The following is a 57671-nucleotide window of genomic DNA, read 5'->3' as shown; positions in this document are numbered from 1 at the left end:
ATCATAGTGGCCATATCAAAGAGATTCATATTAATAGACTGATAAATTAGATATCAATTATTGTGGCCAGGTCAATTCACCTTTAATTACTTTAGCACTGAGCTCCAAACTAGAGACATCTTCTAATTGTGGATATTTATGGGTCATTTTTTGGATAGTTTCGGCGGCATTACGACTATTGGCTGCTGTATTTTCAAAGTCATTAAGGTACTGTAACGTAAAGTTAACGCTAGCAATATCTAACGTAGATTTACCAGTAAAATGCCCCGGAACAATAATTTGCGGGTCCAGTTGTTTAATCGAAGCTAATGTATTTTTCCAATATTGGCGTGATGCGCTTGTTTGAGTATCTGCAATCCAAACGTGGATATTATCGGAAACGATAACACCACCAACAACAGCCTTTAAATCAGGGATCCAAACAAATGTACGGGCAGGATCCTCGCCATTTATTCCTTGAATAATAATAGGCTTTCCTTCAATTGAAAAACTATTACCCTCAAGAGCTTCAGGGACAATTAATGATGCTGGAGCTTGCTCTTTAAGAATGCCGCTCCAATAAGCCAGTTTGCTATCTTTGCTGGCTTTAATAGCATTAACTGTGGCTGGGCTAGCAATCACTTTGGCGTCAGGGAAGGCTTTAGTTAGTGTTTCTAAGCCAAAATAATAATCTGGGTCAGAATGACTGATATAAATAGTAGTCAGTTTTTTATTCAGTTGTTTGATTTTATTTACTAATGCTTCAGCATCATTATTTTGAAATTGAGCATCAATTAAAACAACTTCATTTTCACCACTAATAATTTCAGAAGATACGGGAAAAATACTATTATTCCCGGGATTATAGATCTCTAGTTTTAATGCTGCCGCCGAGGAAAATTGACTGGCAGTCATTAGCAGGCTAGCAGCGACAAATAATTTAGTTAATTTCATTAGATTATCCTGATTGAGGTATTTATTTATCTCTTGGGATCAGAGATAACTTTATAGGGTGAAGGCTATTAGCCTGTATTGATGAGATGTATATTAAATTGCAATTAAAGAAAGAAAAACGGCATAATTGACAATTGTTTGTTGCATAAATCGGACATATTAAATGGATCGGATCACCGCAAATCAGGTATTTATTACCATTATTGAACAGGGAAGCATGGTCGCTGCCGCGGATAAACTCGAGATGTCTCGAGCGATGGTGACACGTTATTTGGCGGAAATGGAAGCGTGGGCAGGAGTGCGATTAATCAACCGCACCACTCGTCGGCTTAGTTTGACTTCGGCCGGTGAGCAGGTTTATCAGCAGGCACTAAAATTAAATTTATTGGCCCAATCTTTACCGGTTCAGCAAGATAAAGGTGCGACAGCCCTCAGTGGATTAATTCGTATTAGTTGTTCCCAATCGATAGCGAACAGTGCATTATCTCGGGCAATTAGCGACTTTTTACTGCTTTATCCCCAAATGATGATAGATTTACAAATCAGTAACAAAGTAACTAATTTGGTTGAAGATCGAATTGATCTAGCGATCCGTATTACTAATGATTTGGAACCTAATTTAATTGCTAGGCCGTTATCAACCTGTCACTCGGTTATTTGTGCTTCACCAAGCTATTTTGAACATAGAATCTTGCCGACGGAACCTGCACACTTAGCCATGATGGATTGCCTAACTTACAATTTCTTTGGACGTAGCATTTGGCTGTTTAAAAAGCAGGGAGAATCGTTCTCAGTTCCTGTGCAAGGACGTTTAAGTGCTAATGAATCGACATTTTTAGCTGATGCAGCCCGCTATGGTGCTGGTATTGCTATGCAACCCTATTATTCAGTTGCCGAGTATTTAAATTCAGGCGAACTGATCCCTTTATTGACAGATTACCAGCCTCAACCTTTAGGTATTTATGCAATTTATACCAGCCGCCAAAATATGCCGGCCACCTTGAGGGTACTATTAGATTATTTAGCCGATTGGTTTGCCCATTCTAAATATTGGCAGCAATTAATGAGTAAGCGCTTGCTTTAGTTGGGTACCAAGCTGTTGCAGGGTTTTATTTAGGCAGTCATGAAATGCTGAGATTATTTCATAAGATGGGCGATGTAATGGTGTGATCAGGCTGACAGTAAAGGGGATCTCGTAGCTAAATGGGCGGATCACCAGTTTTCGGTGATCTTGTTGATAGAAATCTAAGGCAGTAAACGGATTTACGATAGATAGTCCAATGCCTTGTTGTACCATCGCACATATTGAAGCGGCAGAATGTGTTTCCATAACACTTTTACGCATGACTCCATGCTGGCTAAAAATACGATCGATTATTTGTCGGTAGCTATCGGTTTGTGATAAATGAATAAAGCGTTGCCCTGAAAAATCCTCCGGTGTTAGCTGAGGCTTATTACAGAGAGGGTGCTCGGCGGGTAGCACACAAACTTCATTTAAGCTGATTAAACTAATACGTTCGGTACCCGGCGGCGTTTGTAAATGCTCAGTAAGCCCAAGATCGTAGCGTTGGGCAGAAAGCCATTCTTCAAGTAGTGGTGATTCTTGCGGAATAATCGTTAGATTTAATTCAGGATAAGTGGCCATGAAATGGTGGCAAACTTGGGGCAACAAAGATTGTGCAAATGCAGGTAAGCAGGTTATTGATAATTCAGAATGTTCAAATTGTCGGATAGATTCAGCCGCATTTTTGATACGCGCTAATCCATAATAAGAGCGTTCTACCTCTTCAAACAAGCGTAATCCCTGTACTGTCGGGTGCAGGCGTCCTTTTATCCTATCAAATAATTTAAATTGCAGTAGATATTCCAACCGAGCCAATTCGCGGCTGATCGTCGGCTGAGATGTGTTCAGCAACTGCGCAGCTTCAGTCAAGTTTGGCGCGGTCATAACGGCTTTAAATATCTCGATATGGCGCCAAGAAAGTTGTTGCATGGTTTTATTCCAACCTATATCAGAAATAAATAGACTTTAGCAAAATGGATATTTTTTTTCCGCTTATTTTGCATTGATAATGGATTAATATTCAATATCGTTTTTTCTGCTGATTTATCTTAATAACAAATTTATCTTAATAACAAAATCAAATAATAAAATGGATCATTTATGACAACATTTGCTAGCACAACCAGCCATTACCTGACACCAACCACATTACGCGCGTTACCACAACACTATGGAACCCCGCTTTGGGTCTATGATAGCGAAGTGATCCTTGAACGAATTAAACGATTAACCCAATTTGATGCGATCCGCTTTGCACAAAAAGCATGTTCTAACATTCATATTTTAAGTTTAATGCGAGAGCAAGGGGTAAAAGTTGATTCAGTGTCACTGGGGGAGATAGAACGTGCATTAGTGGCAGGTTTTCAACCGGGACGTGAAAGTGCTGAAATTGTATTTACAGCGGATGTGTTAGATCAAGCGACATTAATGCGAGTTACTGAATTAGATATTCCGGTCAATGCTGGATCTATTGATATGCTCGATCAAATTGGTCAGCAAAAAGCTGGGCATCCGGTGTGGTTACGGATTAATCCAGGGTTTGGTCATGGGCATAGCCAAAAAACTAATACTGGGGGGGAAAATAGCAAACACGGTATTTGGCATGCGGATTTACCTTTGGCGCTGGAAAAAATTCGCCATTACGGTTTATCATTAATTGGCTTACATATGCATATTGGCTCAGGGGTTGATTATGCACATTTATCTAGCGTGTGTGAGGCGATGGTTGAATTAGTAAAAACCGCAGACGTAGATATTCAGGCAATTTCAGCAGGGGGCGGATTATCAACGCCATATCGTCAAGATGATGAAACTATCGATATTAACCATTATTACCATTTATGGGACAGTGCACGTCAACGTATTGAAGCACATTTGGAACATTCGATTGAATTAGAAATTGAACCTGGTCGCTATTTAGTGGCGGAATCTGGTGTATTAATTGCCGAGGTTCGGGCGATAAAATCTATGGGAAGTCGCAATTATGTGTTAGTTGATAGCGGATTCAATGATTTAATGCGCCCGGCTATGTATGGCAGCTATCATCATATTTCAGTATTACCTGCGGATGATCGCAAGCTCGATAATACGCATTTGATTGATACTATTGTTGCTGGGCCATTGTGCGAATCTGGTGATGTATTTACTCAGCAAGAAGGGGGAACCGTAGAAACTCGGCCACTACCTCCAGTTAATGTTGGCGATTATTTGGTATTTCATGATACAGGCGCTTATGGTGCATCAATGTCATCAAATTATAATAGCCGGCCATTATTGCCAGAAGTCATGTTTATTAATGGGCAGCCTCAATTAATTCGTCGTCGACAAACAATAGAACAATTATTGGCATTAGAATTAATTTAGTTTGTGCTATTTGATAGTTTAAATGGCCTAGCCCTGAAAGAATGAGCTAGGCCATTATTGTTACTGGGTCAATATTTAATTTATCTAGAGGCATTATCAGTTATATCGGTGTGAAATTAAGCGGCATGTTTTTTCTTTAGGGGACTATTGCCATTCTCACTGTTTTTACTGTCTTGGGCAGGCTGTTTACTTGGTGCTACAGCTAAATCATTGAATTCGAATTCATCAACATTGATAGTCCGTAAGCGACTATTTTCAGCGATGCGTAGAATCTCTGCTTCTTCTAGGGTAATAATTTTATCGGTTAAAGCTTTTTCAGCCAGTTTATCTAATTGGGTAAAACTAAATTTACGTTCTGCTAACCGGCAAATACGCTCAAAAATCGGCTCAGCGGCAATAATATCGTGCAGTGCTTGTTCGACTAATCCGTGTGGATTATGCTCTGTAGGGGTTAAATATTGTCCCCGTCCAATTCTGTCACGTGTTTCAGAAGGCTCCATCATAATGCGAGCTAATTGATGATCAAGACGATCAGATGGCGTTTTCATCCGGCGGCCTAATGGGAATAACGTCAGGTTAAGCACGCTTGCTACCCAGCGATTAGGGAAGTTTCTTAATAAATCATCCATCGCTTTTTCTGACTGATATAAACAATCTTCGACAGCCCATTTAACCAACGGTAAATCTGCTTTTTGACGGCCTTCTTCGTCATAGCGTTTGAGTGTAGCAGAGGCTAAATATAAGTGGCTTAAGATATCGCCTAAACGAGCAGATATACGTTCACGGCGTTTTAAACTACCGCCTAAGATAGCCATTGATACATCGGATAACAGTGCGAGGTTAGCACTTTGTCGATTTAAAATTTGATAATAACGGCGTGTTTCATCTTTCATTGGACTGCGACTGGTTCGCCCATTAGTTAATCCCAACCAGAAACTGCGTACTTGGTTACTGAGTACGTGGCCAATATGACCGAATAAGGCGTTATCAAAAGCCGTTAGATTATTATTTTTTACTGCATTCATTTCTTCTAAAACATAAGGATGGCAACGGATTGCACCTTGTCCAAAGATTATCATACTGCGAGTAAGAATATTGGCACCTTCCACAGTGACCGCAATCGGGGAGCCTTGATAAAAGCGAGCGACAAAATTTGATGAACCTAAGCAGATACCTTTACCGCCAACAATATCCATCGCATCAATCACTGAGCGTTGCCCTCTATGAGTGCAATGATATTTTACAATGGCAGATAATACCGCCGGTTTTTCTCCCAGCATAATGCCGGTGGTGATTAAGGTTGCTGCGGCATCCATCAAATATGCATTACCAGCAAGACGCGCTAAAGGTTCTTCGATACCTTCCATTTTACCAATAGGCAGCTTAAATTGACGACGAATATAGGCATAAGCCCCAGTCGCCATAGCGACACTTTTTAATCCCCCAGTTGCATTGGACGGTAAAGTAATCCCTCGACCAACAGAGAGACATTCAACCAGCATCCGCCAGCCTTGTCCCGCCATTGCTGGGCCCCCTATAATGTAATCAATAGGAACAAAGATATCTTTCCCTCGAGTAGGACCGTTCATAAAGGAAATATTAAGAGGGAAGTGACGTTTACCAATTTCAACGCCATCGGTATTTGTAGGGATTAATGCACAGGTAATGCCTAATTCTGTTTGTTCGCTCAGTAAATGCTCAGGGTCTGATAATTTAAATGCTAGTCCGAGGACGGTAGCGATGGGGGCGAGAGTAATGTAGCGTTTATTCCAGGTTAAGCGCATGCCTAATACTTGCTTACCTTGCCATTCTCCCATACAAACTATACCGGTATCAGGAATTGCCCCAGCATCAGAGCCAGCTTCTGGGCTAGTGAGGGCAAAACATGGCACTTCTTCTCCGCGGGCTAAGCCAGGTAAATATTGGCGCTTTTGTTCATCTGTACCATAGTGCTGTAATAATTCACCGGGACCCAAAGAGTTAGGCACACCAACTGTAATTGCTAAAATACCCGAGACACCCGCGAGTTTTTGTAAAATACGGGCTTGTGCATAGGCTGAAAAATCCAAACCGCCGTACTCTTTTTTGATGATCAGTGCAAAAAAGCGGTGCTGTTTCAAATATTGCCAAACTTCGGGAGGCAGATCGGCTAGCTCATGACTGACTTGAAAATCATTGACCATACCACAAACAACTTCGACGGGACCGTCAAGGAAAGCTTGTTCTTCTGCTGTCAGTTGTGGTTTCGGATAGCTGTGTAGCTTCTTCCAGTCGGGCGCGCCTTGAAATAAATCTCCCTCCCACCAAGTTGTTCCGGCGTCAATCGCTTCTTTCTCAGTTCGTGACATTGGTGGCATAACTTTTTTGAACATGATTAAGATACGTTTTGAAAATAATGACTGGCGAATTGAGGGGAATATCAATGGGAATAGCACTAATATGGCAGGAAGTAATAGCCAGTAACTCCAAATATTAACCAGCCCCATAGTGGCAGTATAGAGCAGAATGAGGCTTATGCTGAGTCGCAAAGATGTTTTGTGATAGAAAAATATGCCAATTAAAGCGAATAAAAAGATTATGCTGAGTAGGATCATAATTAAACTCCTGTTTCTCGTCAGAGGTCTGACCTGTTGTCTGGCTTAATTTTTAGCAACTCGACATTAATTAGCAACCTTTTTACATTTTAATTACAAGGTGGTTCACAAAATCATCAAATAAATAATCAAAATGAATAGATAAGTTGATTTTTTAGTTCTTATTTTGAGTGGAGGGGTATGAAAGAAATTAGTATGAGAGTAAAAACCGAATAGGATGAATGGAATAAAAAAACCAAAAATAGTAGCAATTTATTGAGTTAGTTAACAAACTTATCAACATAACAATCTGAGCAGTAAAGATTAATTAACAGCTTGATTATATCTGATAATATATCACTCTGATAATTCGTATCTTTAATTAAGGGGACTTCCATGTACCAAGATCTCATTCGTGGTGAATTGAATGAAGCCGCAGAGACATTGACTCAATTTCTAAGTGACGATAAAAATATTGATGCCATTCAACAGGCTGCGATTTTACTCGCGGATTCATTTAAAGCGGGTGGAAAAGTTTTATCTTGTGGTAATGGGGGATCTCATTGCGATGCGATGCATTTCGCTGAGGAATTAACTGGTCGCTACCGTGAAAATCGTCCCGGTTATCCGGCAATTGCTATTTCTGATGTCAGTCATTTATCATGCGTTAGTAATGATTTCGGTTATGAATATGTTTTCTCGCGTTTTCTGGAAGCGGTCGGTAAAGAAGGTGATGTTTTACTGGGTATTTCGACCTCAGGAAATTCAGGAAATATAATTAAAGCTATCGAAGCTGCCCGTGAAAAAGGAATGAAAGTAATTACGCTGACGGGTAAAGATGGCGGAAAAATGGCCGGTAGTGCAGATATTGAAATTCGTGTTCCTCATTTTGGTTATGCTGATCGAATTCAAGAAATCCATATAAAAGTTATTCATATCTTGATCCAATTAATTGAAAAAGAGATGGTGAAGTAACCCGTTAAGTTTTCGGAGGCGTTAAATGTGTGAATTGCTCGGCATGAGTGCCAATGTACCGACCGATATTAGTTTCAGTTTAAGTGGATTGATCCCACGTGGTGGGCAAACGGGCCCACATAAAGATGGCTGGGGGATCACTTTCTATGAAGGACTTGGCTGTCGCACATTTAAAGATCCACAACCGAGTTATATGTCGCCAGTCGCTCGGTTTGTCCAAGAATATCCGATAAAATCAGAAGCGGTGATCGCGCATATTCGGCAGGCAAATCGAGGTAACGTATCGTTAGAGAATACCCATCCGTTTACTCGTGAATTATGGGGACGTAACTGGACTTATGCGCATAATGGGCAATTGAAAGGTTATAACACTTTATCCACCGGGAACTTTAGACCGATTGGGCAGACTGACAGTGAAAAAGCTTTTTGCTGGATTTTAAATCAACTGGTTACTAAATATCCTCGCACACCGAGCCATTGGCCAGCTGTGTTTAATTATATTGCTCAGCTTGCTAGCCAGCTAAGGGAAAAAGGTGTGTTCAATATGCTGCTGTCCGATGGACGTTATGTGATGGCTTATTGCTCGACTAATTTACACTGGCTGACTCGGCGTTCACCTTTTGGCAAGGCTAAGCTGTTAGATCAGGATATAGAAATTGATTTTCAGCAATGCACTCAACCTAGCGATGTGGTGTCGGTTATCGCCACACAGCCATTGACGGGCAACGAGAATTGGCAGCGAATTGAACCGGGTGAATTTATTTTATTTTACCTCGGTGAACGTATTTTGTGAGCCTAAACGTAATAATTTAGTCGCGCTAGTTTGTGCTTGAAGCTGGGTGTTTTCAGCTATGTTAGTGTCATTAATACTCTTTTTTTCGACGGTATATTGACCCGCTTGAAAAGATATTACAGCCGGCTGTTTGGTTAATACAAAATAATCATATGCCGGTTTTAATTGCTGCCAGAACGCATAATGGGGCGAGTTTCGATGGCGATGCATATTTTCCGCCGTCATTCTAAACGGATAAATATTAATATCGATATGTGATTGTCCATGTTTTAATGCTGTGGCTGCATAACGATAAATCTCTCCCATGGCTTTGTCCGTCATGGCGTAACAACCAACAGAAACGCAATCACCATGGATCATCAAATATTGACCATCATAGCCTTGTGCTTTATCAAAGGCATTGGGGAAACCTAGATTAATAGCTCGGTAATACCGACTATTTGGGTTAAGTTGATTCGTCGTAATTTGATAAAATCCTTCCGGACTTTTTAAATCTCCAGGCTGTTTTTTAGGCCCTAGCCCCCCAGAGTAGTTACATATTTGATAACTTTTTAGTAATGAAAACTGCCCATTCTGCCTTTTCTGGTATAATTCTAATTGATTTTCTTCCTTAAATATTTGAATAAATACTGGATTATTTTGCGTATTTTGAGCATTTAGTTTTAGTGAGGAAAAATTATTTTCTGCGTAAACAAGTTGTAGAGAATAGAGAATAAGAAAATAAATCAGACTAAAAGATTGCACTCTTTTCATAGATTATCCGTATATAAAAACAACAGAAATAGTAAGTCAACAAAGTTATTTTTTTATCATAGTGACAGATAAATAAAATTAATATAGAAATGTAATAATTTTTTACATATTGCACTTTGCTTAAAAAACACTCTGTTATCGATAATTGTGAATTGATAGATCGTAAAAACCGAGTGCAAGGCAAAATAATATGAAAAAGATTGTGATTTGCTTGAGCTAAGTCACTTCAATAGACGGACAGATAGGAAGGGAACTGATAAAATTACACTTGGCAAAGTAAGAAATTATCGTGACATTTATCGGAGAATTATAAGCTCAAGTTATTTTTATAACTTGGGTGTTTTTTATTACTGAGTTGCTATGGTTTCTAATGAAACTACTAGCTTAGGGTTTAACTGATAAACTTGTGCATATCTTATGATTAAAATTAAAAAAGGTCTCAACCTCCCTATTGCAGGTGAGCCAGCCCAAGTAATAGACGATGGACCACAGATTCAACATGTAGCGCTGCTAGGTGAAGAATATGTGGGAATGCGTCCTTCTATGCTGGTAAAAGAAAACGAGCAAGTAAAAAAAGGACAGGCTCTTTTTGAAGATAAAAAGAACCCAGGGGTCATATTTACCAGCCCAGCAAGCGGCACGATTACACATATTAATCGTGGTGAGCGTCGTGTACTGCAATCTGTCGTGATTAAAGTGAATGATAATGAGGATGATCAGGTTACGTTTGCATCTTATGATAGCGCGCAACTTGTCAATCTTACCCGTGAACAAGTTGAAGAAAATTTGCTGCAATCGGGACTATGGACCGCATTAAGAACGCGTCCATTTAGCCATTCTCCAAAGCCAGGCTCATCGCCTTTAGCTATTTTTGTTACTGCGATGGATACTAATCCGCTGGCGGCAAATCCATTAGTCGTGATTAATCAACAGCAGCAGGCATTTAATGATGGCCTTCAGGTTCTGTCTAAATTAACTGATGGTAAATTGCACATTTGTCATGGTGCAGGCCAGTTGCCGAAGCTGACAACTAGCGATCAGCTGGTTTATACCGAGTTTGCGGGTCCTCATCCTGCGGGCTTAGTAGGAACGCATATTCATTTCCTTGAACCGGTAAGTATGAATAAGGTGGTATGGCATCTGAATTATCAAGATGTTATCGCTATTGGTAAATTATTTACTACCGGACATTTATATACTGAACGTGTCATTTCTTTAGCGGGCCCTCAAGTTGAAAAACCACGCTTGATCCGTACACGGCTTGGGGCTGATCTCTTAGAGATAACTGCTGGTCAGTTAAAAGATGGTGAAAATCGTATTATTTCAGGCTCAATTTTATGGGGTGTCAAATGTGATGAAGCTCATCATTATTTAGGACGTTTCCATAATTCAGTTGCGGTATTACGCGAAGGCCGTGAGAAAGAGTTATTTGGCTGGATTATGCCGGGTATCAATAAATTCACGATTACACGTACAACTATCGGTCATTTCCTGAAGAACAAACGTTTTAACTTCACGACGACAATGAATGGTGGTGAGCGTTCAATGGTGCCAATTGGTAACTATGAGCGAGTGATGCCTCTCGACATCATGATTACTCATTTATTGCGTGATCTTCTAGTGGGTGATACTGAAGGTTCTCAAGCATTAGGTTGTCTCGAACTTGATGAAGAAGATCTGGGACTGTGTACGTATGTTTGTCCGGCCAAGTATGAATATGGCCCAGTACTGCGTGATGTACTAACCAAGATTGAGTTAGAAGGGTAATTCCAATGGGTCTGAAAAATTTACTTGAAAAATATGAGCACCATTTTGAACCCGGTGGAAAACTAGAAAAATACTACGTGCTGTATGAAGCCGTAGCGACCATTTTCTATACACCAGGTACAGTAACTCGTGGACGTTCGCATGTTCGCGATACGATTGATCTTAAACGCATGATGATCCTCGTTTGGCTCGCCGTATTCCCAGCGATGTTTTGGGGAATGTATAACGTCGGTAACCAAGCTATTCCAGGATTGAATCATTTGTACAGTGGCGCTGAGCTGCAGCAAGTTTTGGCATCTGATTGGCATTATCGTGTGGCTCAATTCTTAGGTGCATCGCTGACATCTGATGCCGGATGGGGAAGCAAGATGTTGTTAGGCGCAGTATATTTTATGCCTATCTATCTTGTGGTCTTCTTAGTCGGTGGATTCTGGGAAGTACTGTTCGGTATGATCCGCGGGCATGAAATTAACGAAGGTTTTTTCATCTCCTCAATACTATTCGCCTTGATTGTTCCGCCAACCATGCCGTTATGGCAAGCCGCATTAGGGATCACCTTTGGTGTGGTTATTGCGAAAGAAATTTTTGGTGGAACAGGCCGTAACTTCTTAAACCCTGCATTAGCCGGTCGTGCTTTTTTATTCTTTGCTTACCCAGCACAAATCTCGGGTGACTTAGTGTGGACGGCTGCGGATGGTTTCTCGGGGGCGACGCCATTATCTCAATGGGCAGCCGGTGGTAATCATGCGTTAGTAAATACCGTAACTAATGAACCAATTACGTGGATGCAGGCTTTTTTAGGCAACATTCCAGGGTCTATCGGTGAAGTTTCTACGCTGATGATTTTTATCGGTGGCGCATTAATCCTATTTTTCCGTATCGCCTCATGGCGAATTGTTGCGGGCGTAATGATAGGGATGATAGCGGTCTCTTATTTATTTAATGCTATCGGCTCAGAAACTAATGCCTTATTTGCCATGCCTTGGTATTGGCATATGGTGTTGGGTGGATTCGCCTTTGGTATGATTTTTATGGCCACCGATCCAGTATCGGCTTCATTTACCGATAAAGGTAAATGGGCATACGGTATTTTAATTGGGGTAATGTGTGTGCTAATCAGGGTCGCAAACCCAGCATATCCAGAAGGTATGATGCTGGCTATCTTGTTTGCTAACTTATTTGCACCGCTGTTTGATTATCTGGTCGTTCAAGCAAATATTAAGCGGAGAAAAGCCCGTGGCTAATGAAAAACCAAAAAATAAAGACAGTATTGGAAGAACATTCCTTGTCGTGTTTATTTTGTGTTTAGTCTGTTCTATCGTTGTTGCAGGTTCTGCCGTTGGGCTGAAACCTCAGCAACAAGAACAAATTATGCTAGATAAACAGCGTAATATTCTGGATGTTGCTGGGCTTCTACAGCCTAAAATGACCGCAAGCGAAATTAATGCGCTGTATGATTCTCGCATTACACCTAAGCTATTGAATTTTAAAACCGGTGAATTATCAGATGGTAAAGCTAAATATGATCTGAATGATGAACTGCGTAGCGATGAGACCAGTATTGCATTATCACCGGCCGAAGATCTGGCAAAAATCCGTCGTCGTGCTAATTCAGCAGAAATTTACTTGGTAAAAGACGATGCGGGCGAAGTCTCGAAAATCATTTTACCGGTATATGGTTCAGGTCTGTGGTCAATAATGTACGCATTCGTGGCTGTTGATGCTGATGGTGTTACTGTTCGCGGTATTACTTACTACTCACACGGTGAAACTCCAGGACTGGGGGGGGAAGTCGATAACCCACAATGGCGTGCTCAATGGAACGGTAAAAAACTATTCAATGAGCAAGGTGTTGCGGCAATAAAAGTTGTTCGTAGTGGAACCACTGACAGCCCGTATGGCATTGATGGTTTATCAGGCGCAACTCTGACATCAAACGGAATTCAATCTATGTTTGATTTCTGGCTGGGCGATAACGGCTTTGGTCCGTTCCTGAAAAAAGTTCGCGAAGGAGCGTTGAAAAATGGCTGATTCTAAAGAAATTAAACGGGTTCTTCTCGGTCCGTTATTTGATAACAACCCAATTGCATTACAGATTTTAGGGGTATGTTCGGCCTTGGCAGTAACGACTAAACTCGAAACTGCACTGGTTATGACCATTGCCGTAACTTTAGTTACTGCATTCTCTAACTTTTTTATCTCTTTAATCCGTAACTTTATACCGGGCAGTGTTCGAATTATTGTTCAGATGGCAATAATTGCATCTTTGGTTATTGTTGTTGACCAAATACTTCGTGCATATGCTTATGAAATTTCTAAACAATTATCAGTATTTGTTGGATTGATTATTACCAACTGTATTGTTATGGGACGCGCCGAAGCTTACGCTATGAAAGCACCACCGATTGAAAGCTTCATGGATGGTATCGGTAATGGTCTTGGCTACGGTGTTATTTTAGTGTTGGTCGGATTCCTGCGTGAGTTATTTGGGTCAGGTAAATTATTCGGTGTCACTGTATTTGAATCACTGCAAAATGGCGGCTGGTATATGCCTAATGGTCTGTTCCTACTGGCGCCGAGTGCATTCTTTATTATCGGCTTGCTGATTTGGGGTCTACGGACGTTAAAACCAGCGCAGATTGAGAAGGACTAACCGATACTATGGAACATTATATTAGCCTATTTGTTCGTGCTGTCTTTATTGAAAATATGGCGTTAGCCTTTTTCTTGGGGATGTGTACATTCTTGGCAGTATCCAAAAATGTTAAAACTGCATTTGGTTTGGGTATTGCGGTTACGGTTGTTTTAGGAATTTCAGTTCCTGCTAACAACTTGGTTTATAACCTGATCCTACGCGATGGTGCATTGATTGAAGGGGTAGATTTAAGTTTTCTTAACTTTATTACCTTTATCGGTGTGATTGCAGCTCTGGTTCAGATCCTTGAGATGATTTTAGACCGTTATTTTCCATCATTATATAATGCACTGGGTATCTTCTTACCGTTGATTACCGTTAACTGTGCAATTTTTGGTGGGGTTTCTTTCATGGCTCAGCGCGATTATAACTTTAGTGAGTCGGTTGTTTACGGCTTTGCTTCAGGTATCGGCTGGATGCTAGCAATTGTTCTGTTGGCGTCAATCCGTGAAAAAATGAAATATGCCGATGTTCCGGCAGGTCTGAAAGGCTTGGGCATCACCTTTGTCACCACCGGTTTGATGGCATTAGGCTTTATGTCTTTCTCCGGTGTGCAGCTATAAAGGCGAGAAGAACTGATGGATATTATTATTCTTGGCGTAGTAATGTTTACCCTAATCGTTTTAGTTTTGACAGGATTAATCCTGTTCGCAAAATCTAAACTGGTTAATACAGGGGAAATTAAAGTAGAAATTAACGGCGATCCTGATAAGAGTTTTGAAGCCCCAGCGGGTGATAAACTGTTAAATATGCTGGCTAATCAGGGTGTTTTTGTATCTTCAGCCTGTGGTGGTGGCGGGACTTGTGGACAATGTCGTGTCACCATTAAAGAAGGTGGCGGCGATATTTTACCTACCGAGCTTTCTCATATCAGCAAGCGTGAAGCGAAAGAAGGCTGCCGATTATCGTGCCAGGTCAATGTTAAACAAGACTTGAAAATTGAATTACCAGAAGAAATTTTTGGGGTAAAAAAATGGGAGTGTGAAGTTATCTCTAACGATAATAAAGCCACTTTCATTAAAGAACTGAAATTAAAAATTCCTGATGGTGAAGTTGTACCTTTCCGCGCTGGTGGATACATTCAGATTGAATGCCCACCTCATACCGTGCGTTATGAAGACTTTGATGTTCCTGAAGAATATCGTGAAGATTGGGATAAACATAATTTATTCCGCTTTGTTTCTGAAGTTAAAGAACCGACGGTTCGTGCTTATTCAATGGCTAACTATCCAGAAGAATACGGTATGATTATGCTGAATGTGCGTATAGCAACCCCACCTCCACGTAATTCAGAGGCGCCTCCTGGTATTATGTCATCTTACATTTGGTCATTAAAACCAGGCGATAAAGTCACGATTTCTGGGCCATTTGGTGATTTCTTTGCCAAAGATACCGATGCAGAAATGATCTTTATCGGGGGCGGTGCAGGTATGGCGCCGATGCGTTCACATATTTTTGACCAGCTAAAACGCTTAAATTCTAAACGTAAGATTAGTTTCTGGTATGGTGCACGTTCTAAACGCGAAATGTTTTATGTGGAGGATTTCGATCAGCTGGCTGCTGAAAATGAAAACTTTACTTGGAATGTCGCACTATCTGACGCTCTACCTGAAGATAATTGGGATGGTTATACTGGGTTTATTCATAATGTTTTGTATGAAAACTATTTACGAGATCACCCAGCGCCAGAAGATTGTGAATTCTATATGTGTGGACCGCCAGTGATGAATGCTGCGGTAATTAAGATGTTGAAGGATCTGGGCGTTGAAGATGAAAACATTTTACTGGATGACTTTGGCGGCTAATTATTGCTTTCATTTTTAATAATGTAACAGGCTATAATCATTGCATTTATATTTTTTTAGCCTGACAGTAGTCGGGGATTATTTCCTCATCCGGTACATTTAGCGCCCACTTTATGGTGGGCGCTAGTGATCTAATGCTAGTGATGCTTAGTAAGATATAGAATATCAACTAGATAAGGATATTAAACTGATAACCGAAGATATAACTTATAGCGCAAGCAGTAATATACCGACAAATTTATATCGTAGAAAATATACTGAGCCCGAGAAAAATTATGCTGAGAAAAAAATTATTAGGACCGATAGTTGTATTTATTTCTATTATACTACTGAGTGCTTGTGGTGGGCCTGAACAAAAAAATCTGCAAGGCCAAACGATGGGGACTTACTATTCCATAAAATATGTTTCTGATAGCGCCTCTCCGTCAACTGAAAGTATTCAGGCCAAAATTGATGATTTACTTGAAGAAGTTAATGACCAGATGTCGACCTATCGGCCTAATTCTGAACTCAGTAGGTTTAATCAATTCCGCGAAGTAAATACACCGTTTCCTGTTTCTGCTGCCACGGCCAAAGTAGTCGAAGAAGCGATCCGGATTAACAAGCTGACTCAAGGTGCTTTAGATGTCACTGTTGGGCCTTTAGTTAATTTATGGGGCTTTGGTCCAGAAGGCCGTGTTACTAAAGAACCCACGGATGAACAGTTAGCGGCACGCCGTGCATGGATTGGCATTGAAAAATTATCTATTCAAGGTAATAACTTAATTAAAACCATACCTGAACTGTATGTCGATTTATCATCAATTGCCAAAGGCTATGGTGTCGATGTAGTGGCTGAATATTTAGAATCACAAAATATTAATAACTATATGGTTGATATTGGTGGTGAAGTTCGAACTAAAGGCAAAAATGGTAAGGATGTTCCTTGGCGCATAGCGATTGAAAAACCGGCAGTTAACGGTACAGATCAAAGTGTACAAGAAATTATTGAACCAGGAGATGCTTCAATTGCTACTTCTGGTGATTACCGTAATTTCTTTGAACAGGATGGTGTCCGTTTTTCTCATACTATCGATCCTAAAACCGGAAAACCGATTGTACATAATTTAGTATCAATTACCGTATTAGCTCCTTCTTGCATGAGTGCAGATGGATTTTCTACCGGCCTAAATGTTCTCGGCCCAGTGGAAGGTTTAAAAGTTGCAGAGGAACTGAATATCCCTGTTTTTATGATTATCAAAACAGAAAATGGTTTTGAAGAGCGTTATACTAAGGCTTTTGAACCTTATTTACAGAAAAAATCCTAAATTTAAATAGAGAGGAAACTGCAATGTTAGAGGTATTTGTCGCTGCCTTTATCTTTTTCCTACTGGCATTTTTAGGAATGTCGTTGGGTTATATTATTAAGCGTAAGAGTATTCAAGGAAGCTGCGGTGGGTTAAGCAGCATAGGGGTTGATAAAGTATGTGATTGCCCTGAGCCTTGTGATGCGCGTAAAAAACGTATGGCTCGCGAAGAAGCTCGGCAGGCAAAATTAGCTAAGAATAGGATTGTTTAATTATTGCTGCTTAGTTAGCTGCCTAGGCTATTATTGTTGGTGATGGTAGATAAATAGTGATATCCACATTAATAGCAACTAAGTTGCTGACTATTGCTCTTAACTTATTCTTCTGGAACTTTTATTTCTTCATTATTCTCCCTGAACATTGATAATTCAATCAGTAAGGGAGGCAAGTTTTTGGTCGATTATGATAATGAATTTGTTTCGACAGCCTTATGTTGATTGACATAAGGCTGAGAAATAATAATTAATTACTTCCATGGATACGGATTTTCACCTTCCCATTTACGGACTTCTTCATCGGCTTCTTCAAATGAATAACCGTAATGCTGTTGTAATTTACCTATCAACTGTTCACGGGTACCATCAATAATATCTAACTCGTTGTTAGTTAGTTTTCCCCATTTTTCAATGATATGACCTTTAATTAAATTCCAGTCTCCTGCAATTTTATCTTTCATCATGACTCCTATTTATCATTAATCGATACGATGGATAAGTCATCGCCTACTAGCCTAACATAATAGATTAAAATAAATCAGGCTTAGCAATAAAATAAACTAAGTTAGTTTTATTTTATCAAAATGGCACTAGGGTAATAATATATCGTCAATGTGATAAGTTGCAAAAGCATTAAATGATGATTGTCAGAAATGAATTGTAGAGATATTTAAAATAAATCTGTTGTCATAAATTAATGACTAGATTAACCAACATTGATATCCCTACGGAGGTAATTATTTTTGTTATTTATTTGATGTGTAGAATAATTTTGGCGAGTCAACCATGACTGCATCAGCGCCTAATTGTTTCGCTAATTGGTAATCCTCAAGAGTATTTATACCAAATAGCATAATATAGGCATCATCATTTTTTTTGAAACACTCAATGGCAGATTTATCCCAAATTAATGTTGCCGGAGAGCGTGCTTCACCGAGCGTATAATGCTCTACAACTTCCACTTTGCGACGTAATTCAAAACCATACCAGCGTTTTTTTCCGGCATTAGAAGCGGTTATTTGAGCTTTAGGTAATTCACATAAATGCTCCATAATACTATTTGCCAAAATAGTTCGTGTCTCATCTCGATTTTCAAACACTTGGATTTTATCTGATAGAGTCGTTAATGCATTAATATAATTACTGTTAGTGGAATAAAAGCGAGTACGAGAAAATGCATTAGTTTTGTTGAGAACGTTGAATAATTGTTTGGCTTGAAATGTTGCATTTGTATCCGGTGATTTTAAATCAATATAGAATTGAGTTGCGGGGTAGCGTCGTAATGTTTCTTGTAATTCAGGGATTGCCGTAATAGGAAGCGTATATTTAGTTTTATTTTTATTATTAAATTTAATTGCTGCATTGGCCTTTTTTAATTCGTTAGCCGTATAACTGGAAATTTGACCACTCATATCTGTTAATGCATTGAGATCACTAGGGCGATATAGAACAAATTTAGCATCTTTGGTTGATTGAATACTGATCCAAATAGCATCAGCATGATTTTTTAGCGCGGTATCAATTGCTAGGTAGGTGTTTTCTGGGGCATCAGCTGTTCCAGCGCGATGCGCTACAATTTCAGGGGATCGTGATGCGCCTATGGCACTAAAGCCGATTAAAAGAAATAAGCACACAGTAAATCCTTTTTGTATCGTGATTTTGATTATTTTATCCATTAATAATTTCCTTTGATGTATTATCTATGCGTAGCTTATATTTTAAATAGTTAAAAATAATGCTTAGATTTTTATAACCCATTTAATCTTTTAGTGCTCAATTTTTAATGATTATACGGCTTAATTAGAATAATTTAGGAGTAACTTTTAAAATGGATACCATAGGTTAAGTTTATTCATAAAAAAGAACTGTATGGAGAGTTATTTTTATTACTTAGTTAATATTAATGATGTAATTGATATTAACTGAAATAGATTAAATAATAATTAAAGTTTAATTAATTTTTTATGTTTAAGATTACAATATAGATACTTTAAAAGCAGATTAAGAGATAAGTCATTTATAATGATAAGTAAAAATAATGGATGTTTTAGTGAATAAAACATCCGTTGGAATAAAATAATAATTAGATTTTATTTTTTAGATTTTCATTAATTTCTTTTAATTTTGAATATATATTAAATACAACAATAATCATCTCACAAAAAATACGGGTAAATAATGCGCCTAGAGCGATAGAGATAAGACCAACAATAAAGGTCTGAAATGTCATTGGGCTATAAGGGCCACCACTCATGGTAAATAATCCAGTAATTATTACGCTGAGTAAACCAATCCAATAAATAATATTTATTATTTTAGGTGTTACCATATTTTCGAAGGTGAGTAGATTCTTTAACATATTTATTCCTTTATCATTGTTTTATCTGATTTTTATTTAGTCGCATTTTTATAGTATTAATATAACCTATAGCCATTATAATGTAGCACAGAAAGTCAAATTATTCCTATTCCATATTGAAAATAATTTGAGTTAAGTTCTCTTGGTTGATTGCATTATTCTACTTTTTGTTAATAAGTAAGTTATAAAACTAATCTACCTGATCCATTAAACGTTAATTATTCTTATATTTGATATTTATTGTTATATTTATCTGATTTTACCTTTTTATGACAATCATTAAAGTATTTATCTCTAATATAGGAATTTTATTATTTAATATTAAAGATATTTTTTTATACGATTGAAATTGCACATATAGTAGATTAACTGTATATTTAACCAGTTATTTTGTTGCTGATGATTGGTTACTGAGGTTGATGTGCGTAAAATTATTCATGTTGATATGGATTGCTTTTATGCGGCTATTGAAATGCGTGATGATCCCTCATTGCGTGATTTGCCGATCGCAGTCGGTGGAAGTGCAGATAGACGTGGGGTGATCAGTACCGCCAATTATTTAGCTCGTCGTTTTGGCGTTCGCAGTGCTATGTCAACTGCGATGGCATTACGTTTGTGCCCTGAGCTAAAAGTTATTGCTGGACGCATGGCGGTCTACAAGCAAGCCTCACTACAAATTCGACAAATTTTTTCTCGCTATACCGATCTTATTGAACCTCTTTCTCTCGATGAAGCTTATTTAGATGTAACTGATAGCCTTCATTGCCAAGGTTCTGCCACATTAATTGCGCAGGCTATTCGCCAGCAAATATTTACTGAATTGAATCTAACTGCGTCTGCAGGCATAGCTCCGGTGAAGTTTTTAGCTAAAATAGCTTCTGATATGAATAAACCCAATGGCCAGTTTGTGATTTCACCAGAACAAATTGATTCATTTGTTGCTAATTTACCATTGAGAAAAATTCCTGGCGTGGGAAAGGTAACTGCGCAGAGGCTAGCGGATATGGGATTAGAAACTTGCCTTGATGTCCAGCGTTCAGATAGGCTGATGCTGAGTAAAAAACTTGGCAAATTTGGTCAGGTATTATGGCAACGTAGCCATGGAATAGATGAACGAGCTATCGAGCCAGATCGTTTACGTAAATCAGTAGGGGTGGAGCGAACTTTGGCGCAGGATATTTTTGATTGGCAAGAGTGCGTTAGCTTGCTTGATATTTTATTTCAAGAACTTCATACCCGTTTAGCCAAAGTAAAAACGGATTTAAGAATTGCGCGTCAGGGAGTGAAAATGAAATTTTCTGACTTTCAACAAACTACGCAAGAGCATGTTTATCCACTATTGGATAAGACAGATTTATTGAATATTGCTCAGCAAATATGGAACTGTCGTAGAGAAGGGCGGGGAGTTCGCTTACTAGGATTACATGTTACATTACAAAGCCCGCAAATTGAACGCCAGTTATTGTTAGAATTATGATGAATTTTTATAGCTGAGACTAAAAAAGCACACATATTTCGGTGTGCTTTTGATAATTGAGTGTGTTTACTGTATTTGATAGTTAATATTCGGACTGAAATACAGCGAAAATAATTTAATTTTTGACGGGGATAGCTTTTAAAATCGCTGTCAATAAGGTCCAGTATTGCCCCACACTTTCAATATGAACACGCTCATCCGGTGAATGCGCTCCACGAATGGTTGGTCCGATAGAAACCATATCCATTTCTGGGTAAGGTTTTTTGAATAAACCGCACTCTAGACCCGCATGGATAACCATGATGTTCGGTACTTTGCCAAATAAATCTTTATAAGTATCGCGTACAAGGTGCATAACTGGTGAATCAGCATCTGGTTGCCAACCTGGGTAGCTACCTTCCGCTTTAAATTCAGCACCGGCTAATTTAGATAATGAAGTCAGCATGTTAACAACATAATTCTTGCCGCTATCAATTAATGAACGAATTAGAAAAATTACGCTCGCATTGTCTTCAGTCATTTCAACAACGCCTTCGTTTAATGAGGTTTCCACCACGCCTTTTGCCACATCACTCATACGGATAACACCATTAGGTGCCGCATTTAAGAAGAATAAAAAGCGAGATTGGCAATCAGCATTAATGGCTTTGAGCTGAGTTGTTGTTTCTTCTAATACTAAGATTAAATTCGGTTCAACGGCTGCGAGTTCATTTTTTAGGATATCTTCATATCGGGTTCTTAGGGCGGAGAGTTCGGCCACTTTATGGCTTGGAACGGCGATGATTGCATGGCTTTCACGTGGGATAGCGTTGCGTAAAGTTCCGCCTTTAAACTCCAATAGTTTCAGGGCTAAATCATCTTGATGACCGGCTAAAAAGCGAGCCAGAAGTTTATTCGCATTACCTAAGCCTAAATGAACATCGCCACCGGAGTGTCCACCTTTTAAGCCTTTTAATGTCAGGGTGAAAGTTTGATAATCGGCAGGGATAGCTTCACGAGTGAGGGCGAAATTTGCTGTAAAATCAACACCACCAGCACAACCCATATAAATTTCACCTTCTTCTTCTGAGTCGGTGTTAATTAATATTTCGGCTTGCAGCCAGTTAGGTTGTAATCCAAAGGCACCGTCCATCCCGGTCTCTTCGGTCATGGTTAACAGTACTTCTAACGGGCCATGTTCAACGCTATTATCGGCTAAAACAGCCAGTGCTGAAGCCATACCAACACCATTATCAGCGCCTAATGTTGTACCGTCGGCAGTGACCCAATCGCCATTAATATATGGACGAATAGGATCTTTAGTAAAATCATGTTCAGTCTCATTATTTTTCTGTGGCACCATATCTAAGTGTGCTTGCAAAACCACCGGTTTACGGTTTTCATAGCCCGCAGTAGCAGGTTTACGGATTAATAAATTTCCGGTTTGATCGCGTTCAACATGAAGGCCTTGATCTTTAGCCCATTGAATAATATGCGATGCAAGCGCTTCTTCATGATGAGAAGGATGAGGAATTGAACAAATTTTTGCGAAGATATCCCACAATGGCTGTGGTTTTAATTGGGAAAGTTCAGACAAGATCAATCTCCTTAGACTGCATCAGTTTTTTTATGTTTTTAGCAAATTATGCTGAATAAAGCCGCAGGAACACAGTTATTCTGTCCCTGAGTTCAATACCTTCAGCATATCACTTTCTTACCGGTTATTGACAAGGTAAATAAGATTAATATAAAGAAATGGGCGGTTTTCGCTGGTTTTTAGCGGCTCAAATCACTATAATCTCGCGCAACCTTTTTTCCGCAAACACGTTCTGAAATCTCTCAGCTGTTGGGACCCGAATCTTATGAGTGAAAAATATGTTGTTACGTGGGATATGTTGCAAATACATGCCCGCAAACTGGCGCAACGTTTGTTGCCAGCCACACAATGGAAAGGCATCATTGCTGTTAGCCGTGGTGGTTTAGTTCCTGGTGCTCTCCTTGCCCGCGAATTGGGTATCCGTAATATCGATACCGTCTGTATTTCCAGCTATGATCATAATAATCAACGAGAACTGACAGTGATTAAACGTGCTGAAGGTGATGGTGAAGGTTATATCGTAGTTGATGATTTAGTTGATACTGGTGGTACTGCGAAAGCTATCCGTGATATGTATCCTAAAGCACATTTTGTGACTATCTTCGCTAAGCCAGAAGGACGGCCATTGGTCGATGATTATGTCGTCGATATCCCACAAAACACATGGATTGAACAGCCATGGGATATGGGTGTGGCTTTCTTAAAGCCTTTATGTGAACAATAAATATTGCGATTTTGCTTGGTATTATAATTCGATCAACGCAGCTTAATAATTCGCATATAATCACTGAAAGTGTAACTGATTTGATTTGAGGCTTATTAAGTTCAGATAAACCCGTTATCATAAGCAGGCGTATTCTTAGCTTGTGGCAGCAATAAATAAGTAAATACACGGTCATATTCGACATTATCGATAGGTTGGCTGTTTTATTATTTATTATCAGCACACAGAATTAAATTTAAAAGGGATGCGCAAGCATCCCTTTTTTTGTGGGCAATTCACAATCTTATTTATGGTCTTACGATGATTAAGCAAAACTTGTCTGAAAAACTGTTTAAACCCAAAATTAAGCAGACTGAAACATCCACATTGGTTTCATATTGTGATTTTACTGGAAACTCAATGAATACTCAGTCAGCCCTGAGTGGTTCACAGCATACGGGTTGGTATCGCATGATTAATCGTTTAATGTGGATTTGGCGAGGTATTACCCCGTTAGAGATTGAAGAAATATTAAGCCGAATTGCCGTATCTGACGCTCAACGTAGCGATGATAAAATGTTAGATACGGTGATTGGTAATCGGCCGGGTAATTGGTGTTTTGAATGGTCTCATCAGGCGATGTATTGGCAGCAAAAAGCGTTACAGTATGAAACGGGTCCTGATGCCCATAATGCTTGGTTACGGGCGGCAAATCTCTATAGTATCGCCGCGTATCCGTTTATTAAAGGCGATGAGTTAGCCGATCAAGCGACAGTATTAGCTTATAAGGCTTATGATAATGCCGCTAAATTCTCCAGTTATAAATTAAAAAAACTAACGTTTAAGCTTGAGGATAGAAAAGAGGTTAGCGGTTTTTTACATGTGCCAAGCGAAGGTCAAGGACCCTTTCCGACAGTATTGATGTGTGGGGCATTAGATAGCTTACAAATTGATTATTGTCGCTATTTTCGTGATTATTTACAGCCACAAGGAATAGCGATGCTGACACTGGATATGCCGTCTATTGGTTATTCTATTAAACAGAAACTGACCCAAGAAACCAGTACATTACACCAACAGATTATTAATCAACTGGTTAATATCCCTTGGATTGATCACACTCGATTTGGTGTTGTTGGGGTACGCTTTGGCGCTAATATTGCGCTGCGATTAGCCTATATGGAACCGACGAAGATCAAGGCTGTCGCGGTGCTAGGGCCGATAGTACATAGTTTATTAAATGATGAAAAACGTCAATATACATTGCCAAAAATGGAATTAGATGTTTTTGCCAGTCGTCTTGGTATTTATCAAGTCGATGGGCTAGCTTTGCGTCATGAACTCAGCTGCTACTCATTAAAAAATCAGGGATTATTAGGCCGTCGTTGTCCAGTTCCATTTATGTCTGTACATTGGAAAGATGATATTTATAGCCCGCGTGAAGAATCATTATTGATCATGCGTTCTTCGGTTGATAGTGATTTGCTGTCACTTCCGAGTCACCCTGTATTTGAAAGCTATCAAAAAGCGTTACGCGAAACCACTGATTGGATAGTGAGTAAAATTTTTTAAACTAATAGATATATTAGTTTATATAGTTAAATTTTATTTATAACTTGCTTATTTTTTAACTTTTGTTACAAAGGGATCTCATAACAGGAGATCCCTAATGGCACTACCTTTCGACTATTCAAATGGCAAGTATTTGAAAAAATTTATAGATTTAGGGCCTTATCTACGGGCGCTAAAATGCCAAAATGATCAATATTTCTTTGATAGTTTAGTGGTATGTATTAACACTAAAATAGAACCAGAAACGCGTGAATTTTGGGGATGGTGGCTAGATTTAGAAAAAACAGACAGTGAGTTTGTCTACCGCTACCAGCTAGGACGATACGATAATCAAGGTCATTGGCAAGCTGAGCCACTAGATAACCATGAAGTGTTATCTCCTATTGAACAAAATATTCAAGATTTTCATCAACGTCTTTGCACCGTGTTTGATACCCTCGAGTTAAAATTATTGCCTTCTCCCCAAATGACAAAATTTAGACTTAAATTAATCGCATAAACTTGTTTTAAACCAACTTTTTTGTAATTTTGCATTATGCCTGTTGGCATAATGCCTCTCAGCTGTTAAAACAGATAAACACTTTTTTTAATTATCCTAATGGCAGAAAAATGATGAATAATAGCCAAACATTGGTCGTGAAACTGGGCACCAGTGTGCTAACAGGAGGCTCACGTCGTTTAAATCAAGCCCATATTGTTGAGCTTGTTAGACAGTGTGCACAGCAATATGAACAAGGTCATCGAATTATTATCGTGACCTCTGGTGCGATAGCCGCCGGTAGAGAGCATTTAAACTATCCCGAACTTCCGGCGACAATAGCCTCTAAACAACTGCTGGCCGCGGTAGGTCAAAGTCGTTTAATTCAATTATGGGAGCGTCTATTTTCTATTTATGGAATTAATATCGGGCAAATGTTATTAACGCGTGCAGATTTAGAAGACCGTGAGCGTTTCTTGAATGCGCGTGATACGCTGCACGCGTTATTAGATAATGGAATTATTCCGGTAATTAATGAAAATGACGCCGTGGCAACCGCAGAAATTAAAGTCGGTGATAATGATAATTTATCGGCGTTAGCCGCAATTTTAGCCGATGCGGATAAACTTTTATTGTTGACTGATATTGAAGGATTATACGACGCTGATCCGCGCAGTAATCCACAGGCTAAATTGCTCCCCGAAGTGTATGAAATTAATGATCAGTTACGTCAAATGGCGGGCGGAAGTGTTTCTGGCTTAGGGACGGGGGGGATGGCGACAAAAATACAAGCAGCCGATGTTGCCGGCCGCGCGGGTATTGATGTGGTTATTGCTGCTGGTAATAAGCCGGGGGTGATTGGTGCGGTTATCGAAAATACGCCGGTAGGCACACGTTTTTACGGGCAAAAAAACCCGATGGAAAACCGTAAACGTTGGATTTTTGGTGCCCCAGCCGCAGGTGATATTTATGTCGATGATGGCGCACAATTAGCGATTATCGAAAAAGGCAGCTCATTATTGCCAAAAGGGATCAAGAAAATTGAAGGCGATTTTTCGCGTGGAGCGGTGATCCGTATTCGCAATATGGCCGGAAAAGATCTCGCCCATGGCGTTACACATTATAACAGCGATGCATTGCGGATGATTGCAGGGCACCACTCTCAAGAAATTACCACGATCCTTGGGTACGAACATGGTGATGTCGCCGTGCATCGTGACGATATGATTGTAGGCTAAGCTAGTAGGATAATTATGTTAGAACAAATGGGAAGCCAGGCTCGTGAAGCATCTTGGCAGCTTGCAGAGCTGAGCACACAACAAAAAAATGCCGTACTACTGCAAATTGCACAGTCATTAGATTCTCAGAGTGAAGAAATTCTAGCGGCGAATCAGCTAGATATGCAACAGGCGCAAGAAAGTGGTATGAGTGGCGCTTTACAAGATCGCTTATTACTAACCCCTGAGCGTTTACAAGCTATCGCTAATGATGTCAGAAAAGTTTGTCAATTAGCTGATCCAGTAGGCCAAATTATTGATGGCAACCAAATGGATAGCGGGCTTAATTTACAGCGCCGTCGTGTGCCGCTCGGTGTTGTCGGTGTGATTTATGAAGCTCGTCCCAATGTAACGGTTGATACTGCAGCACTGTGCTTAAAAACCGGCAATGCAGTGATCTTACGAGGCGGTAAAGAGACTCATAATACTAATTTAGCCGTAGTCAAAGTGATTCAAGATGCGTTACAACGCTGTGGATTACCGGCTGCTGCGGTACAGGCGATTAATAATCCAGACCGCCAATTAGTCACCCAAATGCTGAAACTTGATCGCTATATAGACATGTTGATCCCGCGTGGTGGTGCCGGGTTACATAAATTATGCCGTGAGCAATCAACCATTCCGGTGATCACTGGTGGAATTGGTGTTTGTCATACTTTTGTTGATCAGAGCGCAGATTTTGATAAAGCTTTAAAGGTGATTATTAATGCCAAAGTTCAGCGTCCGAGCGCTTGTAATTCGTTAGAGACATTATTGGTTCATCAAGCTATTGCTGCGGATTTATTACCTCGTTTAAGTCAAATTATGGCTGAACAGCAAGTGACTTTACATGCTACGCCAGCAGCGATGAACTATTTACAAGAGGGGCCGGCGACGGTGCTTCCAGTAACCGCAGAAAATTTAGTTGATGAGTGGTTATCGTTGGATTTAAATGTTGAAATTGTGGCGGATATCGATGCGGCTATTCAGCATATTCGTACTTTTGGGACAGCACATTCCGATGCTATTTTAACCCAATCAATTCGTCAGGCCGATTACTTTGTTCAGCGGGTAGATTCAGCGGCGGTATATGTTAACGCCAGCACTCGTTTTACCGATGGTGGTCAATTTGGATTAGGTGCGGAAGTCGCTGTTAGTACTCAAAAATTACATTCTCGGGGTCCAATGGGGCTTGATGCTTTGACTACCTATAAATGGATTGGCTACGGTGACGATTTAATCCGTCCGTAGTCACCATTTTTAGTTAACATAAAATGAAATAACGTAAATTAGGCCACACTTAATATGTGTGGCTTTATTTTTATTATTGATAAGTGTAAAAACAGTCATATTATTGGCTGAGTAATAAATGAGAATTATCAATTAAAATCATTAAGTAGCGGTTATTAGCCACATTAACAGGTATGGAATAGATAGCGATGCTTTATATTATTGGCCCTAGAGGGGCAGGAAAAACCACCATAGGCAAAAGATTAGCAGAGACTGCATCCTATCCATTTATCGATACTGATGCGTTGATCCTTCAGCGGGCAGGAATGACGATTGCTGAATTCGTTAAATTGAACGGTTGGGATCAGTTTCGTCAGTTAGAAACGGAGATATTAACCTCATTATCTCAATTACCTAGCGTGATATCTACAGGGGGAGGAATTATTTTAGCGCCAGAAAATCGGCAATTTATGAGAGATACCGGTACTGTTATTTATCTTAATGCTAGCGTTGATGTTCTCGCTGACCGCTTAAGTGCCGCGCCTGAAGCAGACCAGCGCCCAAGCCTAACGGGAAAATCTATCTTAGACGAAATATCTGAGGTCATGGCAACCCGTGAGCCTCTGTATCTATCAACTGCTCACCATATTATCGATGCACAAATGCCCGTCGAGACAATAGTCCGTCAGCTAATACAGCTTACGGGTGATTTATCAGTTTGATAGGCACTAGATTTAAGACAAATCCGCTAAAGTGATCATTTATATGCGGTAATCTTAGGATTAGAAAATAACTTATAGAGATACATTATGCTGGCAAAAGTGGTAACAGCAGTGCTGCGTTTTTTATTTAGAATTACAATAAAAGGAGATAAAAACGCACTATATCAAGATAAATGTTTAATTACTCCAAATCATGTTTCTTTTATAGACGGTATTCTGTTGGCACTTTTTTTGCCGGTAAAACCGGTTTTTGCGGTGTACTCTTCTATTGCTACCCCGAAAATGATCAAGTTGCTAAAACCTTACGCCGATATTGTACCTTTAGATCCGACAAGCCCGATGGGGATCCGACATTTAGTCTATGAAGTTGCTAAAGGTCGTCCAATTGTAATTTTTCCTGAAGGGCGGATCAGCATTCATGGCTCATTAATGAAAATTTATGATGGAGCGGGCTTTGTGGCGGCAAAATCTGGGGCAAAGGTGGTACCTATCCGTATTGATGGCGCTGAGCGTAGTCACTTTGGCCGCTTAAAAGGAATTATTAAACTACAGTGGTTGCCAAAAATCACCTTAACTATCCTACCAGCACAGACGATAGAGATGCCACAAGCACAGCGCTCCGCCGAACGCCGTCGATTAGCGGGCGAGCAGTTATATCAAATAATGAAAAACGCTCGTATGGCTTGTCGTCCACATCAAACGCTGGTGGAGGCATTCCTTGACAGCATTACTCGTTATGGTCGGCATAAACCTTGTATTGAAGATATTGCGCTGAAAGAAGACAGCTTGCAGGGATTATTAAAAAAAGTGTTGGGCGTAGGGCGAATTGTTGAGCGATATAGCGATGAAAATCAACGAATTGGCCTATTACTGCCGAATGCAACTATTACTGTTGCCGCTATTTTCGGGTCATTAATGCGTGGTCGAGTTCCTGCCATGCTGAATTATACTGCGGGAAGCCATGGTATCAGTAATGCGCTGAAGGCGGCTGAAATTAAAGTTATTTTTACCTCACGGCAATTTTTAGAGAAAGGTAATTTGCTTGCCCTGCCACAGCAAGTGACTGAAGCCGAATGGATTTATCTCGAAGATTTAAAAGATACCGTTACTTGGCAAGATAAAATATGGATAGTGAAACATCTTTGGTCACCGCATAAAGCCATGCTGCCACGTAAGCCTGAGGATGAAGCGATGATTTTATTTACTTCAGGCTCAGAAGGGACGCCAAAAGGTGTGGTACATAGCCACGCGAGTTTATTGGCAAATGTGGAACAGGTAAAAACTATCGCTGATTTTACACCTCGCGATCGTTTTATGTCCTCTTTACCCTTATTTCATGCTTTTGGTTTAACCGTTGGTCTGTTTATTCCATTATTTTCAGGCAGTCGAATTTTTCTTTATCCAAGCCCACTGCATTATCGAGTAATTCCTGAATTAGTGTACGATAAAAATTGCACTATACTATTTGGAACCTCTACTTTTCTCGCCAGCTACGCTCGTTTCGCCCATCAGTATGATTTTGCGCGTTTACGTTATGTGGTGGCGGGGGCTGAAAAATTGGCCGATAGCACCCAAAAATTGTGGTTCGATAAATTTGGCATTCGCATTTTAGAAGGTTATGGCGTGACTGAGTGTGCCCCTATTGTGTCGATTAATGTGCCTATGGCGGCCAAAGAAGGCACTGTAGGGCAGATATTGCCAGCGATGGAAGCGCGTTTATTACCTGTTTCTGGAATTGAACATGCTGGACGTTTACAGCTTAAAGGCCCGAATATTATGAAAGGCTATTTGCGGGTTGAAGCGCCGGGTGTGATTGAACCACCCGCGGCCGAAAATGCCCAAGGCGTTAGTGAACCAGGCTGGTACGATACTGGGGATATCGTCGCTTTAGATAATGAAAACTATTGTACTATTCGTGGACGAGTCAAACGTTTTGCTAAATTGGCGGGTGAAATGGTGTCATTAGAAAGTATTGAGCAAATGATTTTCCTGCTTTCGCCAGATGCACATCATGCAGTGGTGACGAAACCGGATAGTAGCAAAGGCGAAGCATTAGTCCTGTTTACTACCGATAAATCATTAGATCGCTCCGCACTTTCTCAAGCGGCAAAAGAGAAGGGATTGACCGAATTAGCCGTTCCTCGAGATATTCGCTATCTCAAAGAGTTACCGGTATTAGGAAGTGGTAAACCAGATTTTGTTAGCTTGAAAAAAATGGCCCAACAGGACTAAATTATGCCCCAAGAAAATCATGATTTGCCCTTACTTAGTCAAGGAATGAAGGCGGTTCTATTAACTCAGTTTCTCTCTGCGTTTGCGGACAATGCCTTGCTGTTTGCTTTGCTTGCCCAATTAAAAGCCGAATTTTATCCCGAATGGAGCCACCCAATTTTACAGATAGTATTTGTGCTGACTTATATTATTCTGGCACCATTTGTCGGGCAGATTGCCGATAGATTTTCCAAAGGCAGAGTCATGTTATTTGCTAATCTATTTAAGTTTGTCGGCGCATTTGGGATCTGTTTGGGGCTTAATCCTTTCTTATGCTATGGCTTAGTTGGGATTGGCGCGGCTTCTTACTCACCGGCTAAATACGGTATTCTGGGTGAGTTAACATCAGGCAATCAATTAGTTAAAGCCAACGGTATCATGGAAGCATCAACTATCGCTGCGATTTTAGTCGGATCCGTTGCGGGAGGATACCTTTCTGATATTAGTCTATTTTTAGCGCTCGGAACTTGTACCGTGCTGTATGCCTTGGCAGTTGCGGTCAATTTTGCCATTCCTCATCTTGCACCAGCACGACCGGCAACAGGCTGGAATTTTTTATTATTAATCAAGAATTTTATTATTGCTTGCCAGTCATTATGGGCAAATCAAGAAACGCGCTTTTCTTTAGTCGGGACGAGTATGTTTTGGGGCGCAGGGGTTACCTTGCGATTTTTACTGGTGGCCTGGGTGCCGATTGCGTTAGGGCTACAAGATAATACCACACCGACGATTTTAAATGCCATGGTAGCCCTAGGTATAGTGATTGGCGCGGGATTAGCCGCTAAATTTATCACTTTAAAAACAGTTCGTCGCTGTATGCCCGCGGGGATTTTTATTGGTGTTATGGTGATATTTTTATCCTTACAAAGCCAGCTCATCCCTGCATCTATGCTATTAATTACCCTTGGTATTTTTGGCGGATTATTTGTTGTTCCGTTGAATGCCTTACTGCAAGAAAAGGGCAAAGCCACTGTAGGGGCAGGAAATGCTATTGCGGTGCAAAACTTAGGCGAAAATAGCGCAATGTTGATTATGCTGGGCCTGTATTCCTTGGCAATGAAAGTGGGTTTATCAGTGATCAGTGTTGGAATAGGTTTTGGCGCTCTTTTTGCTATGGCTATCGGTGGTTTGTGGGTTTGGGATAGCGTTCGCAAAAAAACTAACTAAAGGGTCATCGAGTTATGAAAGATGAGAAATACCTCGAAGAGTTAAGTCTTCAGCTGGGACAACAACTGCGTCAATTGGGTAAAACTGTCACTAGTGCGGAATCTTGTACCGGTGGATGGATAGCTAAAGCACTGACCGATATCGCCGGGAGTTCGGCTTATTATGAGCGTGGTTTTGTGACTTACAGTAATGAAGCAAAACATCAGATGATAGGTGTCAGCTCGCAAACCTTAGAAAACTATGGCGCGGTTAGCCAGCAGGTTGTCTTAGAGATGGCCGAAGGTGCATTAAATCAAGCTAATGCCGATTTTGCTATTTCAGTGAGTGGTATTGCTGGGCCTGGCGGCGGTACGCCAGATAAACCGGTCGGCACCGTATGGTTTGGATTTGCGCATAAAATTGATGAGAATAATCTTTCACTGAGCGCACATCATTGTATATTTGAAGGAGATCGCCATTGCGTACGTCTGCAATCGGCTATCTTTTCACTTGAAACGTTATTGCAACAAATCACTAAAAAATTTGCTTGATACTGTATGATTATACAGTATAATTAGCATCAACAAACCGAATTCAAATCGTATTATTAGCAATGAAACAATCATTGCATTAAGGGAGTCAGCATGGCTATTGATGAAAACAAACAGAAAGCACTTGCAGCAGCACTGGGTCAAATTGAGAAACAATTTGGTAAAGGCTCTATTATGCGTCTGGGTGAAGACCGCTCGATGGATGTCGAAACCATATCAACAGGTTCTTTGTCTCTTGATGTAGCCTTGGGGGCTGGTGGCCTGCCACTCGGTCGTATTGTTGAAATTTACGGGCCTGAATCTTCCGGTAAAACGACTTTAACTTTGCAAGTTATTGCTTCTGCACAGCGTGAAGGTAAAACCTGCGCATTTATTGATGCTGAGCATGCTCTTGACCCTGTTTATGCGAAAAAATTGGGCGTTGATATTGATAACTTGTTGTGTTCACAACCTGACACTGGCGAACAAGCATTAGAAATTTGTGATGCATTGACTCGCTCAGGTGCCGTTGACGTTATTGTTGTTGACTCCGTTGCCGCATTGACACCAAAAGCTGAAATTGAAGGTGAAATTGGTGATTCACATATGGGACTGGCTGCACGTATGATGAGTCAGGCAATGCGTAAGTTAGCTGGTAACCTTAAAAATTCCAATACCTTGTTAATTTTCATTAACCAAATTCGTATGAAAATTGGTGTGATGTTCGGTAATCCAGAAACTACAACGGGTGGTAACGCGCTGAAATTTTATGCTTCTGTTCGTTTAGATATCCGTCGTATCGGTGCGGTGAAAAACGGCGAAGAAGTTGTCGGCAGTGAAACGCGCGTTAAAGTGGTAAAAAATAAAGTTGCAGCACCATTTAAACAAGCTGAATTCCAAATTCTGTACGGTGAAGGCATTAACACTTATGGTGAATTAATTGATTTAGGTGTTAAACATAAATTAATTGAGAAAGCCGGTGCTTGGTATAGCTATAAAGGCGATAAAATTGGTCAAGGTAAAGCGAATTCCACCAATTATTTGAAAGAGCATCAAGATATCGCGACAGAAATCGATCATAATCTGCGTGAGATGTTATTGAATCACGCCGGGGAATTCAGCAGCGCCGCTTCAGATTTCGAAGCTGAAAAAGACGATGCTGATAAATCAGAAAAAGAAGAATTTTAATCTGTGGCTAATAGCTAACAGACTGTAATAGAAATCATAGTTAGTCATAGAATGGCCTAAGTATGCTATTACTATAGCATGAATACTTGAATTAAAGCGTTGTACTGTATTTGCAGTGCAGCGCTTTTTTATTTATATTACAAGTGGTTTGATGATTAATTAATAGATCTAATCGTAAAATAACCCCTAAATAGGGGAGTTAACACACTTTCAGAAAATATCTAGACGCTCTACAATAGTGAAGGCGAATGGATGTATCAAAATTTTACTTCTATAAGAAGACACTTTATCTTATTAACTACTTTTAACTGAAGAGTTGATTTGAGTTGATATTGCATCCATCTCAATAATTCGTAATTCATTTTTTCAGCTTGATATCGGGATAAATATGAGCAAAAGCACCGCTGAGATCCGTCAAGCGTTTCTCGACTTTTTTCATACAAAAGGTCATCAGGTTGTACCAAGTAGTTCGTTGGTACCAAACAATGACCCGACATTATTGTTTACTAATGCAGGGATGAACCAGTTCAAAGATGTATTTCTTGGATTGGACAAAAGATCGTATTCCCGAGCGACGACCTCACAACGATGTGTGCGGGCTGGTGGTAAACATAATGATTTAGAAAACGTAGGCTACACAGCACGCCATCATACTTTTTTTGAGATGCTGGGTAATTTTAGTTTTGGTGATTACTTTAAACACGAAGCGATTAATTTTGCTTGGGAATTACTTACTGGCAAAGAATGGTTTAATTTGCCGCAAGAAAGATTGTGGGTCACCGTTTATGCCACAGATGACGAAGCTTATGATATCTGGAACCAGCAGGTAGGTATCCCGGCTGAGCGTATTATTCGTATTGGCGATAATAAAGGTGCACCATACGCGTCAGATAACTTTTGGCAAATGGGAGATACCGGTCCTTGTGGCCCTTGCACCGAAATTTTTTATGATCATGGTGATCATATCTGGGGCGGCCCTCCAGGAACTCCTGAAGAAGATGGCGATCGTTATATTGAGATCTGGAATATCGTCTTCATGCAATTCAATCGTAAATCAGATGGCACTATGGAACCGCTGCCTAAGCCTTCTGTTGATACAGGGATGGGGCTTGAGCGTATTACAGCAGTATTGCAGCATGTTAATTCTAACTACGAGATCGATTTATTCCGTGAACTGATTGCTGCGGCGGCTAAAGCTACTGGTGCGACGGATTTAGACAATAAATCGTTACGCGTTATTGCAGATCATATTCGTTCTTGCGCATTCTTAGTCAGCGATGGCGTGATACCTTCAAATGAAGGTCGTGGCTATGTTCTGCGTCGTATTATTCGTCGTGCTGTGCGCCATGGTTATATGCTGGGTGCGAAAGAAACCTTTTTCTACAAATTAGTCGCGCCATTAATCAAAGTTATGGGCGCAGCTGCGGATGAGCTACATCGCCAACAAGCTACTGTCGAAAAAGTACTAAAAACAGAAGAAGAACAATTTGCGCGGACATTAGAACGTGGCTTGCAGTTACTTGATGATGAATTAGCGGCATTGAGTGGAGATACTCTCGATGGTGAAACTGCATTCCGTTTATACGACACTTATGGCTTCCCAATTGATTTAACAGCAGATGTTTGTCGTGAGCGTAATCTAAAAGTAGATGAAGCTGGTTTTGAAACAGCGATGGAAAATCAACGTCGTCGTGCCAGAGAATCCAGTGGTTTCGGAACCGACTATAATGATTTAATCAAAGTTGAGAAAGATAGCGAATTCTCTGGCTATGCGCACAATGCTCAACAGGCGACAATCACGGCAATTTTCCGTGAAGGTCAACCGGTGGACACGCTAAATGCCGGTGAAGAAGGGATCGTTATTCTGGATAAAACAGCATTTTATGCAGAATCAGGTGGGCAAGTCGGTGATACCGGTAAGCTAGTTAGTGACAGTGCGCTATTCAATGTCGCAGATACGCAAAAATACGGCCGTGCTATCGGTCATATTGGTAAAGTCGAGTCTGGTAGTTTAACCGTAAATCATCGTATAGAAGCTCAGGTTGACAGTGAAAGACGTGATGCTATCCGTTTAAATCACTCGGCAACCCACTTAATGCATGCGGCATTACGCCAAGTGCTGGGTGAACATGTTTCTCAAAAAGGTTCTTTAGTTAACGATAAATATCTGCGTTTTGACTTCTCACACTTTGAAGCAATGACGGATGCGCAATTACGTCAAGTTGAAGATATTGTAAATGCTGAAATTCGTAAGAATTTACCGATTGAAACTGAATTGATGGATTTGGAAGCAGCCAAAGAAAAAGGCGCTATGGCGTTATTTGGTGAAAAATATGAAGAACGAGTTCGTGTTCTGAGTATGGGCGAGTTCTCGATTGAACTGTGTGGTGGTACTCATGCAAGCCGCACTGGTGATATTGGTTTATTCCGTATTATGAGTGAATCAGGAACCGCAGCGGGTATTCGTCGTGTTGAAGCAGTGACGGGTAAAGGTGCACTGGCAACTGTTCATCAGCAGTCAGATCAACTTTCAGCTATCGCTCACTTACTGAAAAGTGATATCCATACCGTAACAGATAAAGTTAAATCTGCGTTGGATAAAACACGTCAGTTAGAGAAAGAACTGCAACAATTAAAAGATCAGCAAGCGTCACAAGAAAGTTCATCTTTGAGTAGCCAAGCTAAAGATGTGAAAGGCGTCAAATTACTGGTTAGCCAATTAAGTAATACCGAACCAAAAATGTTACGTACCATGGTTGATGAATTAAAAAATCAGCTCAAGTCTGCAATTATTGTACTTTCTACAGTAAGTGGTGGTAAAGTCAGCTTAATTGTTGGTGTGACTCATGATTTGACGGCTAAAATAAAAGCAGGTGACTTGATAGCGTACGTGGCGCAGCAGGTTTGCGGTAAAGGCGGTGGACGACCAGATATGGCTCAGGCTGGTGGTACGGATATTGAAGCCTTACCCGCGGCTTTAGCAACGGTAGAAGCATGGGTTGAGTCAACATTACCCTAGATCCACCTGAAAGTTACCTCTAAGGGAGGTAACTTTCAACTGTTGCTATATTGTTAAATCATTCGGGGCAGTGTTATATTGAGTTTTGGCTATAATTATAATGATTGCCTCGTTAACATTGACGCTTTAGGTGAATATCATTGCTTTACGTTTTCACGGTGTGTGATGGACAATAGCGGGGAAACCTAGAGACCCGACTCTTTTAATATTTCAAGGAGCAAAGAATGCTTATTCTGACTCGTCGAGTTGGTGAAACACTCATGATAGGCGATGAGGTAACAGTTACAGTGCTGGGCGTTAAAGGAAACCAAGTTCGTATTGGTGTTAATGCACCCAAGGAAGTTTCTGTTCACCGTGAAGAGATTTATCAACGGATCCAGGCCGAAAAATCCCAACCAGACAACCAATAATATCGATATTAATAGCTATAATATCGATAACTATAGTATTAATAATAGTTAAGCGTCCTGCTCTTTTATGTCAATAGCGAAAGAAAGGACGCTGTATCTTCTCACTATCTCTAGTGGGATGACATGATTATTGCTTATATCCTCTCTGATTTATTTATTAATTTATTCTGATTTTTATCAATTCCACTTTTTTATTCACTTTGTAAGCAAATTAACAAAGCCAATCAATGGACTCCCCATTAATTAGGTTTGATTTGAACCGATTATATTTCGAACAGGCTCGATGCTTTTCGCTCCATGGTTATTTAATGTTACTGTTTATCGGGCTCTAAACGTGGTGAAAATAACATTTATCATCACCGATGCCCCATGGATTATTATCAGTATTAACTGTTGATAAAACCTGCTTTTTGTTGTTAAATCGTTCATCTTGATTGCGAATTGTGCAAACAAACCAAATAATTTAAAAACTTTGGAAAAAATGTTTGACTTCTAAGTCTATGGAAGTAATATGTGCGCCACACAGAGACGAGATGTTGTTAAGCAACTCTCTGTGAGCTAGAAGATGGTGAGGTGGCCGAGAGGCTGAAGGCGCTCCCCTGCTAAGGGAGTATGCGGTCAAAAGCTGCATCGAGGGTTCGAATCCCTCCCTCACCGCCATTTTAGTACTTGCATCCGTAGCTCAGCTGGATAGAGTACTCGGCTACGAACCGAGCGGTCGGAGGTTCGAATCCTCCCGGTTGCACCATATTCTAACCCCATAAATATAAATGGGGTTTTATTTTGGAATCTAAGTTTAGTTTTCCGAAATTGTGCAAAGAAACAAATAGTAAGTAAAAGTAGCATCGATAAATAACTGTCAAATAGATAGTTAATAAAAGTAGTAAGTTAGTAAAGTGATATGACGTTGCATCCGTAGCTCAGCTGGATAGAGTACTCGGCTACGAACCGAGCGGTCGGAGGTTCGAATCCTCCCGGATGCACCATCTTTAATTAGCGAATGCTAAAAAGACTATGATTATATCGCAATACATAAAAACTGAAGCTTGCCACGAATTTTGCATCCGTAGCTCAGCTGGATAGAGTACTCGGCTACGAACCGAGCGGTCGGAGGTTCGAATCCTCCCGGTTGCACCATATAAGAAAGCCTCATCATTTGATGAGGCTTTTTTTTTGCCTAAAAGAGTATTTTTTAGTGCTCCCCTTTTTCCATACGCCGCTGGGATCCGCTAGTTATTTCATAGCTAATCTTCAATTAAATTCATAATATGTTGTATTAGTACAGTATATTGCGCACATCTAGACAGCGACAATTTGTTCGGTTTACGTTAAAGTAAACACCTTTCTAGAAATAAAACATTATTATAGGCGGGAGGTCAAATTGATCCCGGACGTATCAAAAGCGCTCTCATGGTTAGAGGCGCACCCCGAAGCACTTAAAGGTATTCACCGAGGTATAGAGCGTGAAACGCTGCGAGTAACCCCTGAAGATGGAATAGCAACGACATTGCATCCTGATGAACTAGGGAAAGCGTTGACCCATAAATGGATCACTACTGACTTTGCTGAATCTTTATTAGAATTTATAACCCCAGTAGATAATAATATTAGCCACACGCTAGCCTTTTTGCGCGATTTACATCGTTATACGGCAAGGCATTTGCATAATGAAAGAATGTGGCCATTAAGCATGCCATGCTTTATTGGCAGTGAAGATAAGATCACACTGGCTCAGTATGGCAACTCGAATCTTGGTCGGTTTAAAACACTGTACCGCGAAGGATTAAAGAATCGTTATGGTGCACTAATGCAGACTATTGCTGGTGTTCATTATAATTTTTCATTACCTATCGAGTTTTGGCAAGCCTGGGCGGGTATTGAAGACGAAGAAAGTGGTAAAGATAAAATTTCTGAGGGCTATTTCCGTCTAATTCGCAATTACTATCGCTTTGGTTGGGTTATTCCGTATTTATTCGGAGCCTCTCCTGCTATTTGTCGTTCATTCCTCAATGATAGAGAAACTAGCCTGTCGTTTGAAGAGACTGATGGGGGAACTTGCTATTTACCTTATGCGACTTCCTTGCGTATGAGCGATTTAGGCTATACTAATAAGTCGCAGAGTGATTTAAATATCACATTCAATCATCTTGATAGCTATGTTGAAGGATTGAAAAAAGCGATTCATAAGCCATCTGCTGAATTTGCTGAGTTAGGTGTGAAGAAAGACGGTAAATATCGTCAATTAAATACCAATGTATTGCAGATTGAAAATGAGCTGTATGCACCAATTCGCCCTAAACGTGTGCCAAAAAATGATGAATCGCCTTCAGATGCATTATTGCGAGGTGGCGTTGAATATATTGAGGTGCGCGCACTAGATATTAATCCATTCAGTGCAGTGGGTGTGGATGAAACCCAAATTCGTTTCCTTGATCTGTTCTTAATTTGGTGTGTCTTGGCTGATGCCCCAGAGATGGACAGTAAAGAGCTAGATTGCAGCCGTAAAAACTGGAATCGAGTTATTTTAGAAGGGCGTAAGCCGGGGCAAGTTATCGGTATTGGCTGTGGCAGTGAAATGAAGCCATTAGTTGAAGTCGGTCAACAGCTGTTTAAGGACTTGATCCGCGTCGCTGAAGTTTTAGATACTTGCTGCGATTCAAAATATCAGGAAGTTTGCCATCAATTTTTGACTATGTTTGAAGATCCAACACAAACGTATTCTGCACTGGTTTTGGATAAAATGTTAGCACAGGGTATTGGTGGTTTTGGGCTTGAATTGGCAGATAAATACTTTGAACAGCTAATTAGTGAACCGTATGAAGTCATTACAGAGGCGCAATTTGATGAAGCGCGTAAAGCCTCTGAAGAGAAGCAATCGATGATGGAAGCTCAATCTGATGAAAGCTTTGAAGACTATTTGCAGAAGCATGCAGGTCGCTGATAAGAAAATGGCCACTGATGCTAGTGGCCAAAGAAAAAGTACTCAGAGAATTAGGGATGATAACTAATGATGCGTCTTTCATAAATTCAGACACGCTGTTGATAAAAAGGTTTCATTTATTTTAGCAAAATAAATATTAATTTCTCAGGAGGTCAAAAAATGCCGTTATTAGATAGCTTTACCGTCGACCATACCCGCATGGCTGCACCTGCGGTACGTATAGCAAAAACAATGAAGACACCTCACGGTGATACGATTACTGTTTTTGATTTACGTTTTACCGTGCCAAATAAACAGGCTATGACAGAAAAGGGTACCCATACTCTTGAGCATTTATTTGCTGGGTTCATGCGTAATCATTTAAATGGCAATGGTGTTGAGATTATTGATATATCCCCTATGGGATGCCGTACAGGCTTTTATATGAGCTTAATTGGTCAGCCTGATGAGATGCGTGTCGCTAAAGCCTGGAAGGCTGCGATGGAAGATGTATTAACAGTTAAAGACCAAACCAAGATCCCTGAACTTAACGTTTATCAGTGCGGCACTTATGAAATGCACTCACTGAAAGAAGCTCAGGATATTGCCCGTAATGTTGTAGGTGCAGAGATTGGTGTGAATAAAAATGAGGATCTTGCTCTACCCGCAGATAAATTGGCAGAATTACATATCTAACGGTTATCAATATCTGAGTGTTAATAATAAACAAAGGCCCTGTAGACAAGATGATTTATAGGGCCTTTTAACTTGAAATAATGATTAAAACTACAGCAGAAATAATAATTAATGCGAAGTATTGCTGTCGTTAGTTTCTGTATTCACCATGCCAGCCGGAATTATTTTTACTTGTTTGATAATATTTTCACTGATAGATAAGACTTCGACTAAATAATTATTAATGATTATTTTTTCACCAACTTCAGGAATATCACCGAGCGCTTCTAATACAATCCCATTGATTGTTCTAGGCCCATCAAGCGGTAAGTGCCAATCAAAGGCCTTATTGAGATCACGAATATTCGCCGAACCATCTACCAAAACGCTGCCATCTTTTTGGCGTAGAACCTCTTCGGCTAGCGAAGGGGACATTGAGGTGGTAAAATCACCGACAATTTCCTCGAGAATATCTTCAACCGTGATCAACCCTTGAATATCACCATATTCATCGACAATGATGCCAACCTTTTCTTTATTGCGCTGGAAGTTAATTAGCTGAATATTGAGCGGAGTACTGTCGGGAATAAAGTAAATTTTATCCGCAGCTTTCATCAAATTCTGTTTATCAAACTGCTGTTTTTCCATCATTAAACGATAGGCTTCACGTACTCTGAGCATGCCAATACTGTCGTCTAATGAGTCACGATAAAGAACTATTCTGCCATGCGGCGAATGAGTTAATTGACGGATAATTGATTTCCAATCGTCGTTAATATCAATACCGACGACTTCATTACGTGGCACCATAATGTCGCCGACTGTGACTTTTTCTAAATCAAGAATTGAGATTAGCATATCTTGATTACGCTGACTCAGCTTGGTTCTCGATTCATTGACGATAGTTCGGAGCTCTTCTTTACTGACGGCATCACTACGAATAATTGGTGATTTAATTCCGCAACAGCGCATAAATAGTAGAGTGATTTTATTAAATGACCACACCACGGGGAACATCAGTTTTTGCAGAGGTTGGAGGATAAAACTGCTCGGAAAGGCCACTTTTTCTGGATATAGCGCCGCGATGGTTTTTGGCATGACTTCAGAAAAGATCAAAATAATAATGGTTAGTATCCCGGTAGCAATAGCAACCCCTGCATTACCGTATAACCGCATACCGATGATAGTGGCTAAAGCAGATGCCAGAATATTGATCAAGTTATTGCCAATCAAAATTAAACCGATGAGGCGATCAGGTTGTTTTAGCAGGGCTTCTACACGTCGGGCAGACGTATTTCCTTGCTTGGCTAAATGCCTCAATTTATAACGATTGAGTGACATCATGCCGGTCTCTGAGGCCGAAAAATAGGCTGATACGACAACCATTACAATCAGAATAATTATTAGCGTACTCGTTGAAACCTCATCCAAAACAGTATCCCTTTAACGTTTTTCGAATGGTTAGTAAAACCGTGGTGATCATTAAGACAGCATTATTTGTTGCAATACTCGATTACCAAAAAATGCCAATGTGAGAATAATAGCCCCGGTTAAATTAAACAGCAGAACCCGTTTGCCGCGCCACCCACCATGATAATGTCCCCACAATAAAACGATGTAGACAAACCATGCAAAAATAGACAATATTGATTTATGAACATTCTCTTTATCGAAAATATTTTCCATGTAAATCAATCCAGTACATAGGGTCAGCGTGAGCAGAATGACACCGACTTGGGTGATGTGGAACATCTTGCGTTCAATCACCATCAATGGCGGCATATCGGGACTAAACTTTAATTTCTTATTTTTTAATTGATAATCAATAATACCCACTTGTAATGCATAAAGAGCTGCTATTAATAGTGTGGCATAGCTGAGCAGCGCTAAACCAATATGAATAAACATGGGTACACTAGCTTCTAAGTGGGTAATGAATTCCCCAGGCATCACGCTCGCTAGCATTAAATTGATAATTGAAAAGCTATAAATAATAGGGATTAAATACCACGCGCGTCCACGGGATGCTACAACAGTCATGATGATACACATCAGTAAACTGACGGCAGATCCGAGATTGAGCAGCGTTAAATTTTGACCGTCTATACCGCGAAAAATAGATAGCTTTAAGGTAATCGCATGGGTTATTAACGCGATGACAGCAGAAAATATAGCCAGACGACGGTATCCCCGTTGCTTGCGGACTAAGCCAGGAACAATGAGTGACAGGCTTAGAAGATAGGAAAAAACAGCAATGGCTGCAAATACTAGCATAGTATATTGTCGTTATTCATTTAGAGTGGATATGAATTCTATAGTATAACGCATGCTTTAGCAGCCCCCAACCCTTGAGATAGCAGGATGAAAACTGGGGCAGCGTTCCACCATTCATCGTGTTATAATGAGACAAACACATCAGAGTTGGTTTTTATACAGCCGTTAATACAGAATTTGTTATGTCTATTGTCAACATAAGTTAACATAAATAGATTGAAAAATAACATTTTCATACAATGATTGGGATGATTTGCATTCAGTCAATTCTGTCATGAAACGAACTTTGCAGCAGGCCCATAAACAGAACTGAGCTAAGACACATGTTTGATAATTTAACTGATAGACTATCGCGTTCGTTACGCAATATCAGCGGTCGAGGGCGGCTGACTGAAGACAATATTAAAGAAACGCTGCGTGAAGTCCGAATGGCTTTACTTGAAGCAGATGTTGCACTTCCTGTTGTACGCGATTTTATTCAACGCGTTAAAGAAAGTGCGGTCGGTCAGGATGTGAATAAAAGCCTGACGCCAGGGCAAGAATTTGTCAAAATTGTTCAGAATGAACTCGTCAATGCGATGGGTGAAGAGAACAATCAACTCAACCTTTCTGCTCAACCGCCAGCCGTGGTGTTAATGGCGGGTCTACAAGGTGCGGGTAAAACAACCAGCGTTGCAAAACTTGGTAAGCATCTAAAAGAAAAGCAGAAAAAGAAAGTATTAGTCGTATCAGCTGACGTTTATCGCCCCGCGGCGATTAAACAATTAGAAACGCTAGCTGAAACAGTAGGGATTGACTTCTTCCCGTCAACAGCGAATGAAAAACCTGTTGATATCGTCAATCAAGCATTAAAACATGCCAAACTGAAGTTTTATGACGTCTTGCTGGTTGATACCGCAGGTCGTTTGCATGTTGATGAAGCGATGATGGATGAGATTAAAGCCGTCCACAAAGCTATCAACCCAGTTGAAACGCTGTTTGTTGTGGATGCGATGACCGGGCAAGATGCTGCCAATACGGCAAAAGCCTTTAACGAAGCATTACCGTTGACGGGGGTAGTACTGACCAAAGTTGATGGTGATGCGCGTGGTGGTGCAGCGCTCTCTATTCGCCATATCACAGGTAAACCGATTAAATTCTTAGGGGTCGGTGAAAAAACTGATGCTCTAGAGCCGTTCTATCCAGACCGTATCGCTTCGCGTATTTTAGGTATGGGCGATGTGCTGTCATTGATTGAAGAAATCGAGCACAAAGTTGATAGAGATCAAGCCGAAAAATTAGCTAAAAAGCTCAAAACTGGTGATGGTTTTGATTTAAATGACTTTTTAGATCAGTTAAAACAGATGCGTAACATGGGTGGTATGGCCAGCATGTTAAGCAAAATGCCCGGTATGTCTCAGGTACCTGATGCAGTAAAATCGCAGATGGATGATAAAGTTACGGTTAAAATGGAAGCGATTATTTGCTCTATGACCCGTAAAGAGCGTCAAAAACCAGAGATTATTAAAGGCTCACGTAAGCGTCGTATTGCCGCAGGTTCAGGGACTCAGGTCCAAGACGTCAACCGTTTATTGAAGCAGTTTGATGAAATGCAGCGTATGATGAAGAAAATGAAAAAAGGTGGTCTCGCGAAGATGATGCGAGGCATGAAAGGTATGATGCCACCGGGATTTCCGGGGCGTTAAACAATAAAGACTCAAAGATTATTCGGTTTTGATTGCTTTTTGCGTCAAACTGAGTAAAATTTCGGGGCTTTTTATACAACAACCGGACTCTATCCCTCGATGGAGTCTGGTTGTTTTGTTAACTAATGAGGATGTTATGGTAACAATTCGTTTAGCTCGTGGCGGCGCAAAAAAGCGTCCGTTCTACCAAGTCGTTGTAACAGATAGCCGTAATGCACGTGACGGTCGTTTCATCGAACGTATTGGTTTCTTCAACCCGATCGCTTCAGGTCAGGCTGAATCTCTGCGTTTAGACTTAGACCGTGTTGAGCATTGGGTCGGTCTTGGCGCAACTATCTCTGATCGTGTTGCTGCACTGATCAAAGAAGCAAAAAAAGCAGCTTAATCTGTCACGGTGGTAGCGATGAGCAAGCAAACAAATCCGCAGCCTTCTAATCCTATTGTTGTAGGCAAATTAGGCTCTGCATATGGTATTCGTGGTTGGCTCAGAGTTTTTTCGTCCACCGAATATGCCGAAAACATTTTTGAGTATCAGCCTTGGTTTATTAACCGCTCAGGTCAATGGCAACACATTGAAATTGAAGCGTGGAAAAATCATAACCAAGATGTCATTGTAAAATTGATTGGTTTCGATGATCGGGATGCAGCTAATGTGCTGACAAACTGTGAAATTTATGTCGATACAACTCAATTACCAGTTCTTGATGGTGATGAATTCTATTGGAAAGACCTTATTGGTTGCCATGTTATCACCGTTGAAGGATATGATCTTGGCATCGTCGACGATATGATGGAAACCGGTTCTAATGATGTGCTGGTTATCAAGGCGAATTTAAAAGATGCATTTGGCATCAAAGAGCGGTTAGTTCCGTATCTTGATGGGCAGGTTATCAAGAAAGTCGATCTCAACACTAAAATTATTGAAGTGGATTGGGATCCTGGTTTTTAAATCTCCGGTTGACGGTTTTTATGAGTGGGACAAAGTATGTGGATTGGGGTAATTAGCCTGTTTCCTGATATGTTCCGCGCAATAACCGAGTACGGGGTGACTGGTCGGGCAGTTAAAAATGGCCTGCTTTCTGTAGAGTGTTGGAATCCAAGGGATTTTACCTATGATCGACACCATACAGTTGATGACCGTCCTTATGGCGGTGGTCCGGGCATGCTGATGATGGTGCAACCGTTAAAGGATGCTATTCACGCAGCAAAAACTGAGGCAGGTGAAGGTGCAAAGGTGATTTATCTTTCACCTCAGGGGCGCAAACTTAGCCAACAAGGGGTTTGCGAACTGGCAACAAATGAGAAGTTGATTCTAGTTTGTGGTCGGTATGAAGGCATTGATGAACGCATCATTCAAGCCGAAATTGATGAAGAATGGTCAATCGGTGATTATGTTCTCAGTGGTGGGGAGCTCCCCGCAATGGTGATGATAGATTCAGTATCTCGGTTTATACCAGGGGTACTTGGGCATCAAGCGTCAGCTAAAGAAGATTCTTTTGCCGACGGATTGTTAGATTGTCCTCACTATACCCGACCTGAAGTGCTAGATGATATGCAGGTTCCGGCAGTTTTACTATCGGGTAATCATGCACATATCAATCGCTGGCGTATGAAACAGTCACTTGGCCGTACCTGGCTTAGAAGACCTGAGCTTCTGGAAAACCTAGCTCTGACTGACGAGCAAAGGATGTTGCTAGCTGAATTCCAACAGGAATATCAGGCTGAAGCAGCAAGTGAGTCCAGATAATATGACTAGCATATTGTCTTAATATATCAGTTTACCTAGGGTAAGAGAGTTATTATGAGCAACATTATTAAACAACTTGAACAAGAGCAGATGAAGCAAGACGTACCTTCATTCCGTCCAGGTGATAACGTGGAAGTGAAGGTATGGGTCGTTGAAGGTTCTAAAAAACGTCTGCAGGCATTTGAGGGCGTGGTTATTGCTATCCGTAACCGCGGTCTGCACTCTGCATTCACTGTTCGTAAAATCTCTAACGGCGAAGGTGTTGAGCGTGTATTCCAAACTCACTCCCCAGTCATCGACAGCATTGCTGTCAAACGTCGCGGTGCTGTACGTAGATCTAAACTGTACTACCTGCGTGAGCGTTCTGGTAAGGCTGCTCGTATCAAAGAGCGTCTGGGCGCCAAAGCCAAGTAATACGCTTTCGCTACATCCGAAAGTTATCGCAGAAAAGACCCGCATTAGCGGGTCTTTTTATTTGATGAATACACTCTAATTAATGAATATATAATTCACAGTAATTAACATTTCACGCCATAGAATAATTATCATTTCTGCCTCTCCTAGCATAAATATATTTCCTGTATTATTGTTTTTATTTCCTTGCTGTAAACTTTTATTTACTAAAATAATATCAAACTAAGTTATTTCTTTGATTGACTGAGTGTTTGGTTTTTTTATTTTATTGATTTATAAGTATTTGTTTGTTTTTCGTTAGTGTGTAATTAAATTATTACAAAAATAGACTTATTTTACATTTAGTGGATTGCAATCTTTACATCTCATGGTATGGTTATAAACAGACACCGACAAAGCAATGTCCAGAAAAATAAAGTACATAACAGTAATGTACAGACAATTAATATAAGCAGGTAAACACCATGATTATGCAAAAAGACGCGCTCAATAATATTAATATACGTGATGAACAGGTTTTGATTACGCCGGAAGATCTGAAAAATAAATATCCGTTGAGTGATGAAAATCTGCAGGCGATTGCGGCATCTCGACAGACTATTGCAAATATTATTCATCATCGTGATCCCCGTCTATTAGTAGTATGCGGGCCATGTTCTATTCATGATGTTGATGCCGCTATCGAGTATGCTCAGCGTTTGAAGCAACTGGCTGATGAACTGAGCGACAGTCTGTATATTGTTATGCGTGTCTACTTTGAAAAGCCAAGAACTACGGTAGGTTGGAAAGGATTAATTAGCGATCCATTTATGGACGGTTCTTTTGCCATGGAAAAAGGGCTGCATATTGCTCGTGATTTATTAACTCGTTTAATTGAAATCGGTTTGCCATTAGCTACAGAAGCACTCGATCCCAATAATCCACAATACTTGGGGGATTTATTTAGTTGGTCGGCTATTGGTGCTAGAACGACAGAGTCACAAACTCACCGTGAAATGGCGTCAGGGCTTTCGATGCCGGTTGGATTTAAAAATGGAACCGATGGTAGTTTGTCTACCGCGATTAATGCGATGAAAGCGGCATCAATGCCACATCGTTTCATGGGGATCAATCAATCGGGGCAAGTGTGTTTATTGCATACTCAAGGAAACCCGAATGGGCATATTATTTTACGTGGTGGGAAAACACCTAATTACAGCGCACAGCATGTTGCCGAGTGTGATGCTGAGATGGAAAAAGCAGGTTTACAACCTTCATTAATGATTGATTGTAGCCACGGAAATTCCAATAAAGATTTCCGTCGTCAGCCGCTGGTGATTAATTCAGTGATTGAACAAATTAATAGTGGCAATAAATCTATTACCGGTATTATGCTTGAGAGTAATATAAATGAAGGTAATCAGACATCCGAGCAACCACGTTCGGCAATGAAATACGGCGTATCTGTCACTGATGCGTGTATTGATTGGGAGACGACAGAATCTGTATTGCGTGATTTACACCAGTCTCTTCAATCGACACTGCCACAACGTATGGAAAAAATGCATAAAGCTAGCTGAGATAAGGTGAAAAAATGTCTTCCGAGTTATTACAACTAAGAAATCAAATTGATGAGGTTGATAAATCACTGCTCGATTTATTAGCTAAGCGATTGCAGCTGGTCGCTGAAGTCGGAGAAGTCAAAAGCCAACATGGGCTACCTATTTATGTGCCCGAGCGCGAAACCGCGATGCTGGCTGCTCGGCGTCAGGAAGCCGAAAAAATGGATGTACCGGCTGATTTGATTGAAGATATTTTGCGCCGTATTATGCGCGAATCGTATACTAAAGAGAACGATAAAGGCTTTAAAATGCTTAATCCACAGGCCGGTCCTATCGTAATTATCGGTGGGAAAGGTCGAATGGGGCAATTATTTGGTCGCTTACTTTCTTTGTCTGGCTATCACATTATTGATTTTACAGAATCAGATTGGGAACAAGCAGAACAGAAAATGGCCGGCGCCAGCGTGGTGATTATAAGTGTTCCAATTCATTTAACTGAACAAGTAATTAAACAGCTGCCAAAATTAGATAAAAATACGCTATTAATTGATATCGCATCTATTAAATATAAGCCATTAACTGCAATGTTAGCCGCGCATGACGGGCCTGTATTGGGATTGCATCCCATGTTTGGGCCAGATGTAGGGAGTGTGGCTAAACAGGTTGTGGCTTATTGTGATGGCCGAGAGCCAGAAGCATATCAATGGTTTTTAGAGCAGTTAATGGTCTGGGGGGCAAGATTACATAAAATCACTCCCGAAGAACATGATAGAAATATGAGCTTTATTCAGGCGTTACGGCATTTTACCACTTTTACTTACGGGCAAAATTTGGCCCAAGAAGATGTTGAATTAGAGCAGTTATTAGCATTATCGTCACCTATTTACCGTTTAGAGTTGGCGATGGTTGGTCGATTATTTGCCCAAGATCCTCAATTATATGCCGATATTATTATGTCGTCAGATGAGAATATTGGGTTAATCAAACGCTACTATAATAGTTTTGGCCGTGCATTAGAAATGTTAGAAAGAAAAGATAAAGCAGAATTTGTCGCTCAATTTAAGCAGGTTAGTCAATGGTTTGGCGATGATGCGAAACATTTTATGCGAGAAAGCCAATCGCTATTACAGCAAGCCAATGATAGCCGCCAATAACGGTTGTTTTTAATACTAATTGTTTGTTATGCAGCACCCTAAAAGTGAATATTCACTGATTAAGGTGCTGTTATTATTTGTCGGTCAATTAAGCTTCTTTTTGTGGTTCAACAGGAACTACATTTTCAGACGGATAGCTGCCTAATATTTTTATTGAACGGGTAATCGCCGCGAGTTCTTTTAATGCATGTTGCATATTTACTGAACGAATATTCGCTTGGACGTCGATATAAAACATCTCTTCCCACGGCTTGCCATTGATCGGGCGAGACTCTAATTTACTCATAATAATTTGATTTTGTTTTAGAATAATCAGAGCATCAACCAAAGCTCCCGCTTGTTGACCGGTGGTAATTAATAGTGTGGTTTTTGCCGGAACTTGCTCAGAGACTTCAATTGGCTGACGAGCGACGACAATAAAGCGAGTCATATTGATTTGTTGATTAGCTAAATTATGTTCCACAACATGTAGTCCATATAGTGCGCCGCCTGCTTCACTGCCTAATGCGGCAACATGCGGGGAATTAAGCTTGGCTACATTTTGCATTGCTGTCGAGGTACTATCACAATATTCAATTTTCCAATGCGGATATTGAGCTAAATATTGGCTGCATTGTTGGAATGGCTGAGGATGGCTATAAACCGTTTGAATATCATTAAGACTAGTTACGCCGGCGGTTAATAAACAATGATTTATCGGTAAGCGGATCTCGCCAACGACAGAAAGAGGGGTATCTTGCAGCAGATCATAAACATCATTTATTGCCCCTGAACTGGTATTTTCTAGCGGTAAAATACCATAATCAGCTTGGCCACTTTCGACCAGCGAAAAAATATCTTGGAATTTATGACAACTGCATTCAATCATTTGATCAAAATGACGAGCAGAATATTGACGTGCCGCAACATGAGAATAAGAGCCTCTAGGGCCTAAAAAGGCAAAACGAGCAGAGTCATTGGGTGTGAGATTAAGATGTTGCTGTAAAATAGCTTGCTGGGTTAATACTGAATCTTCAATAATCATTTGAAATAGGCGGGTGACATAAAACCCATCTAAACCAAGAGGTTTTGCTTTATTAATCAAGACATCAAGTAACTGGCGTTCGCGTTCTTTATCACGAATAGGGCGGTTATCGTGCAATTTAGATTGTGCAACATCAACAGCATATCCACGACGTTTCGCTAATAATACTAGTAGCTCACCGTCCAATTGACTGATTTTATCTCTGATTTTTAATAAGTTATTTTTGTCGTCCATCCTGTCAAATCCCATTGATTATTAGTGAATAAAAAAGCCTCCCTGTGAGAGGAGGCTTTTAAACTTTGTCTTTTTTTTCTTCTGAAATGACAAACGCCCCCTAATAGAAGGTGCTAAAAAAGAAACAGAAGACAAGGCTTGGTAACATTAGGATCAGATCCCATCGAAGTAAAACAGTATCTTGTAATAAACCTTATGAGCGGATTAATGTCAACCTAAAATAAGCTTAGCTATTGTAACGGTTGATTGCCGATAATTAATGGTAGATTAACATGATATTAATGTGAGCTTTTCGGCTGATATAAAAATAAAACGCGCTCAATAAGCCATGAGCGCGTTATTTAGTAAAGACAATTAAATCAAACAAACTAGATTATAATGTAACTTCATCAGTATCTAAATTAGCATCTTTTACACTATAGCTCGAACGTCTTGATTCTCCTTTGTGTTGTACTTTATTGAGTTGTCTTTCTAGTTTTGCAAGTAGCTCATTTATTGCAGCATACATATCTTCATGTTTTGCACTGGCGATTAATTTACCGTTATCGGTTTTTATCGTTGCATCAACCATGAATCCTTGGGGTTCTTTTGACAGAACTATATGAGGATTAATCAGTGTTACCTGCCATTTATTCAATTTGCTCAAACGGTCCTCTATATGTTCACGAATAGCAGGGGTAATATCCATTTGTTTGCTGGCAATATTCACTATCATATAGTACCTCTCTTGTGCTCTGTCTTTCGATGTATCCAGAATACTGTGAACTACTAATAAAATATTGAGATAGATCACAGATTGATAGGCTAAGATATTTATGGTTCTTTAAATGTGAGGCAGGATAAAAAAAGTAATTAAAGATATTGATAAACAGAATGTTATCATCCATGATTAATCGGTTGGCTAAATAAACAAGGGTAATAGCCGGCCTTATTTTGGCTTAATATTTTGATTCTTTTCATTGAATTAAGCAATTATCGAATTCAATCATGCGTTTTAATAACGCAAAAAAAACAGCGGGTTTAGCCGCTGTTTTTTATTTGATATTGGGTAACAATAACTCTTGCAGCAATAAATTATGCCGGGTTGGCTGCAATTAAATTAGTTACTTTATCTGCTTCTTGATCTAATCCCATCTGATTATAAGCAATTTTCATATATTTTAGTGCTTGGCGTGTTGCATCGGTGTCAGGATAATCGCGCAACATTTGTTGTGTACGATTAACAACAGCGACATAAGCCCCACGTTTGTTGTAGAATTCAACCACAGCTAAATCGAATTTTGCTAAGCGATCTTTTAAATAAACTAAACGCTTGCTGGCATCATTAGCATAGAGGCTGTTAGGATAGTAACGAACTAGCTGATTGAAATCGCGAAAAGCAACACGTGCATGCTGGGGATCACGATCCGAACGGTCGATACCGAAGAATCCTTGTAACGCACTATCATCCAATGCCATTGCCGTTAAACCACGCATATACAGAACATAATCAATGTTCGGATGTGTTGGGTTTAAGCGCATAAAGCGGTCGATAGCAGCGATAGCCATCGGTAACTCAGCTGATTTATAATAAGCATAGATCAGGTCTAGCTGGACTTGCTGTGCGTATGGGCCAAACGGATAACGATTATCAAGAGCTTCTAACTGTGTGATGGCGGCTCTATAGTTACCATCTTGCAGTTTTTGTTGGCTTACAGCATACATTTCAGCCGGGGAGCTGTCAGGACTGACTTCTTTATTACTAGAGCATCCGGTCAGAACCAGACTCAATGTGGCTGCTGCCACCAGATATTTAATGCGTATCATCACGTGTTGGTTATCCTCTGAGTGTTTCATGGGGGAGTCTCTCCATAAGGCCCCCGGCATAATTTCGAATTACAATAGCATATTTTAAATGAAACGGCTTCGCCGTCAAAATACAAACATTAAAAGCAGATTATTTTATGGCTCAACAATTAGAACTCAGTGCAACGGTTGCAGAATCACAGCTCGGTCAACGTTTAGATCAGGCTTTGGCGGAATTGTTCCCTGATTATTCACGTTCTCGTATAAAAGAGTGGATTTTAGATAATAGAGTGCAGGTTAATAGCAAAGTTATCAATAAACCAAAAGAAAAAGTTTTAGGCGGTGAAAAAGTTTTTATTGATGCAATAATCGAGGAAGATAGTCGTTGGGAGCCTCAGGACATCCCGTTAGATGTGGTGTATGAAGATGAAGATATTTTGGTGATTAATAAACCGCGCGGTTTAGTTGTTCATCCAGGCGCTGGTAATCCCGATGGTACAATATTAAATGCCTTACTGTATCGTTTTCCTGAAATTATCGATGTACCACGTGCGGGTATTGTCCATCGTTTAGATAAAGATACGACGGGATTAATGGTAGTTGCTAAAACTGTGCCTGCCCAAACACGTTTGGTTGAGGCATTACAGTTACGTGAAATTACTCGTGAATATGAAGCGGTTGCGGTAGGGCGTATGACTGCGGGTGGACGTGTGGAAGAGCCGATTTCACGCCATCCAACCAAACGAACGCATATGGCGGTTCATCCCATGGGAAAACCTGCGGTGACTCGCTATCGTGTTATGGAACATTTCCGTTCACATACCCGCTTGCGTTTAAGACTGGAAACTGGCCGTACCCATCAGATCCGTGTACATATGGCACATATCAATCATCCATTGATTGGTGATCAGTTATATGGCGGCCGTCCACGTCCATTGAAAGGTGCTTCGGATGAGTTTTTACAGGTGATGCGAAAATTTGACCGCCAGGCGCTGCATGCGACGATGCTCAGGCTGTATCATCCTATCTCTGGGATCCAAATGGAATGGCATGCGGAGTTACCCGCTGATATGGTTGAACTTATTAATGCGTTGAAAGCAGACGCTGAGTTACATAAAGATAATATGGACTGGTAATGACATCGCTTATTTATCCACACTGGCCACAACCTGAAAATATTGGCGCTTGCAGCTCAACACGTGCTGGGGGTGTCAGTTTGACGCCGTTTGATAGCTTGAATGTAGGTGACCATGTGGGTGATGATTTATCAGCGGTTATCAACAATCGGCGACTGCTTGAAGAGTACGCCGGCTTACCGACATCACCTATTTGGTTACAGCAAGTGCATGGAACGCGAGTATTACGGTTAGATGGTAATCCAGTCGAGGATAAAAAAGCCGATGCAGTTTATACTTCTCAACGTGGGCAAGTGTGTGCTGTGATGACCGCAGATTGCTTGCCTGTGTTGTTTTGTAACCGCCAAGGTACTGAAGTTGCGGCAGCGCACGCGGGATGGCGGGGATTATGTCAGGGGGTTCTAGAGCATACTGTGACCTATTTTGATGCCGTACCCAATGATATTTTAGCATGGCTAGGACCCGCTATCGGTCCACAACAGTTTGAGGTTGGAGCTGAAGTTCGTGACGCCTTCGTGAGTCAATCAGCTGAACTTACTCAGGGTTTTCGTGCATCAGGAGATAAATATTTGGCGGATATTTATTTGCTGGCACAACTAAAATTGCGTCAAATTGGCGTCACCGCTATCTATGGCGGAACATATTGTACTGTTTCGGATAAAAAAACATTTTTTTCTTATCGGCGAGATGTCGAAACAGGACGTATGGCATCACTAATTTGGATAAAATAGGCTTTTTCTAGATTATTATTCCGATTTAATTAATATTTCTAATGTTTTAACGTTTTGGCCTTGAATTTATAAAAATAAACCTCATCTAGTCTTCATAATTAGTTTTAACTTATTTTGGAGGTGCTATGCGTTTGGACCGTCTGACTAATAAATTCCAGCAAGCTCTCGCCGATGCCCAATCTTTAGCGCTTGGGCACGACAATCAGTTTATCGAACCTATTCATTTAATGAGTGCACTGTTTAATCAAGAAGGTGGCTCAGTACAGCCTTTATTAACGTCTGTTGGCGTTAATGCTGTGCAATTTAAACAAAAAATAGCAGAAGCATTAAAAAGATTGCCACAAGTTCAAGGCGCTGGCGGCGATGTACAGCCATCAAGCGACTTAATTCGTCATTTGAATTTGTGTGATCAATTAGCACAAAAAAATGGAGATGAGTTTATCTCCTCTGAATTATTCCTACTCGCCGCTTTGGAAGCCAACACAACATTAGCTGATTTATTAAAAGCAGCGGGTGCAAATAAAGAAAATCTTAATAAGGCGATAGAACAAATGCGCGGTGGTGAAAGAGTTAATGATCAGGGCGCAGAAGATCAACGTCAAGCCCTGAAAAAATATACCGTTGATCTTACAGAAAGAGCAGAACAAGGTAAATTAGACCCGGTTATTGGCCGTGACGAAGAAATTCGTCGTACTATTCAGGTATTGCAACGTCGTACTAAAAATAACCCGGTATTAATTGGTGAACCCGGTGTAGGTAAAACCGCAATTGTTGAAGGTTTAGCCCAACGAATTGTTAATGGCGAAATCCCTGAAGGATTAAAAAACAAACGTGTTTTATCTTTAGATATGGGCGCGTTGGTCGCAGGGGCAAAATACCGTGGTGAATTTGAAGAGCGTTTAAAAGCGGTGCTGAACGACTTATCCAAACAAGATGGTAATGTCATTCTATTTATCGATGAGTTACATACGATGGTCGGCGCAGGTAAGTCTGATGGTGCCATGGATGCCGGTAATATGTTAAAACCTGCGTTAGCGCGTGGAGAATTACATTGCGTAGGTGCGACAACATTAGATGAGTATCGTCAATATATAGAAAAAGATCCTGCACTGGAACGTCGTTTCCAAAAAGTGTACGTGGCTGAACCAACAGTCGAAGACACAATTGCTATTTTACGTGGGTTAAAAGAACGTTATGAGCTGCATCATCATGTTCAAATTACTGACCCCGCAATTGTTGCAGCGGCTAATTTATCTCATCGATATATTAGTGACCGTATGCTGCCAGACAAAGCGATCGACTTAATTGATGAGGCAGGTTCAAGTTTGCGTATGCAAATGGATTCTAAACCTGAATCTCTCGATAGATTAGAACGACGTATTATCCAATTAAAATTGGAACAGCAAGCATTGAAGAAAGAGTCTGACGATGCGAGTAAAAAACGTCTGGAAATGTTAGAAGAAGAACTGGCTGAGAAAGAAAGAGAATACTCCGCTCTGGAAGAAGAGTGGAAAGCAGAGAAAGCGGCATTAACCGGCACTCAGCATATAAAATCAGAGCTTGAAGATACTCGTATCGAAATGGAAAAAGCACGCCGTATGGGTGATTTGGCTAAAATGTCTGAATTACAATATGGTCGTATTCCAGAATTAGAGAAACAACTCGCTACAGCGACTGCCGCAGAAGGCAAAAATATGAAGCTGCTGCGAAATAAAGTTACTGATGTAGAAATTGCAGAAATTCTGGCTCGTTGGACAGGGATTCCTGTTTCAAGAATGTTGGAAAGCGAGAAAGAAAAATTACTCCGTATGGAGCAACAGCTGCATACTCGAGTTATTGGTCAAGACGAAGCAGTCACAGCAGTATCAAATGCTATTCGTCGTAGCCGCGCGGGATTATCTGATCCTAATCGCCCAATTGGTTCGTTCCTGTTCTTAGGTCCAACTGGGGTCGGTAAAACAGAATTGTGCAAAGCTCTCGCGAATTTCTTGTTTGATAGCGACGATGCGATGGTACGTATCGACATGTCCGAGTTTATGGAGAAACATTCTGTCTCTCGTTTGGTTGGTGCGCCTCCAGGATATGTGGGTTATGAAGAAGGTGGATATTTAACGGAAGCGGTTCGTCGTCGTCCATATTCAGTTATTTTGCTGGACGAAGTTGAGAAGGCGCATCCAGATGTCTTTAATATTCTGCTGCAAGTTTTGGACGATGGTCGATTAACTGATGGTCAGGGTCGTACCGTAGATTTCAGAAATACAGTGGTTATTATGACATCTAACTTGGGTTCTGATTTAATCCAAGAACGCTTCGGTACTATTGCCTATCCACAAATGAAAGAGATGGTAATGGGGGTTGTTTCACAAACCTTTAGACCTGAGTTCATTAACCGTATTGATGAAGTTGTTGTGTTCCATCCATTAGGAAAAGATAACATTGCATCAATTGCTAAAATTCAGTTGGCTCGTTTATATAAACGTTTAGAAGAGCACGGTTATGAAGTGACTATGACGCCAGCTGCATTAGAAAAAATTGGTGAAGCTGGTTATGATCCTATATTCGGGGCTCGTCCACTGAAACGTGCTATTCAGCAAGAGATCGAGAATCCATTAGCTCAGCAAATACTGTCCGGTAAATTGCTACCAGGCAAGTTGGTGACTTTAGATCTTGAAAATGATGAGATTGTTGCAAAACAATAGTTAGCGTCACCTGAATAGCTATCTATATAGCGAGTTTATAATTAAGTTATCAAAAGAGGCGTTTTATAACGCCTCTTTTTTTATCTGTTATTTATAGAGACTTCATTCTGAAGCTAATGAATGTATATCAAGTACCGAATACTAAATAATACATGTATTCTTGATGCTAAATTATACATTGTGAGTGTGTTTTATACGCCAATGGTTGCAAAATAAGCGAACAGTAAATTAATTCAAAAAAACAGTTGCCAGAAAAATCTCAGCCCCTATAATGCGCTCCGTTGTCACGACAAACCGGCCGAACGGTTGAGTTTGAAAGTTCCAAAGCGCAGTAAGCGCCTTGAAAAACAGCGGGATGATTGAGGTGATGGTCGAAGTAGTTCGGAAAGAAAGTTGAAAATAAATGCTTGACTTCCTGAATGAAAAGAGTAAC

51 protein-coding genes, 4 tRNA genes and 1 other annotated feature are annotated in these 57671 nt (G+C 40.4%); of the genes, 41 read left to right on the top strand and 14 right to left on the bottom strand.

Annotated features, from left to right (window positions below; all coding sequences use genetic code 11):
* Positions 1-57: 57 nt before the first annotated feature.
* Entirely contained in the window at positions 58-933 is an 876-nt protein-coding gene (locus tag M992_RS13950) for an MBL fold metallo-hydrolase (protein ID WP_053909137.1), read from the bottom strand.
* Between the two features lie 163 nt (positions 934-1096).
* Between M992_RS13950 and M992_RS13945 the strand changes: the two genes are divergently transcribed.
* Entirely contained in the window at positions 1097-2017 is a 921-nt protein-coding gene (locus tag M992_RS13945) for a LysR family transcriptional regulator (RefSeq protein WP_053909136.1), read from the top strand.
* Here M992_RS13945 and M992_RS13940 read toward each other — a convergent pair.
* A complete protein-coding gene (locus M992_RS13940) occupies positions 1994-2926 on the bottom strand; it encodes a LysR family transcriptional regulator (RefSeq protein WP_053909135.1) in 933 nt (310 codons plus the stop codon). The genes M992_RS13945 and M992_RS13940 overlap by 24 nt on opposite strands.
* 171 nt (positions 2927-3097) lie before the next feature.
* On the opposite strand from M992_RS13940, the gene lysA reads away from it, so the two are divergent.
* A complete protein-coding gene (gene lysA, locus M992_RS13935) occupies positions 3098-4360 on the top strand; it encodes a diaminopimelate decarboxylase (RefSeq protein ID WP_053909134.1) in 1263 nt (420 codons plus the stop codon).
* 116 nt (positions 4361-4476) lie between these two features.
* Here the strand turns inward: lysA and fadE are convergent, their stop codons facing one another.
* Positions 4477-6954, bottom strand: a complete 2478-nt coding sequence (gene fadE / locus M992_RS13930) for an acyl-CoA dehydrogenase FadE (RefSeq protein WP_053909133.1) — start codon at positions 6952-6954, stop codon at positions 4477-4479.
* 375 nt (positions 6955-7329) lie between these two features.
* Between fadE and lpcA the strand changes: the two genes are divergently transcribed.
* Together lpcA and M992_RS13920 are read left to right on the top strand one after the other, a co-directional pair.
* Positions 7330-7908: a D-sedoheptulose 7-phosphate isomerase gene (gene lpcA, locus M992_RS13925; RefSeq protein ID WP_053909132.1), complete on the top strand. Its 579-nt coding sequence runs from the start codon at positions 7330-7332 to the stop codon at positions 7906-7908.
* Between the two features lie 25 nt (positions 7909-7933).
* Complete coding sequence (locus M992_RS13920; RefSeq protein ID WP_053909131.1) at positions 7934-8701, top strand: class II glutamine amidotransferase; 768 nt, start codon at positions 7934-7936, stop codon at positions 8699-8701.
* Here M992_RS13920 and M992_RS13915 read toward each other — a convergent pair.
* Positions 8672-9454, bottom strand: a complete 783-nt coding sequence (locus tag M992_RS13915; RefSeq protein ID WP_053909130.1) for a L,D-transpeptidase family protein — start codon at positions 9452-9454, stop codon at positions 8672-8674. The genes M992_RS13920 and M992_RS13915 overlap by 30 nt on opposite strands.
* Positions 9455-9871: 417 nt before the next feature.
* Between M992_RS13915 and M992_RS13910 the strand changes: the two genes are divergently transcribed.
* The 8 genes from M992_RS13910 to nqrM all read left to right on the top strand — a co-directional run bounded on the left by M992_RS13910 (position 9872) and on the right by nqrM (position 17279).
* Positions 9872-11221 (top strand): Na(+)-translocating NADH-quinone reductase subunit A, encoded by a 1350-nt coding sequence (locus M992_RS13910; RefSeq protein ID WP_053909129.1) that lies wholly within the window; start codon positions 9872-9874, stop codon positions 11219-11221.
* Positions 11222-11226: 5 nt separating this feature from the next.
* On the top strand, positions 11227-12465 hold the full coding sequence (locus M992_RS13905) for an NADH:ubiquinone reductase (Na(+)-transporting) subunit B (RefSeq protein ID WP_053909128.1): 1239 nt from the start codon (positions 11227-11229) through the stop codon (positions 12463-12465).
* Entirely contained in the window at positions 12458-13252 is a 795-nt protein-coding gene (locus M992_RS13900; protein WP_053909127.1) for a Na(+)-translocating NADH-quinone reductase subunit C, read from the top strand. The genes M992_RS13905 and M992_RS13900 overlap by 8 nt, the downstream gene beginning before the upstream one ends.
* Positions 13245-13874 (top strand): NADH:ubiquinone reductase (Na(+)-transporting) subunit D, encoded by a 630-nt coding sequence (locus M992_RS13895; protein ID WP_053909126.1) that lies wholly within the window; start codon positions 13245-13247, stop codon positions 13872-13874. Before M992_RS13900 ends, M992_RS13895 begins: the two co-directional genes overlap by 8 nt.
* Before the next feature lie 8 nt (positions 13875-13882).
* Positions 13883-14479, top strand: a complete 597-nt coding sequence (nqrE, locus tag M992_RS13890) for an NADH:ubiquinone reductase (Na(+)-transporting) subunit E (protein ID WP_047255364.1) — start codon at positions 13883-13885, stop codon at positions 14477-14479.
* A 15-nt stretch (positions 14480-14494) separates the two neighbouring features.
* On the top strand, positions 14495-15721 hold the full coding sequence (gene nqrF / locus M992_RS13885; RefSeq protein ID WP_053909125.1) for an NADH:ubiquinone reductase (Na(+)-transporting) subunit F: 1227 nt from the start codon (positions 14495-14497) through the stop codon (positions 15719-15721).
* 275 nt (positions 15722-15996) lie between these two features.
* Complete coding sequence (locus tag M992_RS13880; protein WP_053909124.1) at positions 15997-17028, top strand: FAD:protein FMN transferase; 1032 nt, start codon at positions 15997-15999, stop codon at positions 17026-17028.
* Positions 17029-17051: 23 nt separating this feature from the next.
* Positions 17052-17279: a (Na+)-NQR maturation NqrM gene (gene nqrM, locus M992_RS13875; protein WP_047255361.1), complete on the top strand. Its 228-nt coding sequence runs from the start codon at positions 17052-17054 to the stop codon at positions 17277-17279.
* A gap of 254 nt (positions 17280-17533) precedes the next feature.
* On the opposite strand, the gene M992_RS13870 is transcribed toward nqrM, so the two are convergent.
* The 3 genes from M992_RS13870 to M992_RS13860 all read right to left on the bottom strand — a co-directional run bounded on the left by M992_RS13870 (position 17534) and on the right by M992_RS13860 (position 19641).
* Positions 17534-17746 carry a CsbD family protein gene (locus tag M992_RS13870; RefSeq protein ID WP_047255360.1) on the bottom strand — a complete coding sequence of 71 codons (213 nt, stop codon included), beginning with the start codon at positions 17744-17746 and terminating at the stop codon, positions 17534-17536.
* Positions 17747-18028: 282 nt separating this feature from the next.
* Positions 18029-18958, bottom strand: a complete 930-nt coding sequence (locus tag M992_RS13865) for a glycerophosphodiester phosphodiesterase family protein (RefSeq protein WP_053909123.1) — start codon at positions 18956-18958, stop codon at positions 18029-18031.
* Positions 18959-19365: 407 nt separating this feature from the next.
* Positions 19366-19641 (bottom strand): DUF4282 domain-containing protein, encoded by a 276-nt coding sequence (locus M992_RS13860; RefSeq protein ID WP_053909122.1) that lies wholly within the window; start codon positions 19639-19641, stop codon positions 19366-19368.
* Between the two features lie 421 nt (positions 19642-20062).
* Between M992_RS13860 and dinB the strand changes: the two genes are divergently transcribed.
* Positions 20063-21118 (top strand): DNA polymerase IV, encoded by a 1056-nt coding sequence (gene dinB / locus M992_RS13855; RefSeq protein WP_053909121.1) that lies wholly within the window; start codon positions 20063-20065, stop codon positions 21116-21118.
* A 115-nt stretch (positions 21119-21233) separates the two neighbouring features.
* Here the strand turns inward: dinB and pepD are convergent, their stop codons facing one another.
* A complete protein-coding gene (pepD, locus tag M992_RS13850; RefSeq protein ID WP_053909120.1) occupies positions 21234-22694 on the bottom strand; it encodes a beta-Ala-His dipeptidase in 1461 nt (486 codons plus the stop codon).
* A 265-nt stretch (positions 22695-22959) separates the two neighbouring features.
* On the opposite strand from pepD, the gene gpt reads away from it, so the two are divergent.
* The 18 genes from gpt to luxS all read left to right on the top strand — a co-directional run bounded on the left by gpt (position 22960) and on the right by luxS (position 40835).
* The gene (gene gpt, locus M992_RS13845) at positions 22960-23418 is read left to right on the top strand and encodes a xanthine phosphoribosyltransferase (protein WP_053909119.1); all 459 of its coding nucleotides are present in this window, start codon (positions 22960-22962) and stop codon (positions 23416-23418) included.
* Positions 23419-23718: 300 nt separating this feature from the next.
* The gene (frsA, locus tag M992_RS13840) at positions 23719-24969 is read left to right on the top strand and encodes an esterase FrsA (protein ID WP_053909118.1); all 1251 of its coding nucleotides are present in this window, start codon (positions 23719-23721) and stop codon (positions 24967-24969) included.
* Between the two features lie 97 nt (positions 24970-25066).
* Entirely contained in the window at positions 25067-25468 is a 402-nt protein-coding gene (gene crl, locus M992_RS13835; protein WP_053909117.1) for a sigma factor-binding protein Crl, read from the top strand.
* 113 nt (positions 25469-25581) lie between these two features.
* Entirely contained in the window at positions 25582-26685 is a 1104-nt protein-coding gene (proB, locus tag M992_RS13830) for a glutamate 5-kinase (protein ID WP_053909168.1), read from the top strand.
* 15 nt (positions 26686-26700) lie between these two features.
* Positions 26701-27954, top strand: coding sequence for a glutamate-5-semialdehyde dehydrogenase (gene proA / locus M992_RS13825; protein ID WP_053909116.1), 1254 nt, complete (start codon positions 26701-26703; stop codon positions 27952-27954).
* Positions 27955-28142: 188 nt separating this feature from the next.
* Positions 28143-28655: a shikimate kinase AroL gene (gene aroL, locus M992_RS13820; protein ID WP_053909115.1), complete on the top strand. Its 513-nt coding sequence runs from the start codon at positions 28143-28145 to the stop codon at positions 28653-28655.
* Positions 28656-28742: 87 nt separating this feature from the next.
* Entirely contained in the window at positions 28743-30887 is a 2145-nt protein-coding gene (aas, locus tag M992_RS13815) for a bifunctional acyl-ACP--phospholipid O-acyltransferase/long-chain-fatty-acid--ACP ligase (RefSeq protein ID WP_053909114.1), read from the top strand.
* Positions 30888-30890: 3 nt separating this feature from the next.
* Positions 30891-32093: a lysophospholipid transporter LplT gene (gene lplT, locus M992_RS13810; RefSeq protein ID WP_047255011.1), complete on the top strand. Its 1203-nt coding sequence runs from the start codon at positions 30891-30893 to the stop codon at positions 32091-32093.
* 14 nt (positions 32094-32107) lie between these two features.
* A complete protein-coding gene (gene pncC / locus M992_RS13805) occupies positions 32108-32623 on the top strand; it encodes a nicotinamide-nucleotide amidase (protein WP_047255012.1) in 516 nt (171 codons plus the stop codon).
* 93 nt (positions 32624-32716) lie between these two features.
* On the top strand, positions 32717-33790 hold the full coding sequence (gene recA / locus M992_RS13800) for a recombinase RecA (RefSeq protein ID WP_053909113.1): 1074 nt from the start codon (positions 32717-32719) through the stop codon (positions 33788-33790).
* A gap of 388 nt (positions 33791-34178) precedes the next feature.
* Complete coding sequence (alaS, locus tag M992_RS13795) at positions 34179-36809, top strand: alanine--tRNA ligase (RefSeq protein ID WP_053909112.1); 2631 nt, start codon at positions 34179-34181, stop codon at positions 36807-36809.
* A 224-nt stretch (positions 36810-37033) separates the two neighbouring features.
* Entirely contained in the window at positions 37034-37219 is a 186-nt protein-coding gene (gene csrA, locus M992_RS13790; protein WP_047255015.1) for a carbon storage regulator CsrA, read from the top strand.
* A gap of 567 nt (positions 37220-37786) precedes the next feature.
* A tRNA-Ser gene (locus M992_RS13785) sits at positions 37787-37879 on the top strand.
* An 11-nt stretch (positions 37880-37890) separates the two neighbouring features.
* Positions 37891-37967, top strand: a tRNA-Arg gene (locus tag M992_RS13780).
* Positions 37968-38128: 161 nt separating this feature from the next.
* A tRNA-Arg gene (locus M992_RS13775) sits at positions 38129-38205 on the top strand.
* A gap of 74 nt (positions 38206-38279) precedes the next feature.
* Positions 38280-38356, top strand: a tRNA-Arg gene (locus M992_RS13770).
* Positions 38357-38600: 244 nt separating this feature from the next.
* Positions 38601-40160, top strand: a complete 1560-nt coding sequence (gene gshA / locus M992_RS13765; protein WP_053909111.1) for a glutamate--cysteine ligase — start codon at positions 38601-38603, stop codon at positions 40158-40160.
* 159 nt (positions 40161-40319) lie between these two features.
* Positions 40320-40835 (top strand): S-ribosylhomocysteine lyase, encoded by a 516-nt coding sequence (gene luxS, locus M992_RS13760; RefSeq protein WP_053909110.1) that lies wholly within the window; start codon positions 40320-40322, stop codon positions 40833-40835.
* Between the two features lie 108 nt (positions 40836-40943).
* Here the strand turns inward: luxS and M992_RS13755 are convergent, their stop codons facing one another.
* The gene (locus M992_RS13755) at positions 40944-42245 is read right to left on the bottom strand and encodes a CNNM domain-containing protein (RefSeq protein ID WP_053909109.1); all 1302 of its coding nucleotides are present in this window, start codon (positions 42243-42245) and stop codon (positions 40944-40946) included.
* 51 nt (positions 42246-42296) lie between these two features.
* Positions 42297-43088 (bottom strand): cytochrome C assembly family protein, encoded by a 792-nt coding sequence (locus M992_RS13750; RefSeq protein ID WP_053909108.1) that lies wholly within the window; start codon positions 43086-43088, stop codon positions 42297-42299.
* A gap of 323 nt (positions 43089-43411) precedes the next feature.
* Here M992_RS13750 and ffh point away from each other — a divergent pair, with 323 nt between their 5' ends.
* The 7 genes from ffh (at position 43412) to tyrA (ending at position 49629) form a co-directional block, all read left to right on the top strand.
* Entirely contained in the window at positions 43412-44773 is a 1362-nt protein-coding gene (gene ffh / locus M992_RS13745) for a signal recognition particle protein (protein ID WP_053909107.1), read from the top strand.
* 136 nt (positions 44774-44909) lie between these two features.
* On the top strand, positions 44910-45158 hold the full coding sequence (gene rpsP / locus M992_RS13740) for a 30S ribosomal protein S16 (RefSeq protein ID WP_047255021.1): 249 nt from the start codon (positions 44910-44912) through the stop codon (positions 45156-45158).
* A gap of 18 nt (positions 45159-45176) precedes the next feature.
* Entirely contained in the window at positions 45177-45722 is a 546-nt protein-coding gene (gene rimM / locus M992_RS13735; protein ID WP_047255022.1) for a ribosome maturation factor RimM, read from the top strand.
* 36 nt (positions 45723-45758) lie between these two features.
* The gene (trmD, locus tag M992_RS13730; protein ID WP_047255023.1) at positions 45759-46520 is read left to right on the top strand and encodes a tRNA (guanosine(37)-N1)-methyltransferase TrmD; all 762 of its coding nucleotides are present in this window, start codon (positions 45759-45761) and stop codon (positions 46518-46520) included.
* A 54-nt stretch (positions 46521-46574) separates the two neighbouring features.
* Positions 46575-46934: a 50S ribosomal protein L19 gene (rplS, locus tag M992_RS13725; RefSeq protein WP_047255024.1), complete on the top strand. Its 360-nt coding sequence runs from the start codon at positions 46575-46577 to the stop codon at positions 46932-46934.
* Positions 46935-47398: 464 nt separating this feature from the next.
* A complete protein-coding gene (locus M992_RS13720) occupies positions 47399-48493 on the top strand; it encodes a 3-deoxy-7-phosphoheptulonate synthase (RefSeq protein ID WP_047255025.1) in 1095 nt (364 codons plus the stop codon).
* Between the two features lie 14 nt (positions 48494-48507).
* The gene (gene tyrA, locus M992_RS13715; RefSeq protein WP_053909106.1) at positions 48508-49629 is read left to right on the top strand and encodes a bifunctional chorismate mutase/prephenate dehydrogenase; all 1122 of its coding nucleotides are present in this window, start codon (positions 48508-48510) and stop codon (positions 49627-49629) included.
* A gap of 88 nt (positions 49630-49717) precedes the next feature.
* On the opposite strand, the gene pheA is transcribed toward tyrA, so the two are convergent.
* From pheA to bamD, 3 genes are all read right to left on the bottom strand, one after another.
* The gene (gene pheA / locus M992_RS13710) at positions 49718-50887 is read right to left on the bottom strand and encodes a bifunctional chorismate mutase/prephenate dehydratase (RefSeq protein WP_174721777.1); all 1170 of its coding nucleotides are present in this window, start codon (positions 50885-50887) and stop codon (positions 49718-49720) included.
* A 27-nt stretch (positions 50888-50914) separates the two neighbouring features.
* Positions 50915-51036, bottom strand: a sequence feature (Phe leader region).
* Between the two features lie 224 nt (positions 51037-51260).
* The gene (raiA, locus tag M992_RS13705; protein WP_047255028.1) at positions 51261-51602 is read right to left on the bottom strand and encodes a ribosome-associated translation inhibitor RaiA; all 342 of its coding nucleotides are present in this window, start codon (positions 51600-51602) and stop codon (positions 51261-51263) included.
* A 359-nt stretch (positions 51603-51961) separates the two neighbouring features.
* Entirely contained in the window at positions 51962-52693 is a 732-nt protein-coding gene (gene bamD, locus M992_RS13700) for an outer membrane protein assembly factor BamD (RefSeq protein WP_053909167.1), read from the bottom strand.
* A 137-nt stretch (positions 52694-52830) separates the two neighbouring features.
* Here bamD and rluD point away from each other — a divergent pair, with 137 nt between their 5' ends.
* From rluD to clpB, 3 genes are all read left to right on the top strand, one after another.
* Positions 52831-53808: a 23S rRNA pseudouridine(1911/1915/1917) synthase RluD gene (gene rluD, locus M992_RS13695; protein WP_053909104.1), complete on the top strand. Its 978-nt coding sequence runs from the start codon at positions 52831-52833 to the stop codon at positions 53806-53808.
* Positions 53808-54539, top strand: a complete 732-nt coding sequence (gene yfiH, locus M992_RS13690; protein ID WP_053909103.1) for a purine nucleoside phosphorylase YfiH — start codon at positions 53808-53810, stop codon at positions 54537-54539. The genes rluD and yfiH overlap by 1 nt, the downstream gene beginning before the upstream one ends.
* 125 nt (positions 54540-54664) lie before the next feature.
* Entirely contained in the window at positions 54665-57238 is a 2574-nt protein-coding gene (clpB, locus tag M992_RS13685; RefSeq protein WP_053909102.1) for an ATP-dependent chaperone ClpB, read from the top strand.
* 228 nt (positions 57239-57466) lie between these two features.
* Here clpB and M992_RS15340 read toward each other — a convergent pair.
* Positions 57467-57671, bottom strand: a 205-nt coding sequence (locus M992_RS15340) for a hypothetical protein (RefSeq protein WP_211257340.1), incomplete at its 5' end; no start/stop codon positions are given.

The organism is Moellerella wisconsensis ATCC 35017 (assembly GCF_001294465.1).
GTDB classification, from domain to species: domain Bacteria; phylum Pseudomonadota; class Gammaproteobacteria; order Enterobacterales; family Enterobacteriaceae; genus Moellerella; species Moellerella wisconsensis.
The sequence above is the reverse complement of the archived record's forward strand: the minus strand, read 5'-3'. Positions and strand labels throughout refer to the sequence as shown.

What these genes read in the sequence shown, in the direction of transcription:
- M992_RS13950 (WP_053909137.1), bottom strand. Translation starts at nt 933, where the DNA reads ATGAAATTAACTAAATTATTTGTCGCTGCTAGCCTGCTAATGACTGCC.
- trmD (WP_047255023.1), top strand. Translation starts at nt 45,759, where the DNA reads ATGTGGATTGGGGTAATTAGCCTGTTTCCTGATATGTTCCGCGCAATA.
- csrA (WP_047255015.1), top strand. Translation starts at nt 37,034, where the DNA reads ATGCTTATTCTGACTCGTCGAGTTGGTGAAACACTCATGATAGGCGAT.
- alaS (WP_053909112.1), top strand. Translation starts at nt 34,179, where the DNA reads ATGAGCAAAAGCACCGCTGAGATCCGTCAAGCGTTTCTCGACTTTTTT.
- M992_RS13920 (WP_053909131.1), top strand. Translation starts at nt 7,934, where the DNA reads ATGTGTGAATTGCTCGGCATGAGTGCCAATGTACCGACCGATATTAGT.
- M992_RS13865 (WP_053909123.1), bottom strand. Translation starts at nt 18,958, where the DNA reads ATGGATAAAATAATCAAAATCACGATACAAAAAGGATTTACTGTGTGC.
- rimM (WP_047255022.1), top strand. Translation starts at nt 45,177, where the DNA reads ATGAGCAAGCAAACAAATCCGCAGCCTTCTAATCCTATTGTTGTAGGC.
- M992_RS13895 (WP_053909126.1), top strand. Translation starts at nt 13,245, where the DNA reads ATGGCTGATTCTAAAGAAATTAAACGGGTTCTTCTCGGTCCGTTATTT.
- recA (WP_053909113.1), top strand. Translation starts at nt 32,717, where the DNA reads ATGGCTATTGATGAAAACAAACAGAAAGCACTTGCAGCAGCACTGGGT.
- clpB (WP_053909102.1), top strand. Translation starts at nt 54,665, where the DNA reads ATGCGTTTGGACCGTCTGACTAATAAATTCCAGCAAGCTCTCGCCGAT.
- bamD (WP_053909167.1), bottom strand. Translation starts at nt 52,693, where the DNA reads ATGATACGCATTAAATATCTGGTGGCAGCAGCCACATTGAGTCTGGTT.
- raiA (WP_047255028.1), bottom strand. Translation starts at nt 51,602, where the DNA reads ATGATAGTGAATATTGCCAGCAAACAAATGGATATTACCCCTGCTATT.
- crl (WP_053909117.1), top strand. Translation starts at nt 25,067, where the DNA reads ATGGCACTACCTTTCGACTATTCAAATGGCAAGTATTTGAAAAAATTT.
- gpt (WP_053909119.1), top strand. Translation starts at nt 22,960, where the DNA reads ATGAGTGAAAAATATGTTGTTACGTGGGATATGTTGCAAATACATGCC.
- M992_RS13940 (WP_053909135.1), bottom strand. Translation starts at nt 2,926, where the DNA reads ATGCAACAACTTTCTTGGCGCCATATCGAGATATTTAAAGCCGTTATG.
- nqrF (WP_053909125.1), top strand. Translation starts at nt 14,495, where the DNA reads ATGGATATTATTATTCTTGGCGTAGTAATGTTTACCCTAATCGTTTTA.
- M992_RS13870 (WP_047255360.1), bottom strand. Translation starts at nt 17,746, where the DNA reads ATGATGAAAGATAAAATTGCAGGAGACTGGAATTTAATTAAAGGTCAT.
- rpsP (WP_047255021.1), top strand. Translation starts at nt 44,910, where the DNA reads ATGGTAACAATTCGTTTAGCTCGTGGCGGCGCAAAAAAGCGTCCGTTC.
- M992_RS13910 (WP_053909129.1), top strand. Translation starts at nt 9,872, where the DNA reads ATGATTAAAATTAAAAAAGGTCTCAACCTCCCTATTGCAGGTGAGCCA.
- ffh (WP_053909107.1), top strand. Translation starts at nt 43,412, where the DNA reads ATGTTTGATAATTTAACTGATAGACTATCGCGTTCGTTACGCAATATC.
- lysA (WP_053909134.1), top strand. Translation starts at nt 3,098, where the DNA reads ATGACAACATTTGCTAGCACAACCAGCCATTACCTGACACCAACCACA.
- nqrM (WP_047255361.1), top strand. Translation starts at nt 17,052, where the DNA reads ATGTTAGAGGTATTTGTCGCTGCCTTTATCTTTTTCCTACTGGCATTT.
- aroL (WP_053909115.1), top strand. Translation starts at nt 28,143, where the DNA reads ATGCTTTATATTATTGGCCCTAGAGGGGCAGGAAAAACCACCATAGGC.
- nqrE (WP_047255364.1), top strand. Translation starts at nt 13,883, where the DNA reads ATGGAACATTATATTAGCCTATTTGTTCGTGCTGTCTTTATTGAAAAT.
- proA (WP_053909116.1), top strand. Translation starts at nt 26,701, where the DNA reads ATGTTAGAACAAATGGGAAGCCAGGCTCGTGAAGCATCTTGGCAGCTT.
- fadE (WP_053909133.1), bottom strand. Translation starts at nt 6,954, where the DNA reads ATGATCCTACTCAGCATAATCTTTTTATTCGCTTTAATTGGCATATTT.
- M992_RS13915 (WP_053909130.1), bottom strand. Translation starts at nt 9,454, where the DNA reads ATGAAAAGAGTGCAATCTTTTAGTCTGATTTATTTTCTTATTCTCTAT.
- lpcA (WP_053909132.1), top strand. Translation starts at nt 7,330, where the DNA reads ATGTACCAAGATCTCATTCGTGGTGAATTGAATGAAGCCGCAGAGACA.
- pheA (WP_174721777.1), bottom strand. Translation starts at nt 50,887, where the DNA reads ATGGACGACAAAAATAACTTATTAAAAATCAGAGATAAAATCAGTCAA.
- frsA (WP_053909118.1), top strand. Translation starts at nt 23,719, where the DNA reads ATGATTAAGCAAAACTTGTCTGAAAAACTGTTTAAACCCAAAATTAAG.
- luxS (WP_053909110.1), top strand. Translation starts at nt 40,320, where the DNA reads ATGCCGTTATTAGATAGCTTTACCGTCGACCATACCCGCATGGCTGCA.
- aas (WP_053909114.1), top strand. Translation starts at nt 28,743, where the DNA reads ATGCTGGCAAAAGTGGTAACAGCAGTGCTGCGTTTTTTATTTAGAATT.
- M992_RS13720 (WP_047255025.1), top strand. Translation starts at nt 47,399, where the DNA reads ATGATTATGCAAAAAGACGCGCTCAATAATATTAATATACGTGATGAA.
- M992_RS13750 (WP_053909108.1), bottom strand. Translation starts at nt 43,088, where the DNA reads ATGCTAGTATTTGCAGCCATTGCTGTTTTTTCCTATCTTCTAAGCCTG.
- M992_RS13880 (WP_053909124.1), top strand. Translation starts at nt 15,997, where the DNA reads ATGCTGAGAAAAAAATTATTAGGACCGATAGTTGTATTTATTTCTATT.
- M992_RS13860 (WP_053909122.1), bottom strand. Translation starts at nt 19,641, where the DNA reads ATGTTAAAGAATCTACTCACCTTCGAAAATATGGTAACACCTAAAATA.
- rluD (WP_053909104.1), top strand. Translation starts at nt 52,831, where the DNA reads ATGGCTCAACAATTAGAACTCAGTGCAACGGTTGCAGAATCACAGCTC.
- yfiH (WP_053909103.1), top strand. Translation starts at nt 53,808, where the DNA reads ATGACATCGCTTATTTATCCACACTGGCCACAACCTGAAAATATTGGC.
- pncC (WP_047255012.1), top strand. Translation starts at nt 32,108, where the DNA reads ATGAAAGATGAGAAATACCTCGAAGAGTTAAGTCTTCAGCTGGGACAA.
- M992_RS13945 (WP_053909136.1), top strand. Translation starts at nt 1,097, where the DNA reads ATGGATCGGATCACCGCAAATCAGGTATTTATTACCATTATTGAACAG.
- tyrA (WP_053909106.1), top strand. Translation starts at nt 48,508, where the DNA reads ATGTCTTCCGAGTTATTACAACTAAGAAATCAAATTGATGAGGTTGAT.
- rplS (WP_047255024.1), top strand. Translation starts at nt 46,575, where the DNA reads ATGAGCAACATTATTAAACAACTTGAACAAGAGCAGATGAAGCAAGAC.
- M992_RS13905 (WP_053909128.1), top strand. Translation starts at nt 11,227, where the DNA reads ATGGGTCTGAAAAATTTACTTGAAAAATATGAGCACCATTTTGAACCC.
- proB (WP_053909168.1), top strand. Translation starts at nt 25,582, where the DNA reads ATGAATAATAGCCAAACATTGGTCGTGAAACTGGGCACCAGTGTGCTA.
- lplT (WP_047255011.1), top strand. Translation starts at nt 30,891, where the DNA reads ATGCCCCAAGAAAATCATGATTTGCCCTTACTTAGTCAAGGAATGAAG.